Annotated in this window: 57 protein-coding genes (1 of these 57 running past the window's edge); 30 read left to right on the forward strand and 27 right to left on the reverse strand. The window is 74.7% G+C overall.

Annotation, left to right across the window (positions count from 1 at the left end):
• The first annotated feature begins 33 nt into the window (after positions 1-33).
• On the forward strand, positions 34-609 hold the full coding sequence (locus OG900_36005; GenBank protein WUH95030.1) for a helix-turn-helix transcriptional regulator: 576 nt from the start codon (positions 34-36) through the stop codon (positions 607-609).
• 23 nt (positions 610-632) lie between these two features.
• Positions 633-1,667, forward strand: a complete 1,035-nt coding sequence (locus tag OG900_36010; protein ID WUH95031.1) for an NUDIX domain-containing protein — start codon at positions 633-635, stop codon at positions 1,665-1,667.
• Positions 1,668-1,733: 66 nt separating this feature from the next.
• Here OG900_36010 and OG900_36015 read toward each other — a convergent pair whose 3' ends face one another.
• Positions 1,734-3,107 carry a dipeptidase gene (locus OG900_36015; GenBank protein WUH95032.1) on the reverse strand — a complete coding sequence of 458 codons (1,374 nt, stop codon included), beginning with the start codon at positions 3,105-3,107 and terminating at the stop codon, positions 1,734-1,736.
• A gap of 160 nt (positions 3,108-3,267) precedes the next feature.
• On the opposite strand from OG900_36015, the gene OG900_36020 reads away from it, so the two are divergent.
• A complete protein-coding gene (locus tag OG900_36020) occupies positions 3,268-4,521 on the forward strand; it encodes a geranylgeranyl reductase family protein (protein ID WUH95033.1) in 1,254 nt (417 codons plus the stop codon).
• A gap of 58 nt (positions 4,522-4,579) precedes the next feature.
• Here the strand turns inward: OG900_36020 and OG900_36025 are convergent, their stop codons facing one another.
• On the reverse strand, positions 4,580-5,089 hold the full coding sequence (locus OG900_36025; protein ID WUH95034.1) for a nitroreductase family deazaflavin-dependent oxidoreductase: 510 nt from the start codon (positions 5,087-5,089) through the stop codon (positions 4,580-4,582).
• Between the two features lie 145 nt (positions 5,090-5,234).
• Here OG900_36025 and OG900_36030 point away from each other — a divergent pair, with 145 nt between their 5' ends.
• From OG900_36030 to OG900_36040, 3 genes are read left to right on the forward strand one after another with little or no spacing between them, the layout of a single operon-like run.
• Complete coding sequence (locus tag OG900_36030; GenBank protein ID WUH95035.1) at positions 5,235-6,026, forward strand: TetR/AcrR family transcriptional regulator; 792 nt, start codon at positions 5,235-5,237, stop codon at positions 6,024-6,026.
• 58 nt (positions 6,027-6,084) lie between these two features.
• A complete protein-coding gene (locus tag OG900_36035; protein ID WUH95036.1) occupies positions 6,085-7,500 on the forward strand; it encodes a sensor histidine kinase in 1,416 nt (471 codons plus the stop codon).
• Positions 7,497-8,162 carry a response regulator transcription factor gene (locus OG900_36040; protein ID WUH95037.1) on the forward strand — a complete coding sequence of 222 codons (666 nt, stop codon included), beginning with the start codon at positions 7,497-7,499 and terminating at the stop codon, positions 8,160-8,162. The genes OG900_36035 and OG900_36040 overlap by 4 nt, the downstream gene beginning before the upstream one ends.
• 116 nt (positions 8,163-8,278) lie before the next feature.
• Here OG900_36040 and OG900_36045 read toward each other — a convergent pair whose 3' ends face one another.
• Positions 8,279-9,877: an MFS transporter gene (locus OG900_36045; GenBank protein ID WUH95038.1), complete on the reverse strand. Its 1,599-nt coding sequence runs from the start codon at positions 9,875-9,877 to the stop codon at positions 8,279-8,281.
• Positions 9,878-9,962: 85 nt separating this feature from the next.
• On the opposite strand from OG900_36045, the gene OG900_36050 reads away from it, so the two are divergent.
• A complete protein-coding gene (locus OG900_36050) occupies positions 9,963-10,364 on the forward strand; it encodes a MarR family transcriptional regulator (protein WUH95039.1) in 402 nt (133 codons plus the stop codon).
• Between the two features lie 42 nt (positions 10,365-10,406).
• Here the strand turns inward: OG900_36050 and OG900_36055 are convergent, their stop codons facing one another.
• Both OG900_36055 and OG900_36060 read right to left on the reverse strand, forming a co-directional pair.
• Positions 10,407-10,784, reverse strand: coding sequence for a hypothetical protein (locus OG900_36055; protein ID WUH95040.1), 378 nt, complete (start codon positions 10,782-10,784; stop codon positions 10,407-10,409).
• Between the two features lie 178 nt (positions 10,785-10,962).
• Positions 10,963-12,234 carry an MFS transporter gene (locus OG900_36060; protein ID WUH96047.1) on the reverse strand — a complete coding sequence of 424 codons (1,272 nt, stop codon included), beginning with the start codon at positions 12,232-12,234 and terminating at the stop codon, positions 10,963-10,965.
• Positions 12,235-12,269: 35 nt separating this feature from the next.
• On the opposite strand from OG900_36060, the gene OG900_36065 reads away from it, so the two are divergent.
• Together OG900_36065 and OG900_36070 are read left to right on the forward strand one after the other, a co-directional pair.
• Positions 12,270-13,493: an ROK family protein gene (locus tag OG900_36065; protein ID WUH95041.1), complete on the forward strand. Its 1,224-nt coding sequence runs from the start codon at positions 12,270-12,272 to the stop codon at positions 13,491-13,493.
• Between the two features lie 198 nt (positions 13,494-13,691).
• Positions 13,692-14,000 (forward strand): SHOCT domain-containing protein, encoded by a 309-nt coding sequence (locus OG900_36070; GenBank protein ID WUH95042.1) that lies wholly within the window; start codon positions 13,692-13,694, stop codon positions 13,998-14,000.
• A 181-nt stretch (positions 14,001-14,181) separates the two neighbouring features.
• Here OG900_36070 and OG900_36075 read toward each other — a convergent pair whose 3' ends face one another.
• The gene (locus tag OG900_36075; protein ID WUH96048.1) at positions 14,182-14,715 is read right to left on the reverse strand and encodes an ATP-binding protein; all 534 of its coding nucleotides are present in this window, start codon (positions 14,713-14,715) and stop codon (positions 14,182-14,184) included.
• Between the two features lie 262 nt (positions 14,716-14,977).
• Entirely contained in the window at positions 14,978-16,321 is a 1,344-nt protein-coding gene (locus OG900_36080) for a PLP-dependent aminotransferase family protein (protein ID WUH95043.1), read from the reverse strand.
• A gap of 154 nt (positions 16,322-16,475) precedes the next feature.
• On the opposite strand from OG900_36080, the gene OG900_36085 reads away from it, so the two are divergent.
• The 5 genes from OG900_36085 to OG900_36105 all read left to right on the forward strand — a co-directional run bounded on the left by OG900_36085 (position 16,476) and on the right by OG900_36105 (position 20,842).
• Complete coding sequence (locus OG900_36085; protein WUH96049.1) at positions 16,476-17,279, forward strand: alpha/beta hydrolase; 804 nt, start codon at positions 16,476-16,478, stop codon at positions 17,277-17,279.
• A gap of 64 nt (positions 17,280-17,343) precedes the next feature.
• Positions 17,344-18,108, forward strand: a complete 765-nt coding sequence (locus OG900_36090) for a molybdopterin-dependent oxidoreductase (protein ID WUH96050.1) — start codon at positions 17,344-17,346, stop codon at positions 18,106-18,108.
• Positions 18,092-18,742 carry a cytochrome b/b6 domain-containing protein gene (locus tag OG900_36095; protein WUH95044.1) on the forward strand — a complete coding sequence of 217 codons (651 nt, stop codon included), beginning with the start codon at positions 18,092-18,094 and terminating at the stop codon, positions 18,740-18,742. The genes OG900_36090 and OG900_36095 overlap by 17 nt, the downstream gene beginning before the upstream one ends.
• Positions 18,743-18,883: 141 nt before the next feature.
• Entirely contained in the window at positions 18,884-20,293 is a 1,410-nt protein-coding gene (locus OG900_36100; GenBank protein ID WUH95045.1) for a hypothetical protein, read from the forward strand.
• A 162-nt stretch (positions 20,294-20,455) separates the two neighbouring features.
• Positions 20,456-20,842: a hypothetical protein gene (locus OG900_36105; GenBank protein WUH95046.1), complete on the forward strand. Its 387-nt coding sequence runs from the start codon at positions 20,456-20,458 to the stop codon at positions 20,840-20,842.
• A gap of 36 nt (positions 20,843-20,878) precedes the next feature.
• On the opposite strand, the gene OG900_36110 is transcribed toward OG900_36105, so the two are convergent.
• The 5 genes from OG900_36110 to OG900_36130 all read right to left on the reverse strand — a co-directional run bounded on the left by OG900_36110 (position 20,879) and on the right by OG900_36130 (position 26,705).
• On the reverse strand, positions 20,879-21,706 hold the full coding sequence (locus OG900_36110) for a DeoR/GlpR family DNA-binding transcription regulator (protein ID WUH95047.1): 828 nt from the start codon (positions 21,704-21,706) through the stop codon (positions 20,879-20,881).
• Between the two features lie 299 nt (positions 21,707-22,005).
• Positions 22,006-24,417 carry a right-handed parallel beta-helix repeat-containing protein gene (locus OG900_36115; protein ID WUH95048.1) on the reverse strand — a complete coding sequence of 804 codons (2,412 nt, stop codon included), beginning with the start codon at positions 24,415-24,417 and terminating at the stop codon, positions 22,006-22,008.
• A gap of 127 nt (positions 24,418-24,544) precedes the next feature.
• On the reverse strand, positions 24,545-25,186 hold the full coding sequence (locus tag OG900_36120) for a hypothetical protein (protein WUH95049.1): 642 nt from the start codon (positions 25,184-25,186) through the stop codon (positions 24,545-24,547).
• A 103-nt stretch (positions 25,187-25,289) separates the two neighbouring features.
• Positions 25,290-26,117, reverse strand: coding sequence for an MOSC domain-containing protein (locus tag OG900_36125; protein ID WUH95050.1), 828 nt, complete (start codon positions 26,115-26,117; stop codon positions 25,290-25,292).
• 30 nt (positions 26,118-26,147) lie between these two features.
• Positions 26,148-26,705 carry a hypothetical protein gene (locus tag OG900_36130; GenBank protein ID WUH95051.1) on the reverse strand — a complete coding sequence of 186 codons (558 nt, stop codon included), beginning with the start codon at positions 26,703-26,705 and terminating at the stop codon, positions 26,148-26,150.
• A 196-nt stretch (positions 26,706-26,901) separates the two neighbouring features.
• Between OG900_36130 and OG900_36135 the strand changes: the two genes are divergently transcribed.
• Entirely contained in the window at positions 26,902-27,939 is a 1,038-nt protein-coding gene (locus OG900_36135; GenBank protein ID WUH95052.1) for a TerD family protein, read from the forward strand.
• Positions 27,940-28,054: 115 nt separating this feature from the next.
• Here the strand turns inward: OG900_36135 and OG900_36140 are convergent, their stop codons facing one another.
• Positions 28,055-29,215, reverse strand: a complete 1,161-nt coding sequence (locus tag OG900_36140) for a glycosyltransferase (protein WUH95053.1) — start codon at positions 29,213-29,215, stop codon at positions 28,055-28,057.
• 77 nt (positions 29,216-29,292) lie between these two features.
• On the opposite strand from OG900_36140, the gene OG900_36145 reads away from it, so the two are divergent.
• Both OG900_36145 and OG900_36150 read left to right on the forward strand, forming a co-directional pair.
• Positions 29,293-30,066, forward strand: a complete 774-nt coding sequence (locus tag OG900_36145; protein ID WUH95054.1) for an aspartate/glutamate racemase family protein — start codon at positions 29,293-29,295, stop codon at positions 30,064-30,066.
• 45 nt (positions 30,067-30,111) lie between these two features.
• Complete coding sequence (locus OG900_36150) at positions 30,112-30,657, forward strand: hypothetical protein (protein WUH95055.1); 546 nt, start codon at positions 30,112-30,114, stop codon at positions 30,655-30,657.
• 51 nt (positions 30,658-30,708) lie between these two features.
• Here the strand turns inward: OG900_36150 and OG900_36155 are convergent, their stop codons facing one another.
• A complete protein-coding gene (locus OG900_36155) occupies positions 30,709-31,803 on the reverse strand; it encodes an O-antigen ligase family protein (protein ID WUH95056.1) in 1,095 nt (364 codons plus the stop codon).
• A 190-nt stretch (positions 31,804-31,993) separates the two neighbouring features.
• Here OG900_36155 and OG900_36160 point away from each other — a divergent pair, with 190 nt between their 5' ends.
• The 4 genes from OG900_36160 to OG900_36175 all read left to right on the forward strand — a co-directional run bounded on the left by OG900_36160 (position 31,994) and on the right by OG900_36175 (position 35,871).
• Entirely contained in the window at positions 31,994-32,503 is a 510-nt protein-coding gene (locus OG900_36160) for an NUDIX domain-containing protein (protein ID WUH95057.1), read from the forward strand.
• A 153-nt stretch (positions 32,504-32,656) separates the two neighbouring features.
• Positions 32,657-34,282 (forward strand): MFS transporter, encoded by a 1,626-nt coding sequence (locus OG900_36165; protein WUH95058.1) that lies wholly within the window; start codon positions 32,657-32,659, stop codon positions 34,280-34,282.
• Between the two features lie 158 nt (positions 34,283-34,440).
• On the forward strand, positions 34,441-35,487 hold the full coding sequence (locus OG900_36170; protein ID WUH95059.1) for a hypothetical protein: 1,047 nt from the start codon (positions 34,441-34,443) through the stop codon (positions 35,485-35,487).
• Positions 35,488-35,607: 120 nt separating this feature from the next.
• On the forward strand, positions 35,608-35,871 hold the full coding sequence (locus tag OG900_36175) for a hypothetical protein (GenBank protein ID WUH95060.1): 264 nt from the start codon (positions 35,608-35,610) through the stop codon (positions 35,869-35,871).
• A gap of 50 nt (positions 35,872-35,921) precedes the next feature.
• Here the strand turns inward: OG900_36175 and OG900_36180 are convergent, their stop codons facing one another.
• The 3 genes from OG900_36180 to dhaK all read right to left on the reverse strand — a co-directional run bounded on the left by OG900_36180 (position 35,922) and on the right by dhaK (position 38,081).
• Positions 35,922-36,326 (reverse strand): PTS fructose transporter subunit IIA, encoded by a 405-nt coding sequence (locus OG900_36180; GenBank protein WUH95061.1) that lies wholly within the window; start codon positions 36,324-36,326, stop codon positions 35,922-35,924.
• A complete protein-coding gene (gene dhaL, locus OG900_36185; protein ID WUH95062.1) occupies positions 36,323-36,985 on the reverse strand; it encodes a dihydroxyacetone kinase subunit DhaL in 663 nt (220 codons plus the stop codon). Before dhaL ends, OG900_36180 begins: the two co-directional genes overlap by 4 nt.
• Before the next feature lie 103 nt (positions 36,986-37,088).
• Positions 37,089-38,081, reverse strand: a complete 993-nt coding sequence (dhaK, locus tag OG900_36190) for a dihydroxyacetone kinase subunit DhaK (protein WUH95063.1) — start codon at positions 38,079-38,081, stop codon at positions 37,089-37,091.
• A gap of 147 nt (positions 38,082-38,228) precedes the next feature.
• On the opposite strand from dhaK, the gene OG900_36195 reads away from it, so the two are divergent.
• The 3 genes from OG900_36195 to OG900_36205 all read left to right on the forward strand — a co-directional run bounded on the left by OG900_36195 (position 38,229) and on the right by OG900_36205 (position 42,177).
• Positions 38,229-39,095 carry a DUF2236 domain-containing protein gene (locus OG900_36195; protein ID WUH95064.1) on the forward strand — a complete coding sequence of 289 codons (867 nt, stop codon included), beginning with the start codon at positions 38,229-38,231 and terminating at the stop codon, positions 39,093-39,095.
• A gap of 90 nt (positions 39,096-39,185) precedes the next feature.
• The gene (locus OG900_36200; protein WUH95065.1) at positions 39,186-41,411 is read left to right on the forward strand and encodes a serine/threonine-protein kinase; all 2,226 of its coding nucleotides are present in this window, start codon (positions 39,186-39,188) and stop codon (positions 41,409-41,411) included.
• A 70-nt stretch (positions 41,412-41,481) separates the two neighbouring features.
• Entirely contained in the window at positions 41,482-42,177 is a 696-nt protein-coding gene (locus OG900_36205) for an alpha/beta hydrolase (GenBank protein WUH95066.1), read from the forward strand.
• A 340-nt stretch (positions 42,178-42,517) separates the two neighbouring features.
• Here the strand turns inward: OG900_36205 and OG900_36210 are convergent, their stop codons facing one another.
• The 5 genes from OG900_36210 to OG900_36230 form a co-directional block, all read right to left on the reverse strand.
• Positions 42,518-43,444 carry a phosphotriesterase gene (locus OG900_36210; GenBank protein WUH95067.1) on the reverse strand — a complete coding sequence of 309 codons (927 nt, stop codon included), beginning with the start codon at positions 43,442-43,444 and terminating at the stop codon, positions 42,518-42,520.
• Positions 43,441-43,617, reverse strand: coding sequence for a carboxymuconolactone decarboxylase family protein (locus tag OG900_36215; GenBank protein ID WUH95068.1), 177 nt, complete (start codon positions 43,615-43,617; stop codon positions 43,441-43,443). Before OG900_36215 ends, OG900_36210 begins: the two co-directional genes overlap by 4 nt.
• Entirely contained in the window at positions 43,611-44,198 is a 588-nt protein-coding gene (locus tag OG900_36220; protein WUH95069.1) for a DUF4865 family protein, read from the reverse strand. The genes OG900_36215 and OG900_36220 overlap by 7 nt, the downstream gene beginning before the upstream one ends.
• Before the next feature lie 55 nt (positions 44,199-44,253).
• On the reverse strand, positions 44,254-44,817 hold the full coding sequence (locus OG900_36225) for a TetR/AcrR family transcriptional regulator (GenBank protein WUH95070.1): 564 nt from the start codon (positions 44,815-44,817) through the stop codon (positions 44,254-44,256).
• Between the two features lie 99 nt (positions 44,818-44,916).
• Positions 44,917-45,465: a hypothetical protein gene (locus OG900_36230; GenBank protein WUH95071.1), complete on the reverse strand. Its 549-nt coding sequence runs from the start codon at positions 45,463-45,465 to the stop codon at positions 44,917-44,919.
• A 143-nt stretch (positions 45,466-45,608) separates the two neighbouring features.
• On the opposite strand from OG900_36230, the gene OG900_36235 reads away from it, so the two are divergent.
• Together OG900_36235 and OG900_36240 are read left to right on the forward strand one after the other, a co-directional pair.
• Positions 45,609-46,277 carry a response regulator transcription factor gene (locus OG900_36235; protein WUH96051.1) on the forward strand — a complete coding sequence of 223 codons (669 nt, stop codon included), beginning with the start codon at positions 45,609-45,611 and terminating at the stop codon, positions 46,275-46,277.
• Between the two features lies 1 nt (position 46,278).
• Positions 46,279-47,544 (forward strand): HAMP domain-containing histidine kinase, encoded by a 1,266-nt coding sequence (locus OG900_36240; GenBank protein WUH95072.1) that lies wholly within the window; start codon positions 46,279-46,281, stop codon positions 47,542-47,544.
• 46 nt (positions 47,545-47,590) lie between these two features.
• Here the strand turns inward: OG900_36240 and OG900_36245 are convergent, their stop codons facing one another.
• Entirely contained in the window at positions 47,591-48,061 is a 471-nt protein-coding gene (locus tag OG900_36245) for an isochorismatase family protein (GenBank protein ID WUH95073.1), read from the reverse strand.
• 11 nt (positions 48,062-48,072) lie between these two features.
• A complete protein-coding gene (locus OG900_36250; protein WUH95074.1) occupies positions 48,073-48,210 on the reverse strand; it encodes a hypothetical protein in 138 nt (45 codons plus the stop codon).
• Positions 48,211-48,404: 194 nt separating this feature from the next.
• Between OG900_36250 and OG900_36255 the strand changes: the two genes are divergently transcribed.
• A complete protein-coding gene (locus tag OG900_36255) occupies positions 48,405-48,644 on the forward strand; it encodes a DUF397 domain-containing protein (GenBank protein ID WUH95075.1) in 240 nt (79 codons plus the stop codon).
• Positions 48,645-48,760: 116 nt separating this feature from the next.
• On the opposite strand, the gene OG900_36260 is transcribed toward OG900_36255, so the two are convergent.
• Both OG900_36260 and OG900_36265 read right to left on the reverse strand, forming a co-directional pair.
• The gene (locus OG900_36260) at positions 48,761-49,465 is read right to left on the reverse strand and encodes a maleylpyruvate isomerase family mycothiol-dependent enzyme (protein ID WUH95076.1); all 705 of its coding nucleotides are present in this window, start codon (positions 49,463-49,465) and stop codon (positions 48,761-48,763) included.
• Positions 49,462-50,115 carry a pyridoxal 5'-phosphate synthase gene (locus OG900_36265; GenBank protein ID WUH95077.1) on the reverse strand — a complete coding sequence of 218 codons (654 nt, stop codon included), beginning with the start codon at positions 50,113-50,115 and terminating at the stop codon, positions 49,462-49,464. The genes OG900_36260 and OG900_36265 overlap by 4 nt, the downstream gene beginning before the upstream one ends.
• Positions 50,116-50,163: 48 nt before the next feature.
• Here OG900_36265 and OG900_36270 point away from each other — a divergent pair, with 48 nt between their 5' ends.
• From OG900_36270 to OG900_36280, 3 genes are all read left to right on the forward strand, one after another.
• A complete protein-coding gene (locus OG900_36270) occupies positions 50,164-50,799 on the forward strand; it encodes an ABATE domain-containing protein (GenBank protein ID WUH95078.1) in 636 nt (211 codons plus the stop codon).
• Positions 50,800-51,149: 350 nt separating this feature from the next.
• Complete coding sequence (locus OG900_36275) at positions 51,150-53,843, forward strand: AAA family ATPase (protein ID WUH95079.1); 2,694 nt, start codon at positions 51,150-51,152, stop codon at positions 53,841-53,843.
• 61 nt (positions 53,844-53,904) lie between these two features.
• A complete protein-coding gene (locus tag OG900_36280; protein WUH95080.1) occupies positions 53,905-54,405 on the forward strand; it encodes a hypothetical protein in 501 nt (166 codons plus the stop codon).
• Between the two features lie 87 nt (positions 54,406-54,492).
• Here the strand turns inward: OG900_36280 and OG900_36285 are convergent, their stop codons facing one another.
• Positions 54,493-55,441 carry the 3' portion of an aminoglycoside phosphotransferase family protein gene (locus tag OG900_36285; protein WUH95081.1) on the reverse strand. It continues 134 nt past the right edge of the window, so the window shows 949 of its 1,083 coding nt (coding positions 135-1,083); its start codon lies off the right edge, out of view; its stop codon occupies positions 54,493-54,495.

The following is a 55,441-nucleotide window of genomic DNA, read 5'->3' on the forward strand; positions in this document are numbered from 1 at the left end:
CTGTTCAATGAACTCGCCGGTAGGGTGGGCTCCATGGCACTCGGCACCGATTACGCGCAGCAGGACTGCACCCTCGCCCGCGCCCTGGAGGTGGTCGGCGAGCGCTGGAGCCTGTTGATCGTGCGGGACGCCTTCTACGGTGTGCGCAGGTTCAACGACTTCCTGGTCCACCTGGACATCCCGCGGGCCGTGCTGACCGCGCGACTGGCCGCCCTCACCGCGGCGGGGGTGCTGCGCAAGGAGGCCTACCAGCAGTCGCCGCCGCGCTACGACTACGTCCTCACCGAGGCCGGGCTCGACCTGTGGCCGCCGGTGCACGCGCTGATGCGCTGGGGCGGCCGTCACGCCTCGGAGGGCGAGCCGACCAGGACCTTCCACCACGCCGGCTGCGGGACCCGGCTCGACATGACCGGCGGCTGCCCGGCCTGCGGGGTGCCGCAGGTGGCCCCCGCCGACGTCGAGTCGCGCTCGCCGGCCGACCCGGACCGCGCGCACCGCGCCGACCCGGTCGCCGCCGCGCTCGCCCCCCCGTTCCGCCTGCTGCGCCCGGTGCGCGGCGCTGCCGGGGCCGACGCGTTTGCCGGGGGCGAGGATCCGGGCAATTCGTAGGGGTCTACGGAGAAGGGGGCACCGTGATCATCTGGGTGAACGGGGCGTTCGGCGCGGGCAAGAGCACTGCCGCACGGGAGCTGCTCGACCTCGTACCGGAAAGCACCCTGTACGACCCCGAAGCGCTCGGGAGCTGTCTGCGGCAACTGCTGCCGGAGAAACGGCTCCAGGAGGTCACCGACTACCAGGAACTCCCCATCTGGCGGCGGCTGGTCGTCGAGACCGGCGCCGCACTGCTGGCCGAGGTCGGAGGGGTCCTCGTGATCCCGATGACGCTGCTGCGACAGGAACACCGCGACGAGATATTCGGCGGTCTCGCCTCCCGCGGGATCGAGGTCCGGCATCTGCTGCTCGACCCGGGAGAAACGATCCTGCGAGCCCGCATCGCCGACTGGACAGAACACCCCGACCACTCCCCGGTCGGCGACGCCGCCCGGCACTGGGCGCTGGAGCGCATCCCCGACTACCTCGACGCGCTGCCCTGGCTGGCGCTCGACGCCCATGTGATCCGCACGGCCGGGCTGACACCCCGGGAGACGGCGCTGCGGCTCACCGAGGCCGTCAGCCAGGGCGCCGGGGCCTGCGGCATCGTACAGACCCCGGAACCGCGCGCCGAGACGGTGGCCGCCGGGGTGCTGCTCTTCGACGACGCCGACCGCGTCCTGCTCGTCGACCCCACCTACAAACCCGGCTGGGAATTCCCCGGCGGCGTCGTCGAGCGCGGCGAGTCACCGGCACGGGCCGGATACCGCGAGGTCGCCGAGGAGCTGGGCATCGAACTGACCGGCGGCCTCGAACTCCTGGTGGTCGACTGGGAACCGCCGCACCCGCCGGGCCACGGCGGACTGCGGCTGCTCTTCGACGGCGGCCGGGTGGCCACCGCCGACATCGACCGGCTGCTGCTGCCGCCCGCCGAACTGCGCGACTGGCGCTTCGTCACCGAGGACGAGGCCGCCGACCTGCTGCCGCCGGTCCGGCTCGACCGGCTGCGCTGGGCCCTGCGCGCCCGCGAACAGGGCCGACCCCTCAACCTCGAAGCAGGCCACCCCGCCGAATGACCCACCGCCGATCCCGCCCCGCCGACCGCGGGGCGGGACCGCCGCACCCGCGGTCCGGGTGCCGGCTCAGCCCGCGGACGCGGGCGCCTTCGACGCCGCATAACGCTGCAGGAAGACCGCCTCCGCCAGCGACAGCCGCTCCAACTCCTCCGGCGACACGCTCTCGTTGACCGCGTGGATCTGCGCCTCCGGCTCGCTCAGCCCGATCAGCAGGATCTCCGCCCGCGGATACAGCGTCGCCAGCGTGTTGCACAGCGGGATCGAACCGCCCTGGCCGGCGACCGCCAACTCCTGCCCGTACGCCTCCCGCATCGCCTCGGCCATCGCGGAATAGGCCGGGCTCGACGTGTCGGCCTGGAAGGGCTGGCCGCTGCCGCGCTGGGTCACCTCGACCCGGGCGCCCCACGGCGCCGCCGACCGCAGATGGGCCGTCAGGGCCTCCGAGGCCTGCTCCGCCGTCACACCGGGCGGCACCCTGACGCTCACCAGCGCGCCCGCCGAGGCGTGCACCGACGGCGTGGCACCGATGACCGGCGGGGCGTCGATGCCCAGCACCGTCACCGAAGGGCGGGCCCAGATACGGTCGGCGACGGTGCCGGTGCCGATCAGCTCCACCCCGTCGAGCACCTTGGCATCCCGGCGGAAGTCCTCCTCCGGGTAGTCGAGCCCCGTCCACGTGCCCGAACCGTCCAGGCCGTCGACGACGGTCGCCCCCGAGTCGTCCCGCAGCGAGTCCAGCATCCTGATCAGCGCCGCCAGCGCGTCGGGCGCGGCCCCGCCGAACTGGCCCGAGTGCAGATTGCCCTCCAGGGTGGCGACCCGCACCACCAGTTGCACCATGCCGCGCAGCGTCGACGTCACGGTCGGCAGGCCCACCCGGAAATTACCCGCGTCGCCGATCACGATCGCGTCGGCGGTGAGCAGATCCGGGTGCGCCTCCGCATAGCGCTCGAGCCCGCCGGTGCCCTGCTCCTCGGAACCCTCCACGATCACCTTGACGTTCACCGGCACACCGCCCTGCTCCCGCAGGGCCCGCAGCGCCGTCAGGTGCATCAGCACCCCGCCCTTGCAGTCCGCGGCGCCCCGGCCGTACCACCGCCCGTCGCGCTCGGTCAGCTCGAACGGCGGCGACAGCCACGCCGACTCGTCCAGCGGCGGCTGCACGTCGTAGTGTGCGTACAGCAGCACCGTCGGCGCGCCCACCGGGCCGGGCAGCAGACCGTAGACCGATTGGGTGCCGTCCGGCGTGTCGAGCAGGGCCACATCCTGGAAGCCCTCGGCGCGCAGCGCGTCCGCCACCCAGCCCGCCGCCTTCTCGCTCTCGCTGCGCGGGAACTGCCGCTCGTCGGCGACCGACGCGTACGACACCAGCTCTGCCAGCTCGGTACGTGCACGGGGCATCAGTGAGGCGACGGTCTCGGACAGCGGAACGGACGGCATGGGCTGCTCCTCGCAGGAATCGGGGGACTGCTGTGGTCGTTGGTGCGCACAAAGGCTCGCTGCCGATGGTGCCACAGCGAGCCGACCCCGACGGGCGCAATAGGATGCCCTGAGCAGGGGCGACGACAGTCGGACGGGCAGAGCGGGAGCGGAAGCAGACGTGAGCGGTGAGCAGGCGGCGCAGGACAGCGGTGCGGGTGACGGCGAGACGTCCACGGTCTGGGACGTCGTGGTGATCGGCGCGGGCCCCGCGGGAGCGTCGGCGGCCCATGCGGCAGCTGTCACCGGCCGCCGGGTCCTGCTGCTGGAGAAAGCCGAACTCCCCAGGTACAAGACCTGCGGCGGCGGCATCATCGGGCCCTCGCGGGACGCGCTGCCGCCCGGTTTCGAACTGCCGCTGCGCGACCGGGTGCACGCGGTCACCTTCAGCCTCAACGGCCGGCTGTCCAGGACCAAGCGCTCCCGGCAGATGCTCTTCGGGCTGATCAACCGCCCCGAATTCGACGCTGCCCTGGTCGACGCGGCCCGCGAGGCCGGCGCCGAGGTGCGCACGGGTGTGACCGTCTCCCGGGTGGAGCAGCACGGCCCCGGCGTGCCCGACCGGCGCACGGTCGCGGTGATAGTGAACGCCAGCGGTGCGGCGGCCGGGAAGCGCGACGAGGAGATCGTCTACGCCCGCTCCGTGGTCGGCGCCGACGGCAGCGCCAGCCGGATAGGAGCCCATGTCGGGGTCAAGCTCGACCAGGTCGACCTCGGCCTGGAGGCGGAGATCCCCGTGCCGACCTCGGTGGCCGAGGACTGGAGCGGCCGCGTGCTCATCGACTGGGGTCCGCTGCCCGGCAGTTACGGCTGGGTCTTCCCCAAGGGCGACTCCCTCACCGTGGGCGTCATCTCCGCCCGCGGCGACGGCGGCGCCACCAAGCGCTACCTGGACGACTTCATCGCCCGGCTCGGTCTGGCCGGCTTCGAGCCCAGCGTGTCCAGCGGGCACCTCACCCGCTGCCGCGCCGACGACTCGCCACTGTCCCGCGGCCGGGTGCTGGTCTGCGGCGACGCGGCGGGCCTGCTCGAACCCTGGACCCGGGAGGGCATCTCCTACGCGCTGCGCTCCGGCCGGCTCGCGGGGGAGTGGGCGGTGCGCATCGCCGAGTCGCACGACGCCGTGGACGCCCGCCGCCAAGCGCTCAACTACGCCTTCGCCGTCAAGGCAGGCCTCGGCGTCGAGATGGGCGTCGGCCGCCGGATGCTCACCCTCTTCGAGCGGCGCCCGGGACTGCTGCACGCGGCGCTCACCACCTTCCCGCCGGCCTGGCGGGCCTTCGCCGGCATCACCCGCGGCAACCGCTCGCTGGCCGAACTCGTCCGCACCCACCCGATGGCCCGCCGGGCGCTGGACAGCGTGAGCCGGGCCTGACGGCCGGACCGCGGCAGCAGCCGGGGGCCGCGCGCACGGTCCGGTGCCCCCGGTGCCGTCACCTGCGCGCGCCTTCGGTCGCGACCTCCGCTTCGTCGGCCCGCCGTATCCGGAAGACCGGGTGCCTGGGCGCTATCGCGCGCAGCTCCTCGGCGGTGGAATCCGGGCCGACGCCATCGAAGAAGACGCCCACCTCGGCCTTCCAGCGCTTGAGATACCCGCGCAATATCGGGGTCTTGTCGTCGTCCGCGATCTCGACCGCGGTGAACTCCTCGACCTTCCTGCCCAGGTGCAGCTCACCGCCGCCGGCCGCCCGCATGTTGTGCGTCCACTGGACGTGGCCGCGCGGGGCCACCAGATAGCGCTCGCCGTCCAGGGTGAGCAGATTGACCGGAGTGGTCCGCCACTCCCCGCTCTTGCGGCCGCGGACGGCGAGCACCCGCGAGCCCCAGACGCTGAAGCCGCGCCGGGTCAGGAAGGCGACGGCCCGATTCATCACATTGACGGTGAACCAGCCGGGCTTCCGGACGTGCTGGGCCTGCTGAACGCTCTCGACCTGCTCGGACATGATGGTGTCTCCCGATTCTGTGAGCGGTGCTCTCGCTTGAGAACAGTGTGACCGACTCGGCCGCCCAAATGCAAGAGCACCGCTCTGCAATTTTTTCGGGGCTCTTGTTCTTGGTCATCGCTCTTGGAGATGGCACACTGGTTCCATGAGTGCGATCAGAGGAGCAAGAGAAAGGGCCAGGGCGGAGATCACCGCGGCCATCAAGGAGGAGGCGGCGCGGCAGCTGGCCGAGCAGGGCTCCGCCGGCCTGTCGCTGCGCGCGGTCGCCCGCGAGCTGGGCATGGCGTCCTCCGCTCTCTACCGCTACTACCCCAGTCGCGACGACCTGCTCACCGCCCTCATCATCGACGCCTACGACGCGGTCGGCGCGGCGGTCGAGGAGGCGCTGGCCGTGATCGACGGCGGTCGGCCGGCCCCGGAGCCGGTCGACCGCTGGGTCGCCGTGTGCCGTGCGGTCCGCGACTGGGCGGTCGCCCACCCTTACGAATACGCCCTGATCTACGGCTCGCCCGTGCCCGGCTACGCGGCGCCGCAGGACACTGTCGTGCCCGCCTCCCGGGTCCCCCTCGCGCTGGTGTCGGTGGTCCGCGACGCCCACGCGGCCGGGCTGCTCGGCGAACCCCCCGGGCGCCCGCTGGCCGGTCCGGTGCGCGCGGACGCCGGGCGGCTGGCCGCCGAGCTGGCGCCCGAGCTTCCGGTCCGGGTGATCGCCGCGCTCGTCGCCGCCTGGGCCCAGGTCTTCGGGATTGTCAGCTTCGAGCTCTTCGGCCAGTTCAACCAGGTCGTGGAGGCCCGCGGCGAGTTCTTCGAGCAGGCCGCGGTCGCGCTGGCCGCGCAGGTGGGGCTGCGGACGGAAGGCGCCGCCCAGGACGGCGCGATACCCGCGGGCACCGCGGCGGGCGCATCCGGCGCCGGCGGCATACTCCCGGGGAAGTAGCTGCGGTGCCCCCGAGCAGCGGACGCCGGGGCCGCGGAGCGCGGTCTAGCGTGGACGCATGACGTACGAGGTGCAGCCGGGGCCGCCCTGGCGCGGGCGCTTTCCCGCAGGCCGCGGCCATGGCGGCGGGTTCCCGCTGTGGGCGCCCGCGCTGGTGCTGGCCTTCGTCCAGGTGGTCGGCTCCAGCGTGGCCGGGCGGCACCAGACCGTACGCGTCGACCTGGACCGGCTCGGCTATCTGCTGCTGCTCGCGGGCCCCGCGTTGCTGCTGCTGCGCCGACGCAGGCCGGTCGAGGTGGCCGCGGGCACCGCCGTGGTGACGCTGCTCTACACCGTCCTCGGATATCCCTACGGGCCGGTCTTCGCCAGCCTGGTGGTGGCCTTCTTCAGCGCGGTCGCCGCCGGACACCGCAGAGCCGTGCTCATCGTGGCCGGCGCCGGCTTCGCCGGCCACGCACTTGTCGGCGAATGGCTCTATCGCCGGCTGCCGCCGTCCGGCGACAGTCGCACGTCGTGGCAGGAGTTGTCCGGGGCCGCGGCCTGGCTGCTGGCGGTGCTGGCCGCGGCGGAGCTCTTCCGGGTGCGGCGCGAGCAGATCGGCAGGGAGCGGCGGGAGCGGGCCGAGGCGGAGCGGCGCCAGGGCGACGAGGAGCGGATGCGGATCGCCCGGGAGCTGCACGATGTGCTGGCGCACAGCATCTCGTTGATCAACGTGCAGGCCGGCGTGGCCCTCGCGCTGATGGACGAGCGGCCCGAGCAGGCCCGTACCGCGCTCACCACGATCAAGGCGGCGAGCAAGGAGGCACTGGGAGAGGTGCGGCAGGTGCTCAGTACGCTGCGGGCGCCCGGCGAGGCGCCGCGCGCCCCCGCCCCCGGCCTCGACCGGCTCCCCGAACTGCTGGAGCAGGCCAGGGCCGCGGGCCTGCGGGCCGAGGTGACCGTCGAGGGCGACGCGACGCCGCTGCCCGCGGGCGCCGACCTGGCAGCCTTCCGCATCGTCCAGGAGGCGCTGACCAACATCGTGCGGCACTCCGGATCACGCACCGCACGGGTCCGCCTCGGCTACCAGCCCGGCTGCGTGCGGGTGCGGGTCGACGACGACGGGCCGGCGGTGGCCGGCGGCGAGAGCGGCGGCGGCAACGGCCTGGTGGGCATGCGCGAACGCGCGGCCGCGCTGGGCGGCACGATCGAGACCGGGCTCCGCTCCGACGGTGGCTTCCGCGTCCTGGCCTGCCTGCCCCTCACCGCCCCCGAGCCCCCGACGGCGGCAGGCCCGCCGGGCGCCGCCGACCCGGTGCGACCTGCCGACCCGGCCGGACCTGCCGACCCGGCCGGACCTGCCGCCCCGGCCGGACCTGCCGACCCGGGCCGGGCCCCCGACGCCGCGCATCCCGGGCGGGCCCCCGGGAGCCGCCGGGGGCGGGGCACCACCGGCCGTGCGGTCGGCAGCACCGTCGCTGAGGAGCGTCGATGATCCGAGTGGTCCTGGCCGACGACCAGGCGCTGGTGCGGGCCGGTTTCCGGGCGCTGCTCGACGCGCAGCGCGACATCGAGGTCGTCGGTGAGGCGGCCGACGGGCAGCAGGCGCTGCGGACGGTGCGGGAAGTGCGGCCGGACGCGGTGCTGATGGACATCCGCATGCCGGTGATGGACGGGCTCGCCGCCACCCGGCACATCACCGGGGACGCCGCGCTCGAAGGGGTGAAGGTGGTCGTGCTGACCACTTTCGAGCTGGACGAATACGTCTTCGAGGCGATCCGCGCCGGCGCCTCCGGCTTCCTGGTCAAGGACACGGAGCCGGCCGAGCTGCTGCGGGCGGTCCGTGCGGTGGTGGCCGGCGACGCGCTGCTCTCGCCCGGCGTCACCCGCCGGCTGATCGCCGAATTCGCCGCCCGCTCCAAGGAGCCGGCGGCGGTGACGGCCCTCGACCAGCTCACCGACCGCGAACGCGAGGTGATGGCGCTGGTCGGCATCGGCCTGTCCAACGAGGAGATCGCCCGCCGCCTGGTGGTCAGCCCGCTCACCGCGAAGACGCACGTCAGCCGGGCCATGGTCAAGCTCGGCGCCCGCGACCGGGCCCAACTGGTCGTCATGGCCTACGAGTCCGGTCTCGTACGCCCCGGCTGGCTCGGCTGACCCCGAAGCCGGTCCGGCACCCGCACATGCCGCGGGCCCGGCCCCGCAGCAGGAACGCGCGGGGCCGGGCCAGGGGGGAGGCGTAACCGCGCGGGACCCGCGGGCACGCCGGTCGCTCAGTCGAGCCCCGCGCCCGTACCGCCGGACGCGGAGGCGGACCCGGACCCGGACCCGGGGACAGCAGTCGCGGCGGAGGCGGAAGCAGCGGCGGAGACCGACGCCGAAGCGGGCGCAGCCGCAGCGCCGGCCCGCCGTGCCTCGTCCTCGGCCGAGGACGCGACGAGGATGCCGTACGAGGGCCGCCGCCTGCGCAGCCCCGACAGGGTGAGCAGCAGGCCCACCACACCGATGCCGGTGACCGCCCACAGCGCGGGCCGGTAGCTGTCGAGCACCGCCTGCTTGCCGACGCCGTGGCCGCCGGTGTTGGCGGTGACGACCGCGGTGACGACCGCGAGGAAGATCGCACCGCCGACCTGGAAGGAGGTGTTGAGCAGGCCGGAGACCATGCCCTGCTCCTCGTTCTTGACGCCGTTGGTGGCCTGGATGTTGAGCGAGGGGAAGGCCAGCGCGAAAGCCGCGCCGAGCAGCAGCATCGACGGCAGGATGACGGCGGCGTAGCTCGGGTGCAGGTCGATGCGCAGGAAGAGCGCGTAGCCGGTGACCAGCGAGGCGAAGCCGGCGGCGATCACCCGCGGGGTGCCGAACCGGTCGACGATCGGCCCCATCCGGGTGGACAGGATGGCGACCAGCGATCCCGCGGGCAGGAAGGCGAGCGCGGTCTGCATGGCGCTGTAGCCGAGCACGTTCTGCAGATACTGCGTGACCAGGAACTGGAAGCCGATGTACGAGCCGAAGAAGGTGGCGCCGCCGAGGTTGGCGCGGACCTGGCTGGAGGAGCGGAGTACGGCCAGCCGGATCAGCGGGTGGGACGAGCGGTGCTCGATGGCGACGAAGGCCGCGAGCAGCGCCGCGACCCCGGCGAAGGAGCCGAGCGTGCGGGCCGAGCCCCAGCCGGCGCTGGAGGCCGAGACGACCGTGAAGACCAGCAGCAGCATGGACGCGGTGCCGGTGACGGCGCCCGGCAGGTCGTAGCCTCTGCCCTCGGTGCTCTCGCGCGGGGTCCTGGGGATCAGTTTCAGGCCGGCGATCAGCGCGATCAGCGCGACGGGCGCGGGCAGCAGCATCGTCCAGCGCCAGCCTGCCTCGGTGAGGAAGCCGGAGAGCACCAGGCCCATCGAGAAGCCGGTGGCGCCGCAGCTGGAGTAGATGGTCAGGGCGCGGTTGCGGACCGGGCCCTCGGCGAAGGTGGTGGTGATGATCGACAGGCCGGCCGGCGCGGTGAAGGCGGCGCTCAGGCCCTTGATGAAGCGGGTGGCGATCAGCAGCGAGCCGGAGTCGACCAGGCCGCCGAGCAGCGAGGCGACGGCGAAGACGCCGAGTGCGATGAGGAAGACGCGGCGCCTTCCGAGCAGGTCGGCCGCTCGGCCGCCGAGCAGCAGCAGGCCGCCGTAGCCGAGGATGTAGCCGCTGACGACCCACTGCAGGGACTGGGTGGACAGGTGGAGGTCGCCACCGATCGAGGGGAGCGCCACGCCGACCATCGAGACGTCGAGTGCGTCGAGGAAGAGCGCGCCGCAGAGGACGAAGAGTGTGCCCCACTGCAGGGCACTCCAACGCTCTTCGGACCGGGGGACGGTGGTTGACGGAGAGGTCATGGTCGGTAGATTACATGCACGCGCATCAGATGCAAATGCATTTAATGTCCGTGCATCGGGGTCCGTTTTCTGCTACCCTGCGAACATGACCGTGGACAAGGGTGAGCGGGCGCTGGAGCGCGAGTGGCGGGAGATCCTCGCCATCCACGCGCGGACCGCGTGCGAACTCGACCGTGAGCTGCATCAGTACGGGCTCGGCGCGAGCGACTTCGAGGTGCTCGACGTCCTCGCGGGCGACCCCGCGGACGGCGGCTGCACCTTCCGCGTGCAGGAACTGGCCGACCGGGTGCACCTGAGCCAGAGCGCGCTGTCCCGGCTGGTCGCCAGGCTGGAGAAGGACGGCCTCGTCGACCGCGGCATCTGCAGCGAGGACCGCCGCGGCGTCTACGTGGCCATCACCGACGACGGCCGGCAGCGCTACGAGCAGGCCCGCCCCGGCCACCGTGCCGTCCTGGAGCGGATGCTCGCCAAGCCCGCCCAGGTGTGACCCCCTCCCTCACGAACCGCCCATAGCCGTGGCGTGTACGCCTCAGGTGTGCCGCGTCGTGCTGCCCGACGCGGCGGCACGGCGCCGGGCGAACCCGGCCGCGTAACCGAGCAGTACGGCGTTGACGGCGGCGGCGACCAGCGCGGCGACGACCGCGAGCGCCCAGCCGGACCAGCCGAAGGACGTCGTCGCGACGTCGAGCCCGCCGGCCGACGCGGCGAGCGACCACAGCAGCGGCGTCCAGGGCAGGGTCACCGCCAGCAGCAGGAAACCGGTGGGCGAGGCGTGCCGGTGCGAGACCAGCGCGGTGTCCAGGAGCAGCAGCACCAGGGCGACGCCGACCACGACCAGGTAGATCCGGGACGCCCGCTCCCTGTGTGCCGGGCGGGTGGCCTTGATCAGCCGGGTCGGTACGCGCATCGCTCCTCCTCGGGCCGGAAGCGGGGGCGGTCCTCCGCGGCCGTCCCCCAGCATCCCGCCGTCCGGCGACTCCGGCGCCTGTGATGTGCGTCAAGTCCCGCGGCGGGTGTCCCGCCCTGGGGCCGGGGCCGCGCCGCGCGTGACGCCTGAGGTCCCGCGGCGGATGCGCCGCCCTGCGTCAAACCCTGCGCCCGGTGTTGCGCACCGAGTACGCGATGGCGGCCGCGGCGGCGCCCAGCGCCGACACCGTGATCAGCGCGGTCGGCAGGCCCACCGCGTCGGTCAGGAAGCCGATCGAGGGCGGTCCGAGCAGCATCCCGCCGTAGCCGAAGGTGGACGCGGCGGCCACGCCGCTGGGGCCGGTCAGGGCCCCGGCCCTGGCGATCGCGGTCGGGAAGAGGTTGGCCAGGCCGAGGCCGGTGAGCGCGAAGCCCAGGATCACCAGCGGGACCGCCGGGGCCAGGGCGCCGAGCAGCATGCCGCAGGCCGCGGTGAGCCCGCCGAGCACCAGCACCCGGGTCTGGCCGAGCCGTTCGAGCAGCGCGGTGCCGGACAGCCGGCCCAGTGTCATGGCCGCCGCCACCGCCGCGTACCCGGCCGCCGCGATCCCCGGGCCGCCGTGCAGGTCCTGCTCGATGTGCAGCGGCCCCCACTCGGCGAGCGCGCCCTCGCCGTACGCCGAGCAGCCGGCGATCAGCCCGAACAGCAGGACCGGCACGCCGGTGCGCCGCACCCCGCCCGCGGCGGAGGACCCCGCGGAGGACGTACCGGGGGACCCCCCAAGAGAGGGACCCCGAAGAGGAGCCCCTCCGGGAGCGGGCTTCGCCCGCACCACGTCCTCGCGCGGTAGCTCGATCGGGTGGGCCATCAGCACGCGCCCCGCGAACGCGACGGTGAGCAGGCCGACCGGGGTGAGCAGCAGCAGATGGGTGGCGGGCGAGAGGTGGGGCGCGAGGAGTCCGCCCAGGCCCGCGCCGATCAGGGCGCCGAGGCTGTACGCGGCGTGGAAGCCGGACATGACCGGGCGGCGCAGTGCCGCGACCAGTTCGACGGCGACGCTGTTCATGGCGACGTTCAGACCGCCGTACGATACGCCGAACACCAGCAGGACCAGGCCGAGCGCGAGTGCCGAGTGCGTTCGGGGGGGCAGGGCGATGCTCAGCGACAGCACGATGCCGGTGACGAGGGTGACCCGGTCGCTGCCGAAGCGGCGGCAGAGCCGCCCGGTGAGCACCATCGTCGCCACCGCGCCCGCGGACACGCCGAGCAGTGCCAGGCCCAGCTGGCCCGCGGAGGCGCCGACTTGGGCCTTGATGGCGGGGATGCGCACCACCCAGCCGGCGAAGAGGAAGCCGTCGACGGCGAAGAAGACGGTCAGGGCGATGCGCAGGCGGCGCAGGACGGGGTCGGTGGCGGGAGTGTGGTGGGATCGGCTCAGGGCCGTACCTATTTTGTTTAGCGTCGGCACAAAGTCAGAATAGGGGGGTGACACAGATTCGGACAAGGCTTGAGCGGGGCCGCGGTGCACTCGGTCCCGCGCTCTCCCTGGTGCACACCGGCCGCGCGGCGACCCGCGCACTTCTCACCGCTGAACTGGGCGTGACCCGCGCGACCGCGGGCGCGGTCGCCGCTGAGCTGGAGGCGCTGGGGCTGATCCGGGTGGACACCCGGCCGAGCGGCCCCTCCGGCGCGCAGGGCCGGCCCTCGCACCGGCTGGACGTCGCGCCCGAGGGGCCGGTCGTGCTGGCCGCGCAGGTGCACGCGGACGGCTTCCGTGCCGCGCTCGTCGGGCTCGGCGGGGAGATCGTGGCCACCGCGCCCGGCAGTATGACCGTGCCCGCCGACCCCGCGCACGTGCTGGCCGCGGTCGTCGAGGCCGGCGCGGGGCTGCTGCGCGGGTCGGGGCGGGTGTGCGTCGGGGCCGGCCTCGCGGTGCCGTCCGCGGTCGCCGAGCCCGAGGGCACCGCGCTGAACCCGCTGCACCTGGCCTGGCCCGCGGGCGCCCCGGTGCGCGAGGTCTTCACCGGCCAGATCGCCCGGGTGGGCATCCTCGGCCCCGACGGCGAGCCCGTCGCGTCCTTCGTCGGCAACGACGTCAACGTGGCCGCGCTCGCCGAGCACCGTCACGGCGCGGGGCGGGGCGCGCAGCACCTGCTGGTCGTCGCCTCGGGCCACCGCGGCGTCGGCGGCGCGCTGGTGCTCGACGGCCGCCTGCACACCGGCAGTTCGGGGCTCGCCCTGGAGGTCGGCCACCTCACCGTGCAGCCCGACGGGCGCCCCTGCCACTGCGGCAGCCGCGGCTGCCTCGACGTCGAGGCGGACCCGCTGGCCTTCCTCGAAGCGGCGGGCCGCGTCCCCGGCCCGGAGGTGTCGCTGCTCGAACAGAGCCGCGACCTGCTCCGTACGGAGTACGCCGACCCGGCCGTCAGGGCCGCGGCGCACATCCTGATCGACCGGCTCGGCCGCGGCCTGGCCGGGATGGTCAACGTGCTCAACCCGGACCGCATCCTGCTCGGCGGCCTGCACCGCCACCTGCTGGACGCCGACCCCGAGGCGCTGCGCGCGGTGGTGGCCGACCACAGCCTGTGGGGGCGCAGCGGCGGCGTGCCGGTGCTGGCCTGCGCGCTCGACCACAACAGCCTGGTCGGCGCGGCCGAGTTGGCGTGGCAGCCGGTGCTCGACGACCCGCTGGCGGCGCTGGGCGGCTGACGTCGCGACCCCGGGGGGCGCCTTCCGCGGCGGGCCCGCGCCCTGCGCCGGCCCGCCTCTCCGGGGGCCCGCCGGAGCGGCCGCGTACTCCCCGGGGAGCAGCCGCGCTGCCGCTGGCCGTACGACGATTTCGGCGGCGGCGGGAGCCAGGCTCGGTGGTGTCGGGAGAACCCGGCGCGATCGAGGAGATGACGGACGATGAACACCCTGGCTTGGCATGGCGGCGGGCCCGGCCCGTGGATCCTTTTCCTCCCGCTGGTCTGGGTCTTCGCGGTGGCCGCCGTGGTCACCGTGCTGCGCCGCACGGTGTGGCGCGGCCGCGGCGGACCGTGGCAGCAGAGCAGGCCGGCGGCAACCGGCGAGCACAGCCCGATGGCGGTGCTCGGACGGCGGTTCGCCGCGGGCGAGATCGACGAGGAGGAATACTGGCGGCGCATGTCGGTGCTGGAAGAGCACTTCGCCCGTGACCTGCGCGGCCCCCGCGGCGGCAAGGGCGGCGCGCTGTGAGCGGGCTGACGGCACCTCGGGCCGAGGTCTACGGCACCGGTGACGCAGTCGTACGGGCGGCACCGGCTGGGCCCGTCCGGCGGACCGGCGGCTGACGAGCCGCCGCCGGTCCGTACGGCCGGGTGCCGCCTCCCGCTGGGGAGGCGGCACCCGGCCTGCGTGCTGTCGCCGGGTGCGGCGGTCAGGCCGCGGCGGCCACGGAGACCGGCTCGGGCAGCGGCTCGGGCTCGGGCAGCGCGCGTTCGAACGGCACCGTGGTCCGCACCGGCACGAGCGTCGGCACCGAGAGCGGGGTGCGCAGGACGAACCACACGACCTTGCCCGTGTCCTCCGGCAGCAGGTCGGTGCCCCAGCTGTCGCTCATCGCCTCGACCATCGTCAGACCGCGCCCGGTGGTGGCCATCGGCTCCACCGGCCGCAGCTGGGGCAGCCGCGGGTCGTGGTCGGTGACGGCCACGGTGAGACGGTCGTCGGCGAGGGTCAGCCGTACACCGCACTTCTTGTCGGGCTTGGCATGTCGGTGCACGTTCGCCAGCAGCTCGCTGGTGGCACTCGCCGCGGGTTCGACCAGCGGATCGAGTCGCCAGTAGCGCAGCTGCGCGGACACGATGCGGCGGATCTGCTGGATCCGGTACGGGTGCGCCTCGAGTTCGAGCGTGCACTCGCGTTCGGTTCGGTGGGTCGGGTCGGTCCTGTCGGTCTGGTCGGCTTGCATGATCACGGCTGCGACTCCCTCCGCGGCTGGGCCGAGCCCCGCACATGCGGGGAACCGGCCTTTCGCCGCTCCGATGGGAACACCTGAGCGAAAATGCGTAGAGTGACTGCTGCAGCACTCCGTGATGCGATATCAGCGTCACCCGATGTGGGGAATCCCGCAACTCGTCGTGCACGGCGGCTCCGACCAGCTGTTTCCGTGTGCGGGACGGGCGGAACCGGAATCGGCGTACGCCCGGTCGCACCGCCGACCGGCGGGGTCCTTACCCCGGCGCGACATCGTCGGGGCCGGTCCGCGCCAGCTCCGCCAGCCTCGTCAGCGCCCGGCCCAGCACCGCGGGCGGGGGAGAGGCGAGGCCCAGCCGCACGGCGGCCGGGGTGCGGTGCGGCCCCACCGCGAAGGACGCGGCCGGGGTGACCGCGATGCCGTGCCGGGCGGCGGCGGCCACGAAGGTGTCGGCACGCCACGGGGCAGGCAGCTCCCACCAGCAGAAGTACGATCCCGGTCCGGACGCCGTCGCCAGGCCGGCCAGGGCTTCCACCGCGATCTGCCGCCGGTGGCGCGCGTCGGCCCGCTTGGCCGCGGCGATCGTCGTGGCGGTGCCGTCGGTCAGCCAACCGGTCACCGCCGCAAGGGCGTAGCCGGTGCCCGCCCAGCCGCCGGAGCGCAGCGCGGCCGCCACCGCGGCGGTCAGCCGCGGCGGGGTGACGGCGAAGCCCACCGTCAGGCCCGGGGCGAGCCGCTTGGAGGTGCTGTCCACCAGGATCACCCGCTCCGGGGCGTGAGCGGCGAGCGGCGGCGGGGCGTCCTCGCGCAGGAAGGACCAGATCGCGTCCTCCACCGCCGTCAGCCCCGTCTCCCGCAGGGCCGCGGCCAGTTCGGCCCGGCGCGGGCCGGGCATGGTGACGCCCAGCGGATTGTGCAGCGTCGGCTGGACGTAGACCCCGGCCAGCGGCGACGCCTTGTGCGCGGCGAGAAGCGCGCCGGGCAGCAGGCCCTCCCCGTCGCATTCCAGCGGCACCAGCGTGATGCCGAGCCGGGCCGCGACCGCCTTGACCACCGGATAGGTCAGCGCCTCCACGCCGAACCGCCCACCGGGCCCGGCAAGCGCCGCCAGGGCGGCCGCGACGGCCTGCCTGCCGTTGCCCGCGAAGAGCACGCTGTCCGGGTCCGGCGCCCACCCGGCGGAGGTGAGCAGCCCGGCGACCGCCTCCCGCGCGGCCGCGGTGCCCGCGGCGCCGCACGGGCGCAGCGCGGCGGCCAGCACGTCCGGCCTTGCCAGCCGCGCCAGTCCGGCGCCCAGCAGCTCCGACTGCCCCGCGGCGACCGGGTAGTTCAGCTCCAGGTCCACCCGCGCCGCCGCCGGCTCCGCGAGCGCCGGGTCCGCCGCGGGCGCGGCCGCCCGCACGAAGGTGCCGCGGCCCACCTCGCCGGTGACCAGGCCGCGGCGGGCCAGTTCGGCATAGACCCGGCCCGCCGTCGAGTCGGCGATCCCGTGCCGCCGCGCGAACGCCCGCTGCGTCGGCAGCCGGTCGCCGGGCCGCAGCCGCCCCGCCGCGATCTGCGCCGCCACCGCGTCGGCCGCCCGCCGGAAGTCCCGCGCCATCTCCGCCCCCCGTCGCCAGGTCCCGCGGACCACCATATTGCACCGAGATCAAATGGCGGCATTGCCCTCCCGAATGCCCCGCGCCTAGCATCGGGACAACGGGCCGACGAGGGGAAATACGCAGGTGGACAGCGTTCTGATCAACGGCGTCACCATGGCCTACGACGACACCGGAAGCAGCTCCGACAGCGTTCTGCTGCTCGTGCACGGGCACCCCTTCGACCGCACCATGTGGCGCCCGCAGCAGGACGCGGCACCCGGCCACCGGGTGGTCACGCCCGACCTGCGCGGCTACGGCGGCACCCAGGTCGTCCCCGGAACGACCCCGCTGAGCACCTTCGCCGGCGACCTGGCGGCACTCCTCGACCACCTCGGAGTGCGGCGGGCCGTGCTGTGCGGCCTGTCGATGGGCGGTCAGATCGTGCTGGAATTCCACCGGCTCTTCCCCGACCGGGTCGCCGGGCTCGTCCTCGCCGACACCTTCGCGCAGGGGGAGACCGACCAGGGCAGGAAGGAACGCAACGAGCGCGCCGACCGGTTGCTGCGCGACGGCATGTCCGGCTACGCCCACGAGGTGCTCGACTCGATGGTGTCGCCCGCGACCGTCGCGGACCAGCCGGAGGTCGCCGCGCACGTGCTCGGCATGATGCTCGCCGCACCGCCCGAGGGCGCCGCCGCCGCACTGCGCGGCCGGGCGGAACGCCCCGACTACACCGCCATGCTGCCGTCCGTCGCGGTCCCCACCCTGGTCATCGTGGGCAGGGACGACGTCTTCACCCCCGTCGCGGACGCCGCCTTCATCCACGACCGCATCCCCGGCGCGCGGCTGGCCGTCATCGAGGGCGCCGGGCACCTGCCCAACCTGGAGCGCCCCGCAGCCTTCAACGACGCGCTCGCCGGCCTGCTCGCGACCGTACGGCAGGGCGCGCGGGACAGCGCGGATATGACGGAATCCTGACGTCATCGGACCGCCCCTGGTCAGATGGCCGCCAGCGTGCTCGAATCGAACCATGGAAGACCGCATGCCGCCGGTGAGGGCACCGGAAGAAGTCCCGATCGCAGAACAGGGACCCTCGGAAGAGGGCCGCGGCACACCGGTCGGGCGGCGGGTCGTGCTGGGCATGCTCGGGCTCGGCGCGGTCGGCGTGGGAGTGGGCGGCGCCGTCCAGGGCAAGCTCGACTCCGTCCTGGCCTCGGTCAGCGCCAAGGACCCCACCGGGGTGGTGGGACTGCTGCCGGGCGGCGGCGGATTCCGCTTCTACTCGGTGTCCAACTCCATCCCGCACCGCGGCGAGAGCGACTACCGGCTCACCGTCGGCGGCCTGGTCGACAAGCCGGCCGGCTACCGGCTCGCCGACCTGCGCGCCCTGCCGCAGACCCGGCTCGTGCGCGACGTGCAGTGCGTCACCGGCTGGCGGGTGCCCAAGACCGCCTTCTCCGGGGTGCTGCTGTCCACGCTGCTGGACGCGGCCGGGGTGCGCTCCGGCGGCACCGCGATCCGCTTCAACTGCTTCGACGGCGTCTACACCGAGAGCCTGACCCTCGAACAGGCCCGCCGCGCCGACATCCTGGTCGCGCTCACCATGAACGACAAGCCGGTCACCGCCGCCCACGGCGGCCCCGTCCGGCTCTACGCGGCGCCCATGTACTTCTACAAGTCCGCGAAATGGCTGTCGGGCATCACCGTCACCAAGGACGTGCAGCCCGGCTACTGGGAGCACTACGGATACGACGTCGACGGCTGGGTCGGCAAGTCGAACGGCCGGAGCGATGACCCCACCTCCTGACTCCCGGCCGCGCACCGGACTGCGCCGCTTCACCCGTGCCGAGACCTGGGTGCACCGCTCGGTGAACTGGCTGATGGGCATCTGCGTCCTCACCGGCGCCTGCCTCTACTTCCCGCCGCTCGCCGAGATCGTCGGCCGCCGCAGGACGCTGGTCACCCTGCACGAATACTCCGGCATCGCCGTCCCCGTGCCGGTGCTGCTCGGCCTGGTCTCCCGCGCCTTCCGCCGCGACCTCGGGCGGCTCGGCCGCTTCTTCCCGCACGACTGGCGCTGGCTGCGGGTCGCCCTGCGCAGCCGCCGGCGGGAGCCGAGCCTGGCGGGGAAGTTCAACGCGGGCCAGAAGCTCTACGCCGCCTTCGCCGCCGGCGCGCTGCTGATCATGGCGGGCACCGGCATCCTGATGTGGTTCCCGCGCCTGTCGCCGCTGGTGTGGCGCACCGGGTCGACCTTCGTGCACGACTGGCTGGCGCTCGGCTTCGCGGCGGTGATCGCCGGACACGTGTGGTTCGCCACCCAGGACCCCGAGGCGCGGCGCGGGCTGCGCACCGGATACGTACCGCGCTGGTGGGCGCGCGAGGAGCACCCCCTGTGGCGGACCGAGCCCCCGCCCGACCCGCCCGCGGAAGGACCCTGACCCGGCGTCGGCCCGCGTCCGGCCGAACGCCCCGCCGGGCGACCGGCCTTCGCGGATCCGCGGCAGTTCTGTTACGGCCAGGACACCCGGCGGCCGCCCGGGGGACACCGGGGTTTCGCGGCCCGCGCCTAGCTTCGCAGCATGACGACGTCTCAGACGGCCCCGCCGAAGCAGGAGGCCACGGCAGCGGTAGCGGCGGCGCCCGCCGGCGCCCCGGTGCCCGAGTCGTACCGGCCGCGCCGACCCCGGCCCCGGCTGCTGAGCGGCGGCCCGCACCGGCTCGGCCTGCGTACCGTCGCCGCCCTGGTGGTGCTCGGCGCGCTGTGCGCGGTCGCGGTGATCGGCGCGGTCGCCGTGCGCCACGACACCGAGCGGCTACGCACCACCGTCACCGACCGCGCCGCCGTGGCCGCCCAGCTGCGCTTCGCACTCGCCGACCTCGACGCGGAGCGCGCCGACACCCTCGCGCCCGGCCACGCGGCCGCCGACCCCGACACCGTCGTCGGCAACCAGCTCAACGCCCTGCTCACCGCCCGGCAGCGCCGCGCCGAGGTCAGCGCGCTGCTCCAGCAGCTCGGCGCGGACCGGGACCAGCAGGGGGCGGTCACCGAGCTGCTCGACGGCCTCGGCCGCTACGACGACCTCAGCGGACGCGCGGCCTACGTCGCCGAGCAGGACCCCGACCCGGTCGCGGGGCGACCGCCGACCCGTGCGGTGTCCATGAACGTGCAGGCCGGCAATGTCATGCACGACCGGCTGCTGCCCGCGGCGAACGGCCTGTCCGCCGCCTACCAGAAGCAGGCCGACGAGCAGCGGGCCGCCGCCCACGACACGGCCGTCCGCTGGAGCCTGGTGATCGGCGCCCTGGGCCTGGCCGCGGTCGCGGTGCTGCTGTGGTGGCAGTGGGAGATGGCGCGCGACTACCGCAGGCGGTTCAACCCGGCGATGGCGGCCGCGACCGCCGCCGCCCTGGTCGTCGCCTTCGCCGGCGGCCTCGCGCTGACCGCCACCGCGGACGCCGTGGCCGCCTCGGGCGAGCAGGGGCTCAGGCCCTGGACCAGGCTCGCGGAGGCCCACGCGGTCGCCGCCCAGGCCGCCGCGAGCGAGAGCCGCTGGTTCGTCCACGAGTCGGCCTTCGGCGCCGCCGACCAGAAGCAGTTCGACGACCTCACCGAGGCGCTCGACGGCCTGCTGTCGCCCGACGGCTACGCCACCGCCGCCGAGCGCCCCGCCTACCGGGATGTGCTGACCCGCTACGGCCACTTCCGCGCCGACGACGTCAAGCTGCGGGCCCTGAAGAGGTCGGGCGACATCGAGGGGGGTGCGGCGGTGCTCACCGAGGTCGGCCGCGGCGACGTGGCCTTCGACTTCTGGGACTTCTCCACCACCCTGGACCGCCTGGCGGGGCAGCAGCTGGCGGACTTCTCCGCGCACGCCGACGACGCGGAGGATTCGCTCGGCGGCTGGCCCGCGGTGCCCGCCGGGGCGCTCGGCCTGGCGGCGGTGCTGGTACTGCTCGGGGTGCGGCCGCGCTTCGCGGAATACCGTTGAAGTCGGCCACGCAAGGTCGCCGCCCGGCCACCCGGCCGGGACCGTACTTGTCACTTCCGGTGCCGTGCCGGTAAAAGTGGCGGAAGTATCGATTCGCCGGTTGGGGGACCGCGTGCAGCTCGCCCGCCCCGGCCATGCCTGGACGAGACGAGAGCGCAGACAGTGACAACCGAGCAATCACCCGCGGCCGAGGAGCCGTCGCTGCCCGACGACGTTTGGGAGCGGTTCGCCAACGACTCGGAGCGCGCGATACGGTCCAGCGCCCCCAAGGAGCCGTCGGCTCGGGCCAGGATCGTCGCCCGCCGGCTGCGCGAGGAGGACGAGCGGGCCGCCGAGGCGGAACCGCGCCGCTGGGCACGCCGCCGCCCGCAGCCGCCGCACACCCCCTCACAGGCCGCCGCCGCCTGGCGGCCGGACAACCGGCCGACGAAGCCGCCGCCGTCCCCCTCGGTCCGCAGGCTGCGCGCGCTGGCCGGCATCGTCCTGGTCGTCGCGGTGGTGCTGCTCGTCCTGGCGCCGGGCCGCGCCTGGTCCTGGATCGGCGGCTGACCCGGCTTCCTTCCCGGCCCCTCGCGGGGGGCCTCGTCAGGCCTCCGCCGGCTCGCCCGCCACGATGAGATCCGACAGGTGCTCCGAAATCTCCGCGCGGAGCACCTCGGGAATGCCCGCGTCCGTCACCAGGGTGTCCACGTCCTCCAGGGCGGCGAAGGAACTCAGGCCCACCGTGCCCCACTTGGTGTGGTCGGCGATCACGACCACCCGGCGCGCGGAGCGCACGAAGTGCCGGTTGGTCTCCGCCTCCGCCAGGTTCGGCGTGGACAGGCCGGCCTCCACCGAGATGCCGTGCACGCCGAGGAAGAGCAGGTCGAAGTGCAGTGACTGGATGGCCCGGTCGGCCACCGGGCCGACCAGCGTCTCCGAGGGCGTACGCACCCCGCCGGTGATCACCACGGTGGCCGTCGCCTCCGCGTGGTTCGCGCCGGGCCGCCGCTGGCCGGACTGGAAGACGTCCGCGACGCGCACCGAGTTGGTGACCACCGTCAGGTCGGGTACGTCCAGCAGGTGGTGCGCCAGCGCGTAGGCGGTCGTGCCGCCGGCCAGGGCGATCGCGCTGCCCGGCGGGACCAGCGCGGCCGCCGCCGTCGCGATGGCCTCCTTCGCGCCCAGTTCGAGCCCCGACTTCGCCTCGAAGCCCGGCTCGTGGCTGCTCGCCTCGACCACCGGCACGGCGCCGCCGTGCACCTTCTCGACCACGCCCTGCCGCGCCAGTGCGTCGAGGTCGCGGCGCACCGTCATGTCGGACACGTTGAGCCTGCGGGTCAGTTCGTTGACGCGGACTCCGCCGCGTCGGCGTACCTCGTCCAGGATCAGTGCACGGCGCTGTTCCGCGAGGAGGTTCTGGTTGTCGCTCACCCGTGACCTCGTATCGTCCGTCTCGTTGTGTGCGATGCCGTCTGCCGGCGCGCTGCGGTCATCCTTCCACGCACCGCGCCGTCCGGTGTATGCCGGGCCACAGGTCGGAGCGCCTTCGCGGCCGCGCGCCGCCGCCCGCGCACCGCGACCCGCGGCGCGTACGGCGGCGCCGGCACCCGGTGCGGGCACACCGTGGGAAGGGCGGGACGCGGGAGGCAGTCGGGACGGTCGGGACGGACGCGGGAACGGGCCGCCCTGCTCGCCCTGCTGGCGGGCGAGGGCGGCGAGGCGCTGCCCGCTCAGGGCAGTTCCGGCAGGTCCTCCGGGTAGAGCAGTTGCAGCTCGTCATGCGTCGGCTCCGCGACATGGGCCAGCCGCATCGCGTGCCGCTCCACCATCGCCTCGAAGGTCTGCCGCGCCGCCCTGCCGTTGCCGAAGGCCGGGCCCCTGGGAATCGCCTCGAAATACTTCAGCAGCGCGTCCCCGGCATCGTCGCCGAGGCGGTATTCGTGCTCGGTGGCCTGCGACTCCACGATGCTCAGCAGCTCCCCGGCGGAGTAGTCGCCGAAGGTGATCGTCCGCGAGAAGCGGGACGCCACTCCGGGGTTGGAGGCCAGGAAGCGCTCCATCTCCGCCGTGTAGCCGGCCACGATCACCACGACCGCGTCCCGGTGGTCCTCCATCAGCTTGACCAGGGTGTCGATGGCCTCCCTGCCGAAGTCCCGCCCGGCGTCCTCCGGCGCAAGCGCGTAGGCCTCGTCGATGAACAGCACCCCGCCGCGCGCCCGTTCGAAGGCCTCCTGGGTGCGGATCGCCGTGGAGCCGATGTGCTCGCCGACCAGGTCGACCCTGGCCACCTCCACCAGGTGGCCGCGCTCCAGCACGTCGAGCGAGGCCAGGATCTCGCCGTAGAGGCGTGCCACGGTCGTCTTGCCGGTGCCGGGGGAGCCGGTGAAGACCAGGTGGCGGCGCGGGGAGGGCGCCTTGAGCCCGGCCTGCTGGCGGCGGCGGCCCACCGCGATCATGTCTATCAGGGTGCGCACCTCGCGCTTGACGCTGTCCAGGCCGACCAGCGCGTCCAGCTCGCCCAGCAGTTCGTCGCTCTCCCGCGCCGCCGGCACGGGCGCCGCCTCCGCGGCCTGCGCGGGCCGCTGCTGCGGCACCCCGCCGAGCAGGCCGTACGACTGGGCCGCGGGCTGCCGGTCGGGCGCCACGGGCGGCACGGCGACCGGCACCGGCTCGGGAGCGGCGCTGCGGTCGCTGGTGCAGTCCTCGGTGATCGGGCCGGGCTCGGCGAATTCGTAACCGCCGCGCGCGCAGCGCTCGGTGCGGCACTTGGTCAGCGTGGACCGGCAGCCGTCGATGATGTGGAAGCCGTAGCCCTTGCTGCCGGTCACCCGGCACCCGGTGAAGGTGCCGCGGCCCTCGGCCGACACGTAGATGCCGGACTCGGTCGCGTTGGTGACCGTGCAGCGGTCGAGGGCGGGGTCGGCGCCCTTGGTGACGATCACACCGGTCGCGGTGTCGTCGATGGTGACCTGCGCGAAGGTGCCACCGCTGCCGTGGTCGCGGAACCAGGCGCCGGTCGCGGCCTCCTTGATCCGGCAGTCGTCCAGCTGGACGTTGGCGCCGTCGCTCACCGACACCGCCGTGTTGCGGATCTGCGTGAAGTCGCTGTCCACCACGTCCGCGCGGGAGCCGCGGTCCAGCACGAACAGCGCGTCCGGCACGTCGTGCACCCGGCAGGCGTCCAGTATGGCCACCGCACCGTCGCTGACCCACACGGCCGGGTAGTCGCCGGTGCTGTCGTGGACCTCGCACTGGTTGGCGTCCGCCCTGGTCCCCGGGTCCCACACCGACAGGCCGTTGCGGCCGAAGCGGCGGACCGTGCAGCGGGTCAGCGTCAGCACCGAGCGGGCCCGCAGATCGACCGCGTTCTCCGGGATGTCATGGATGTCGCAGTCGGACATCGACAGCACCGCGTCGGTGTCCAGCGAGACGCCGTCGCCGGTGGTGCGGTGCAGCTGGCAGTCGGTCAGATGCCCCGACGCCCGCTGCGACAGGTGCAGCCCGGTGCCGTGGATCTCGTAGACCTCGCAGCCGAGTGCCTCGATCGAGCTGTGCTCTCCGGTGACCGACAGGCCCGAGCCCGTGGCGTGGTGGATACGGCAGCGCTCCAGGCGGGGGCTGCCGCCGCCGCGCACCGAGACACCGCTCTGGCCCGCCGAGACCACCTCGCAGTCCTCGAACAGGCCGCCCGCCTCGTCCAGCACGCTGATGCCGTGCCCCGCCGGGTTGTCGACCGTGCAGCGCCGCACCGTGGGGCGGGCTCCGTCGCGCACCTCCAGGCCGACCGCCGAGCGGGTGCTGATCCGCAGCCCGGTCAGTTCGGGGGCGCAGGCCTCCACCAGCAGCGCGGCGGCCGTGCTGTCCTGGCCCTCGACCAGCAGGTCGTGCACGCCGGCCGCCGCCCGTACGGTCACCGCCACCCCCGACGCCGGGGCGATGCGGACCGTGCCGGGGCCGTCCACGCAGCGCAGGGTGACCGCGTGGTCGATCACCAGGTTCTCCCGGTAGGTGCCCGGGGACACCGACAGCACGTCGCCGTCGGCGGACGCCTCCAAGGCGGCCGCCAAGGTGTCGTACTCACCTGTGCGGCGGCGCCACCGCGAACTGCTCGGGTTGGTGACCTGCACCACGCCATGTGCCATCGGGCTGTCTGCCCCCACCTCTTGCCTCGGCCGACCGGGGATCAACCGTAGCGCGCGCGGAGACCCGCCGTTGACGACAACCCGTCAGGTGGACACCGCCACCTGCCCCGGAACCCCGCGCCGCGGCTCAGCCGCCCGCCCCGGCCCGGCCCCAGTCCTGCCCCACCCTGGCCCAGTCGCGCTCCCAGGAGTCCATTCTGCGCCGCATCAGCCGCCACACCAGGAGCTGCCTGACCATCACCAGGGTCCCGGCGGCCGCCGAGCCGGTGGCCAGACCCGCGAGCACCGCGTGCGTGGAGGCGGTCGCGTCGTCCAGCGGCGGCGGTACGAGCACGCCCGTCCTGTCGGTCCACAGCAGCAGTTGGTCGTCGCGCCAGACTTCGAGGCCCACCGGCACCTTCGCCGTCCGCACCGACCGGTCGGGGGCGACCCAGCGCAGCATGTCCCCATGCCGCGGGTCGTTGTCGGTGCCCGCCGCGGCCACGGCGGCGGCCGCCTTCTCCGCACCCGGCGCGGCGGTGGCGCCGGGGGCCGCGGGGGACTCGACCACCATGGCGGGCACCAGGGTCCGCTCCGCCCGCTGCGTGCGAGCCACCCGCTGCAGAGTGCGGTCGACGGACTGCCCCGCCCACCAGCCCAGCAGCGGCACGGCGCAGAGCAGCAGCACGGTGACCACGCCCAGCCACGCCTCGACGACATCGGAACGCCGGCGCAGCGGATTGCGTCGCCACCGCCACCCGCGCTTGGTGAGCCTCTTGCGACGAGCCATGGGCCGACCACCCCCTTCACCCGTTCAACTACCGCAAACGGCGCGACTCATGCGTGTGAACCCGCATCCCGCCGGGGCAACGGGCAGAAACGCATGTGACGCTTTACTCCAGTGTGGTCAACGGATCGCCGACACGCAGGGTTCCGGATTGCTCGGGTATCAGATTCTGGCCGAAGACCAGCGAGGAGCCGATCCTGCGGTGCCGGGCCAGGCTGCGCAGCGGCTCCTTGCCGCGGGCGCCGCTGTCCTGGTCGGTGGTGGTGACCACGCAGCGCCCGCACGGCTTGGGCACCCGGAAGGTCACCTCGCCGATCCGCACCCGCCGCCAGCCGTCCTCGGCCCAGGGCCCGGTGCCGTCGATCACCGCGTTGGGCCGGAAGCGGTTCATCGGCAGCGGGCCCTCCTCCGCCCGGTCGCCCGCGGCGATCAGCGTGTTCAGCGCGTCGAGGGAGGCTGTCGTGGTGACCAGCAGCGGATAGCCGTCGGCGAGGCTGACCGTCTCGCCGGGCCGCGCGTACTCCGGCTCGATCGGCCGCCGTACCGCCGGGTCGTCCAGATGTACCAGCCGTACCGGCGTGCCGAGGAAGCCGGAGAACCACGCGTCGGCCTCGTCGCCCGCCGCGAGCACGTCCAACGTCCCGGCGAAGAGCCGCACTGTGCGCAGCGGCCCGCCGGCGGGCCGCACGACGGTGAGCGGCGGCTGCCCTGGCGCGGTCAGCCGCAGGCCGCCACCCCCCACGGGCAGTGCGGCGAGCAGCGTCAGACGCGGTTGCTCCCGTTGCGTCACAGCGGAGTCGGTGCCGGCCCCGACCAGCATCCAGCGGCGGTCCCCCGCGAGCCCCCACGGCTCCACGACCGCCTCCTGCGCGCCGACAGCGCGCAGCGACTTCACCGGATAGATGTTCAGCGCGCTCAGGCGCGGCGTGGTCACCACACCATCCTGCCAGCCGCCGTGAAGGAATCAGCCCTGGTAGTAGCCCCCGCCGCCCTGGCCGAGGTTGCGCCGCTGGTACTGCTCCTCGGGGTGCCCGCCGGGCACCTGCCGCGGCGGTACCGGACGCGGCGGCACCGGCCGGGCCGCCTCGTAACCGCTGGGCGAGGGCTGCGGCGGCATCGCCGGGTAGCCGTTCCCGTTGGTGTTCGGGTAGCCGCCGCCGTTGCCGTAGCCGCCGCGCGGCGGGGCCTGCTGCGGGATGTACGGAGCGGGCGGCTGCTGGTAGCCGCCGCCCGGGTAGCCGCCGGGCGCCGCGGACTGCGGCTGCTGGTACGACGGCGAGGAGGGTCCCGACGGCAGTGCGGGAAGCGCGGGCAGGGCCGGCAGGTTGCTGCCGCCGCCGTAGCCGTTGGCCAGGCCCGTGTCATAGCCGGAGTACGGCGAGGGCACACGGATCGGTGCGATCTGAGGGGTGCCGCGCTCCGCCACGAGGCTGTCGTAGATCGGGGTGTCCGGGAAGGACGACGATGACGAGGGGTAGTGGCCGCCGTAGCCGCCACCGTACGAACCGCGGGGGGTGGTCATGAGCCATAAGTTAAGCCCACGATGTGGTCGTTGGGGAGACCGATTAGAGGGTTGTTTGACGGGCGACGAGCCACGCCAAGCCCCCAATATGAGCGAATCCCCGGAAATCGGTCAGTGGGACATGGTGTGATCAGGTAAAAGGCGTGCGTCTGAGGGGTTACCGGGGAGCCGTGACGCACCGGCGGAGGGGGGCGTCATGCTGCTGCGCAAGGGGGAAAGTGTCCGGTTGCCGACCGCCGAAGTCCGGCTGGAGTTCGGACGGGGGACCGGACCGGGCATACCGAGGGCCGATCTGTGTGCGCTTCTGCTCGTCGACGGCGCACCGCGCGGCGCCGGCGATCTTGTCGACGCGGAGGTGCCCGGACACGAGTCGGGTGCGGTCACCCACACCCGCACCACCGCGGACGACGGCGACGTCCTCGACACCCTCGTCATCGACCTGGCGTCACTCGAAAGAGCCGTCAGCACCGTGCTGGTGGTGATACGCGCCGAGGGCGGACCGCTCGGCCGCATCCCCGGGCTGCGGCTGCGCGCGATGGCCGAGGGCGGGCAGCAGCCGGTGCGGCTCGACTGCGGCGGTGTCACCGGCGGGCGGATGCTGGTCGTCGGCGAGTGCTACCGCGACGCCGCCGGTGAGAGGTGGCGGCTGCGCGCCGCCGCCCTCGCCGCGCCCCTCATGCCGCCCGGCCCGCGCCCGGCCCGGCCCGCGCCCGTGGTGCTGCCGCCCGCCGGTACGTGCGTCGGCCCGGGACTGCTGCGGATCGCCTTCGGCGCGGAGGGGGAAGGCGGGGCAGGCGTCGACCTGTGCGCGCTCTTCGAACTGGCCGACGGGCGCAAGGGCGTCGTCCAGCCGCTCGGCGGCGCCGCCGGTGCGCTGCGGCTGCCGCCGTACGTGCGGCTCGACAGCGACCGGCTCACCGTCAACCTCGACCACGCCATGCGCTTCCGGCGCGTCCTGGTCTTCCTCGCCCTGCGCGGCGCCGGGCGCAGCTTCGCCGACGTCCGCGGCACGGTCACGGTGCGGCCCGACCACGGGCCCCCGCAGGACTTCACCCTCAACCCGGGCAGCCCGGCCTCCACCGTCTGTGCCCTGCTCCTGCTCACCCCGGAGGGGGACGCCCTGCGCGTCCGCCGCGAGGCCCGCCACCTTGCCGTCCGGCACGGTGTCAGTCCCCAGCGGACCGTCGACTACGCGTATGGCTGGGGTCTGGTTTGGACCCCAGCCGCGATCTGACCCTCGCGCATCCGCTTGCCGCGGGGTGTGGGGGGGCCGTGGGGGGCCCGCGGTGGGTGGTCGTCCTCCCGCCGTCGTGGTGGGGCGCTCCGCTTTTCCCAGAGCTTCGCTTGGGTCAGGTGGGGTCCGGGCGGGAGTAGGTGCGGCCCTTCCAGGATGCGCCGTGGCCGCGGTAGTGCTGGATGGCGGAGTCGACGGTCATGAGGAGGTACAGCGCTGCGGTGCAGGGGAGGGTGGGGGCGAGCCACCGGCGTTGGCCGTAGTAGCGCAGCATCGGGAGATACGTCGCCGTCATGACGGCCCACGCGGTGGCGCCGAGGGCGCACACGGACCACGCCCCGGTGGCGGCGCCGCCGATGGCGGCGAGCGGGGGGACGAGGTAGATCAGGGTGAGGCCGACCACCGTGCCGGCCAGCAGCGCCGGGCTGTGGCGGAGTTGGGCGTAGGCGCTGCGCGAGACCATGCGCCACAGTTCGCCGAGGTGCGGGTAGGGGCGAACGCTGTCGACGCGGTCGGCGAGCCCGAGCCAGATCCGGCCGCCCGAGCGCCGTACCGCCCCCGCGAGGGCGACGTCGTCGATGACGGACTGCCGGATGCTGTCCGGCACCCCGGCCGCGTCGACGGCGCCGGCGCGGATCAGGACGCAGCCGCCGGCCGCCGCCGCGGTGCGGGACCGCGGGCGGTTGATCCGGCGGAAGGGGTAGAGCTGCGCGAAGAAGTAGACGAACGCCGGGACGATCAGCCGCTCCCACCCGGTCTCGACCCGCAGCCTGGCCATCTGCGACACCATGTCGAGGTCCGCGCCGACCGCCGCGGTGACCAGGGCGCGCAGGCTGTCCGGCCGGTGCGCGATGTCGGCGTCGGTGAGCAGCAGATACTCCGCCCCGGTGCGCTCGCGCGCGAGCGCGACCCCGTGGCGTACGGCCCACAGCTTGCCGGTCCAGCCGGCCGGCGGCTCGCCGGGGGAGGAGACGGTCAGCGGCAGCCCGCCGTGCGATCGGGCCAGTTCGCGGGCGGTCTCCCCGGTGCCGTCGGTGCTGCCGTCGTCGACCAGGAAGACCTCGGCCCGGCCGGGGTACTGCTGCGCCAGCAGCGACGGCAGGCTCAGGCCGAGCACCGCGGCCTCGTCCCGCGCGGGCACCACGACGGCGACCGCCGGCCATGCGGAGGGCTCGGCAATATGCCGCGGCAGCCGGACGTCCGTACGCCAGAAGAAGCCCTGTCCCAGCAGCAGCCACACCCACACCAGCAGGGACAGCCCTGCGATCACTGTCATCACCGTCACCCGCGGCAGTCTGCCGCACGCCGGGTGCCGGTCGGCGGCGCGGTCGGCGTGCCGCATAGGGTGAGGGGGTGAAGATCGCACTCGTGGACTCCGGTATCGGACTGCTGGCCGCCGCCGCGGCCGTACGGCGGATGCGCCCGGACGCCGATCTCGTGCTGTCGTGCGACCCGGAGGGCATGCCCTGGGGTCCGCGGACCGCGCAGGATGTCAGCGACCGCGCGCTGCGGTGCGCGCTGGCCGCGGCCGAACGCGGCCCGGACGCGCTGATCGTCGCCTGCAACACCGCTTCCGTGCACGCGCTGACCGCGGTGCGGGCCGCGCTGGAGCCGGCCCTGCCGGTGGTCGGCACGGTGCCCGCGATCAAGCCCGCCGCGGCGGGCGGCGGCGCCGTCGCCATCTGGGCGACGCCCGCCACCACGGGCAGCGCGTACCAGCGCGCCCTGATCGCCGAGTTCGGCAACGGCGCCGAGGTCACCGAGGTGCCGTGCCCCGGGCTCGCCGACGCCGTGCAGGCCGCGGACACCGCCGCGGTCGCCGCCGCGATCGCCGCGGCGGCCGCACTGACCCCGGTGGGCGTACGCGCGGTCGTGCTCGGCTGCACGCACTACGAACTGGTCACCGACCGCATCGCGGCGGCCGTGCCCGGCGCGGAGATGCTCGGTTCCGCCGACGCCGTCGCCGCGCAGGCGCTGCGCAGGATCGGCCAGGCGGTGCGGCCGGCGGCCGCCGGCGTCCTCGGCGGTCTTGAGGTGCTGCTCAACGGGCGCGGTGCCGCGCTGCCGGACGTCGCGGCGGCGTACGCCGAAGGTGCGGCGCTGGCCGTGACACCCGCCACGGCGTGACGTCGCAGGGCTGCCCATTGCGTGCCGTATGAGTACGCTTCGAGCATGACGCACGCTCCCCGACCGGAGTCCGTCGCGCCCCAGGTGTGGACGGGCCGTGCCAGCAACCGCATGCAGTGGGTTCTCGCCGCTGCCGGCGCCGCCTGCCTCGCGCTGGGCGTCGAGCTGGCGGTCGACCAGCCCGCGACCACCGACCTCGCGCCGCTGGTCATGTCAGTGGTGGGCTGCCTCGCGGTCGGGCTGCTGATCATCTTCGGCACGGTCGCCTTCACCCATGTCAAGGTCCAGATCGACCGGGACTGCGTCGAGGTGCGCTGCGGCCACATTGGGCTGCCGCGCCGGCGGATCTCGCTCGCGGACGTCAGCGGCGCCAGCCTGGTGCCGCTGATCAGCCCGCGCAGCTGGGGCGGCTGGGGCTACCGCTGGCGCCCGGAGAAGGGCACGGCCGTCGTCGTCAGGCGCGGCCCCGGCATCATCATCGAACTCGGCGCCGGGCACCGCTTCACCGTGACGGTGGACGATCCCGAGGGAGCCGTGCTCGCCATCCGCGCCTGGCTGCGACTGCGGGCCGTGACGCTGGCCGGCTCCTGACGGGCCTGCACCCCTCGCGGCGGGCGGTCGCCGGCTTCGGTTCCGCCTGGCTCAGTCGGCGGGGGGGAAGGGGTCGGGCGGGAAAGGGCGGGCCGTCGCCACACCGGAGAGGAAGCCGGCGCCCGCTGTGACGACGGCGTAGCTCAGGACGTGGTCGACGGTGGCGAGCATCGCCAGGCCCGTGAGGGCGGCGGCGGCCGTGAGCACCACCGGCGTGGGGCGGGGGGAGCGCCACAGGGCGGTGAGGAGCCAGCCGAAGGCGAGGGCCAGCAGGGCGACGCCGGGGATGCCCTGCTCGGCGGCGAGCTGGAGGGGCGCGGACTGCGGGGACTCGGCTGCCGGGGCGAGGTCGGTCCCGGTCGCGGGCGGGGCCTCGTCGGCGAAGCGCTCCGGGCCGACACCGCGCAGCGGGTGCTTCTCCGCCAAGTCGACCGCCTTGTGCCACAGCTCGACGCGGGGCTGGGTGAGCTGGCCGGTGAGGGACTGCGACAGGCCCTGCGGCAGCGTGTCCGTCGCCACCGCGGCGCTGCCGCCGACCGCGAGCGCCGCGGCCAGGGCGAGGCCGGCCAGGCCCAGCATGCGGCGCCGCATCCGGGCCGCGGCCAGGGAGCACAGGACGATCGCGACGCCCGCCGCGAAGCCGGCCGCGGAACCCAGCGCCAGGGCGGCCGCGGCGGCGCCCGCGCCCACGCAGCGCAGGGCGACCCGCCGGGCCGCGCCCCGGGCGGCCCAGGCGGCGCAGCAGGCGGCGCCGACGGCCAGCACGAGCAGGGCGGCGTCGGCGTTCGGGTAGCCCAGCGGCGGCGCGTCCGGGTGCGCGGACAGCCGGGTCGGCGGTATGAGCACCAGGGCCAGTACGGCGCCCGCGGCGGCGGCCGGCGCCAGGACCGGCAGCAGTGCGCCCAGGATGCGGCCGAGCGCGTAACCCGCGGTGACGGCGAGCAGTGCCAGCAGGGTGCCCTCGGGGCGGGCCGGCCGCCCGGCGGCCGCGATCAGCGTCCAGACGGCGCAGCAGACGAGCACCACGATGCCGGCCGCGTCGACGAAGCCGCCGCTGCCCCGCCCCTGGGCGTCCCGGCCCTGCGGCGGGCGGTCGCCGCGGTCCGCCCGAGTGGCGCCCGGCGTGCCGCCGGCCGTCGTGTCCATGCCCCCGTACCCCCTGACGCCACACGGACGCGACGGGTGCCGTCACACCCGCGTTCCCCGCGTGGGCGCTACCTGTCGGGCCACCGTAACGGCTGATGGAGCCGCTGTGGACACTTGTGCGGCAATGAGGTATTCGTTGGGAAACCTGGTGCAGATGTGGCGTTCACCGGGCGTCTCGTAGGCTCGGGCCATGGCGACTCCGCAATTCATCCTGGACATCCGCGCCAAGGCGGGCGACACGCTGCTGTTCCTCCCGGGCGTGGTGATGGTCGTGTTCGACGAGCGCGGCCGGGTATTGCTCAACCGCCGGGCCGACACCGGCAAGTGGGCACTGATCAGCGGTATCCCCGACCCCGGCGAGCAGCCCGCGGAAGCGGCCGTGCGGGAGATCGAGGAGGAGACCGGCGTCGCGGCGATCGTGGAGCGGGTGCTGAGCGTCTTCACCAACGAGCCCGTGGTCTACGGCAACGGCGATCGGGCGCAGTACGTGGACATCGTGCTGCGCTGCCGCGCGGTCGGCGGCGAGGCCCGGGTCAACGACGACGAGTCGCTCGATGTGCGCTGGTTCGCGCTGGACGAGTTGCCGCCGCTCGGCCCGATCGCCCGCGGCCGGATCGAGCTGGCGCTGCGCGGCGACCCCACCTGGTTCGCCCCCGCCCCTGTCCCCGGGATCGCCGACCGCGGCTACCGGGCGCCCTGAGCCGCCGCGGGGCCGGTCCGCCGGCCCCGCCTTCCCGTGTGATCCACGCCTCACCGCACCGGCGCGATGTCACATCGCGCCGCGCCGCACACCTCTGCCTCGTACGACCACGAGGCCGTGAGCGACTGTGCCGCGCGCGGCGAGGAGGAGACTGTGAACAAGTTGCGGGGCAACCCGTGGGCGATCCTGACGGTGCTGTCCATCGGGTTCTTCATGACACTGCTCGACCTGACCATCGTCAACATCGCCATCCCCGACATGGTCGACCGCCTGGACGCCTCACTCGACCAGATCCTGTGGATCACCAACGCCTACACCCTGGCGCTCGCCGTCCTGCTGATCACCTCGGGGCGGCTCGGCGACCTCAACGGCAAGAAGAACCTCTTCCTCTACGGCGTCGGGCTCTTCACCCTGGCCAGCCTGGCGTGCGGCCTCTCGCAGAACCCGAGCGAGCTGATCACCTTCAGGGCGGTCCAGGGCGTGGGCGCGGCGATGCTGCTGCCGCAGACCCTGTCGCTCGTGGTGGACGTCTTCCCGACCGAGAAGCGCGGGGTCGCGCTCGGCGTGTGGGGCATCGTCGCCGGCGTGTCGGGCGCCGCCGGGCCCACGGTGGGCGGGCTGCTGGTCACCAAGCTGGACTGGCGGTGGATCTTCTTCGTCAACATCCCGCTCGGCGTGATCTGCGTCATCGGCGCGATCGTCCTCTTCCCGGCGCCGGCGAAGACCGTCAGGCACCGCTTCGACGTGCCGGGGGTGGTCCTGTCCTCGGTCGCGCTGTTCCTGCTGTCGTTCGGCCTGATCGAGGGTGAGAAATACGACTGGAACGGCTGGATCTGGGCCACCGTCGCGGCCTCCGCCGTGGTGGGCGGGATCTTCCTGGCCTACCAGCGCGGCCGGCAGGACAACGAGCCGCTCGTGCCGTTCTCGCTCTTCCGGGACCGCAACTTCACCCTCATGAACTTCGTCGGCGTCGCCGTCTCGTTCGGCATCGTCGGGCTCTTCCTGCCGATGACGGTCTACCTCCAGTCGGTGCTGGGCTACAGCGCACTCAAGGCCGGCCTGGTGCTGCTCCCGCTGTCGGTCGGCACGTTCGTGACGGCGGGTCCTGCGGCGGTGCTCGCCGACAAGGTGGGCGCCAAGTACATCCTGATGACCGGCCTGACGCTCTTCGGCGGCGGCCTGGCCTGGATCATGGCGGTCGCTGACGTGGGCAGGAGCTGGACGGGTGTCGTCGCCCCGCTGTTCGTCATGGGCCTCGGCGCGGGCTGCACCTTCTCGCCGATGGCCACCGAGGTCATGCGCAATGTGCCGCCCAAGCTCACCGGCGCCGCGTCCGGCGTCAACAACGCGCTGCGGCAGGTCGGTTCGGTCCTGGCCGGCGCCGTGGTGGGCGCGGTGCTCCAGGGGCGTTTCGCCTCCGCGCTGAAGGAGCAGGCGGCGCAGCGGGCCGGCGACGTGCCGGCCGCCTACCGCCAGTCGTTCGTGCGGAATTTCGACGCGGCGGGCAGGCACCTCGACGTGGCGGCGCAGGACGCGGGGCCGCGGGTGCCGAAGGACGTGCCGGCCGATGTCGCACACCGCGTCCAGGACGCGGCGGGCGCGGTCTTCGGGCACGGCTTCATCGACGCCATGGGGCCGACGCTGCTGGTCTCCGTGGGAGTGCTCGCGCTGGGCGTGGTGAGCTGCCTCTTCGTCGTGAGGTTCGAGGGTACGGCGGCGAATCCGCACGGACTGCCGCTGAGCGACGAGGAGATCGCGGCCGCCGAGACCGCGGCGTAAGGCGGCAGCGGCGGACCGGGCGCGCGGGACTGCGGCCGTACGGCTGTACGCCACAACCGCGGTGGCACACTGGGAGGGACCGCGCCCTGCGTCGAGGCAGGGGGCGGACCCGCTCAGCCGCGCGTGCCCGCACCCCGACGCAAGGGGAAACGCCTGCCATGCCCGACGTGCCGTACGAGGCCGCGATCAACGAGGCACTGGAAAGACTCGAACACGCCGGCTTCTTCTTCGGCTCCGGCGGCCCCGGCAACCAGCTCCGCGGCTTCGCCATCCACGCCCCCATGGGCGCCGAGGCGCTCGCCGTGCTCGGCCACGGCGAGCTGGTGCCCGGCTGGGTCGACGGTTACGCGGCCCGCCGCGGCTTCGGCACGCCGCCCGACCCGTTCGCCCCGATCGACCCCGCCGACCCGGCGTCCTGGCGTGCCGCGCTCGGCGAGACCCGGCGGCTCGCCGACTGGGCGACGCTCTTCCGGCGCGGCATCGACGACGCCGGCTGGCACGCGACGCTGGTGGCCTGGTGGCCCCGGCTCACGCCCGGCGTCATGGCCGGCCTGACGCACGGTCTGATCCGCACCGCGCACGCGGTACGCAGCGCGGCGGCGGTGCCGGAGCCCAGCCCGCTGCAACTGCACGAGATAGCCAACGGGCTGGCCTTCTGGGCGGCGATGTACCAGCCGCCCAGCAGCGCCATGGTCCGCGGGGCGCGCGCCATCGGCACCGTGCGCACCCTGGGCAGGCGGCCCGCCGGCCGGCTCTTCGCCGCCGCGGACGCGCGGCTCGGCGAGTCGGTGGACGCGGCGGTCGCCGAACTCGCGGCGACCAGCGCAGGCCGCTATCTGACGGTGTCGGGCCGGGTGCCGGTGCCGGCCGTCCACACCGTGACCGCGCCCGCCGCGCTGCGCATGGTGCTGCCGCACCTGCCGGCCGAGCTGGCGGCGCCCTCCTACGAAGCGGTCCGGGAGGTGTGCGGGACCCTGCTGAACCTGTTCGCTCCCGGCGGCCCCGACCACCGGCCGGAGCCCGCGGTGGACGGCGACGACCCCGGCGTCCAGCGGCGGGTGCTGGCGGCCGCCGTCGAGCTGGGCGACGAGCACGCGATCAAGATGGCGGAGGCGGCCGCGCGCGAATACGCCGACCACCCCGACCCGCGGTATTTCGCCGCCGCCCACCACGCGGTGCTGCTGCTCGGCGGGTCGCCGGGCTGACCGCGGGCCGGCTCGCACACATATTCGCCAAATGCCGTCTGGCCAGCGGACTTTGTCAGTGCCCGGCGGTAAAATGGACAGTGTTCGTCAGGGTCGGCCCGACGTCGCAGGAGGATGCCGATGGCTGTTGCCGTACTGTCCGCGCCGAAGTCCCCACTCCCCAGGAAGCCACTGCCCGCCGGCCGTCCGCGCGGCTGGTATGTCGCGCACAACCGGCGCCTGAAGACCATGCGCCTGGTGATAGCCCTGCTCGACGCCGGGATCTACGAGCCGGCCCAGGCCGGCAACCGGCGGATCCGCGACACCGCGGAGCGGATCGGCGTCCACGAGCCGTCCGACACCACCTGCCGCATGGTCCGCACCCTGCTGGTCTACGGGCGCTGACCGGCCAGGTCGGTCCCCTCCGCGCGACCCCGCGCGGAGGGGACCGGCGGTCAGGTCTTGCGGTAGGTGTACGCCTCCGCCGCCGCCGCGGCGACCGCGTCCAGGTCGGCGCCGGTCGAGGCGGTGACCACCGCGGCGACCGCGCCCTCCAGGAAGGGCGCGTCCACCAGCCGTGCCCCCGAGGGCAGTTCGTCGTCGGCGATCAGCGCCTTGACGGTCAGGACGGCGCTGCCCAGATCGGCGAGCACCGCCACACCGGCGCCGCGGTCCACCGACCGGGCCGCAGCCGCGATCAGGTCGGAGCTGGTGCCGAGCCCGCCGTCCGGCCCACCGCCCGCCGGGGCGACCGGCACGTCGCCGCCGCCCCCGGTCAGGCCCGCGGCGAGGTCCGCGACGGCACTGGCCACCTGGGCGCTGTGCGAGACCAGCACCACACCCACCAGCGGGGCGCTCACGCGTCACCCCGGGCGGTGTCGGCCAGCGCCTCGATCAGCAGCGCCGACGAGGTCGCGCCGGGGTCCTGGTGGCCGACGCTGCGCTCACCCAGGTAGCTGGCCCGGCCCTTGCGGGCCCGCAGCGGAGTGGTCGCCTTCGCGCCCTCGTCGGCCGCGGCCGACGCCGCGGTGAAGGCGTCCACCGCCCCGCCGCCCGCGTCCAGGGCGCCGGTCAGCGCGTCCAGGGCCGGCAGCAGCGCGTCCAGCATCGTCTTGTCGTCCGGCACGGCGCCGCCCAGCGCCGCCACGCCGTCGACGCCGGCGCGCAGCGCGTCCCGCAGCCGGGCCGCGGACACCGCCCGCTCCTCGCCCAGCTCCTTGCCGGCCCGCCGCAGCAGCGTGCCGTACAGCGGCCCCGACGCGCCGCCGACCGTGCTGATCAGCGTGCGTCCGACCAGCACCAGCACGCCGCCGGGGGTCTGTGGCGGCTCCTGCTCGACCGCCGTGCGCGCGGCCAGGAAGCCGCGCCGCATGTTCGTGCCGTGGTCGGCGTCGCCGATGGGGGAGTCCAGTTCGGTCAGCCGGGCCGCCTCGCGGTCCATGGCGCCGGTGGCCGCGTCGAGCCAGCGGCGCACAAAGGCCGCGTCGACCGGGGCCTCGGGATCGGGGGTTGCGTTCATCGCGGTCGCGCGGTCCTTTCGCCGGTGATAAGGGAAACGCCGGTGGTACGGATGACGTGCCGGTGGGCCGCCGGCCCGGTGGGCGGCCGGCGGCGGGCCGGGATCAGCAGCCCCAGCGCAGGCCGGGGGTCGAGACCGGTGCGTCCCACAGCCGCAGCAATTCCTCGTCGACCTGGCAGATCGTCACCGACGCTCCCGCCATGTCCAGCGAGGTCACGTAGTTGCCGACCAGGGTGCGGGCCACCGGGACGCGCCGCTCGGCGAGCGCGCGCTGCACCTCGGCGTTGAAACCGTACAGCTCCAGCAGCGGGGTCGCGCCCATCCCGTTGACCAGCACCAGCACCGGGCCGTCCGGGGTGAGGTCGGAGACCACCGCCTCGACGGTGACGTCGGCTATCTCGCCCGAGGTCATCATGGCCCGCCGCTCCCGGCCGGGCTCGCCGTGGATGCCGACGCCCAACTCCAGCTCGCCGTCCGGCAGGTCGAATGTCGGACCGCCCTTGGCCGGGGTGCTGCACGCGCTGAGCGCCACCCCGAAGGTGCGGGACGCCGCGTTGACCTGCCGGGCCACCGCCGCCACCCGGTCCAGCGGGGCACCCTCCTCGGCCGCGGCGCCGGCGATCTTCTCGATGAAGAGCGTCGCGCCCGTGCCGCGCCGGCCCGCCGTGTAGAGGCTGTCCGTGACGGCCACGTCGTCGTCCACCAGGACGCTGACGACCTGCACACCCTCGTCCTCGGCCAGCTCGGCGGCCATCTGGAAGTTCAGCACGTCACCGGTGTAGTTCTTCACGATGAAGAGCACCCCGGCGCCGCTGTCGACCGCGGCCGCCGCCCGGACCATCTGGTCAGGCACCGGCGAGGTGAAGACCTCACCGGGACAGGCCGCGTCCAGCATGCCTCTGCCGACGAATCCGCCGTGCAGCGGCTCGTGCCCCGAGCCGCCGCCGGAGACCAGCCCGACCTTGCCCTCGTAGGGGGCGCCGCGCCGCACGATGACCCGGCGCTCGACGTCGACGGTCAGCTCGGGATGTGCGGCGGCGAATCCGCGCAGCGCATCGGCGACCACGTTCTCGGCGACGTTGATCAGCATCTTCATCGGCTACTCCGTCCGCACGACGATGGAGGTCTCCAGCCTACGTTTCCGGCGCCGAGCAGGCACCACGTGGCGGCCGGGCGCGGTAGCGCGGGCCCCTGCCGCGGCGTGCGCCGGCGCCGATACCGTGGGCCGGGGAAGGAGGCCGCGATGGGCGAAGCGGACCCGGGGCTGTTCGGGCCCGACTCGGTGACCTGGCAGCTGCACGCGGACCCGGTCATGTGGGTGGCGGGCATCAGGGCGCTGTACCTCCAGGCGCTGCACCCGCGCGCGGTCCGCGGAGTCGCACAGAATTCCGATTTCCGCCAGGACGCCTGGGGACGGCTGCTGCGGACCGCCTCGTTCGTCGGCGGGATCACCTACGGCACCACCCCCGCCGCCGAGAAGGCCGGTGCCCGCATCCGGGGCATCCACCGCAGGCTCGGCGCCACCGACCCGGACACCGGGGAGCGCTACGGCGTGGACGAACCCGGCCTGCTGCTGTGGGTGCACTGCGCCGAGATCGACTCCTACCTCCAGGTCGCCCGCAGGTCGGGCTACCCGCTGACCGACGCGCAGGCCGACGCCTACGTGGACGAGCAGCGCGAGGCGGCCCGGCTGGTCGGCCTCGACCCCGCCGCCGTCCCCGCCGACACCGGGGCGCTGGCCCGCTACTTCGCCGCCGTCCGGCCGCAGCTGGCGGCCACCCCGGAATCCGCCGAGGTCGCGACCTTCCTCAAGGCGCCCCCGGTGCCCTGGCCGCTGCTGCCTGCCCGCCTCGCGGTGTGGCCCGCGGTGGCAGGCACCGCCAGGGCCGCGCTGGCGCCCTGGGCGCACGAACTCTACGGGTGGCCCGCGCCCTCCCAGGCCGCCGCCGACCGGCGGCTGCGGGCCGCGGGGCGGCTGCTGCGCGCCGTGCCCGCCCGGCTGCGCTGGCAGCTGCCGCCGGGGCACATCCTGGGCGCCGTCGACCGGCTCGGCCCCGGCAGCCGCCCCTCGGCCCGGCGGCTGCGCGGGGCGGCCGCCGGTACGCCCTGAGGTGTTATGCCCTGATGCGAGGTGCCCGCGCCGCCTCGCGCGGCCATACTGGGGGCGGGGAAGCACAAATGACCACGGGGGCGGCACGCGATGGCGGCGGGACATCACGGGAACCACCACGGACAGGGCGGCGCGGAGGCGCACAGCACCCTCATCCAGGGACGCTACCGGCTGCACGAGCTGATCGGCCGCGGCGGCATGGGCGAGGTGTGGCGGGCCCTCGACGAGTCGCTGGGCCGCAGGGTCGCGGTGAAGTGCCTCAAGCCCGCGGGCCAGGCCAGGGACGCCGGATTCACCCGCATCCTGCAGGAGCGCTTCCGGCGCGAGGCCAGGGTCGCCGCCGCGCTCCAGCACCGCGGCATCACCGTCGTCCACGACTTCGGCGAGCACGACGGCGTGCTCTACCTGGTGATGGAACTGCTCGACGGCCGCAATCTGCTCCAGGTCCTCGACGACGCCCGCAGGCACCCGCTGCCCGTGCCCGACATCATCGACATCGCCGAGCAGGTCGCCTCCGCCCTCGCCTACACCCACACGCAGGGCGTCGTGCACCGGGACCTGAAACCGGCCAACATCATCAGGCTCAGCGACGGCGCGGTGAAGATCTGCGACTTCGGCATCGCCAGGCTCGGCCACGACATCGGCTTCACCTCCCGGCTGACCGGCACCGGCGTGGCCATGGGCACCCCGCACTACATGTCGCCCGAGCAGATCGGCGCCTCCGGCGAGGTCGACCAGCGCAGCGACCTGTACTCGCTGGGCTGCGTGCTCTACGAACTGGCCACCGGAGCACCGCCGTTCGACCTCGGCGACACCTGGGCCATCCTGGTCGGCCACCGCGACAACGTGCCGGAGCCGCCGCGCGCCCGCCGCCCCGAACTGCCGGTCGACCTGGAGTGCCTCATCCTCGACCTGCTCGCCAAGTCCCCCGACGACCGCCCGCAGGACGCCGCCGACGTCGGCGGCCGGCTCAAGGCGCTGCGGGCCGGCGCGAGCAGCGGCGCCGGCGAGCCGCACCCCCGTACGACCGCGCCGACCGCCGAACTGCCCGGCTGGGCACGGCAGCTGACCACCGGCACCGCCGCGGTCTCCACCCGCCCCCGGCACACCGCGAACGCGCCCCGCCACGAGCTGACCGGCGCCTGGTCCACCCGCGGCCTGCCGGCCAGGCCGCGACCCGGCATGCTCACCGAACTGGCCGACCGGCACGCGGAAGGCATCGACCTCGCCCGGGTCGGCAACTGGCGCCAGGCCTACGACCTGCACACCGCCGTCGCCGCCGCCCGCGACCAGGCCCAGGGCGCCGAGCACCCCGACACCCTCGCCAGCCGCTACGAGGCCGCGTACTGCCTCACCGGACTCGGCCGCACCGAGGAAGCGCTCCAGCTGTACGCCTACGTCGGCGAGACCCGCGCCCGGGTCCTCGGCCCCGACCACCCCGACACGCTGGCCGCGCGGCACGAGGCCGCCTACGCGCTCAGCCTGCTCGGCCGTTTCCTCGAAGCGCACCAGGAATACGCCGAAGTGCTCGCCGCCCGGGCCCGCACCACGGGCCCCGACCACCCCGACACCCTCCAGTGCAAGCACAACCTGGCCTTCAACCTCGGCCGCCTCGGCCGCACACCGGAAGCGCACGCCATGGCCGTGGAGGTCGCCGGCGCGCGCACCCGCGTCCTGGGCGCCGACCACCCGCAGACCCTCGTCACCCGCTTCGAGGTCGGCCACCTGCTCGGCACGTCCCGCCGCTGGGCGGAAGCGCTCGACGTCTACCGCGACGTGGCCGAGGTCAGGACCCGCGTCCTGGGCGCCGACCACTCCGACACGCTCGCCGTCGACTACGAGATCGGCATCTGCCTGGGCCGCCTCGGCCGCAGCGCGGAGGCGCTGACGCTCTACGAGACCCTGGTCGAGGCCAGGACCAGGACCGCGGGCTCCGCCGACGCCGAGACGCTGCGCGCCAGGCACGCGCTCGGCGTCAACCTCGGCCGGCTCGGCCACTGGGAGCGGGCACTCGCAGAAGCCCGCGACGTGGCCGCCGTACGCGAACGCGTCCTCGGCCCCGTCCACCCCGACACGCTGGTCAGCAAGCGCGAGATCGCCGTCGGCCTCGGCTGGCTCGGCCGCTGGGCCGGGGCGCTCACCGTCTACCACGAGGTCGCCGACGCCCGCGAACAGGTCCTGGGCCCCGCCCACCCCGACACCCTCACCAGCCGCAACGACGAGGCCCAGTGCCTGGAGCAGCTGGGCCGCACCGCGGAGGCGCAGATCCTCTACGACCGGGTGGCGGCGCAGCGGAACGGTCCGCAGCGCCTGTGAAGGCGCCGCCGGTTGGGCCCACCGCGAACAGCCGGACCCGCGGCACCAGGTGCGTACTACTGTCGCCGGCATGAGCGACGTGCGGGAATACCAGGTCAACGGGATACGGCTGGTCTGCGAGCTGGCAGGGCCGGCCGACGGGGCGCCGGTGCTCCTCCTGCACGCCCTCGGCGAGGACCGCGGCTCCTGGTCGGCGGTCGCCGCCGCCCTCGCCGCGGACGGCCGCCGCACCATCGCGCCCGACCTGCGCGGCCACGGCGACAGCGACCACCCGGGCGACTACGCCTTCGAGGCGATGCGGGACGACGTCTTCGCGCTGCTCGACGCGATGGCGCTCGACCGGGTCACGGTCGTCGCCCACTCGCTCGGCACCGTCGTCGCCTCGCTGGTCGCGATGGACCGGCCCTCCGCCGTCGACCGGCTCGTCCTGGAAGAGGGCCCGCTGCCCTTCCCCGCGGACCCGCCGCGCCCCGTCGTCACCGGGCCGGGACCCGACCCCGTCCGCTACGACTGGCGGGTCGTCGCCGAGGTGGCACGCCAGCGCAATGCGCCTGCCGCGCGGCACTGGGAAGGGCTCGCGGAGATCACCGCGCCGACCCTGATCATCGCCGGCGGCCCCACGAGCCACCTCCGGCAGTCCGACCTCGCCCGGGTCGCCGCCCGCATCCCGGACGCGCGCCTCGTCACGATCGAGGCGGGCCACATGATCCACGACACGCGCCCATCGGACTACCTGTCCGATGTCCGCGCCTTCCTCCACCTCTAGCCGCCGCCCGGGGGCGCGACTCCCGTGCCGGTGCGTCGTGGCCGGTCGCGCAGTTCCCCGCGCCCCTGGGGTGGTGGCGGCCCGTCCCCACACGACGGTGCGTTGTGGTTGCGCGCGCAGTTCCCCGTGCCTCTCAAAAACGCGTGCCCTCCGCGGCAGGGGCCAACGCCTGGCGGAGGAGGACGCGAGCCCAGAGGGGCGCGGGGAACTGCGCGCCCCATCACGATGCACGCGCAGGCAAGCAACGCACCGCAAGGGGCAATCACCCCAGGGGCGCGGGGAACTGCGCGACCGGCCACGGCGGTGGTGCAGCCGTGGAGAAGGGGGAAGGGGCACCCCCTCAGGCGGGCCAGGGGGACGCGAGCGCGGCGGACGGGTTCGTGCGGAAAATGGCGTCAGCCACCTCCGCGCCGAGCTCGCGGACGACGCGGGGCCGCAAAGTGTGGAGGAGGTAGGGGGCGCCCGGGCCGGCGCCCGGGGCGGTGGTGTCGGCGCCGAGGAGGAGCTGGGAGGCGTGGCCCGCGGCCGCGAGGGCGACGAGGCTGTCGACCAGCCACGGATCCGTGGCGTGGTGCGCCCGGCTCGGGCCGTCGAAGGCGAGGTAGGCCCCGGCGGCGGCCAGTTCCCGGTGCACCCCGGGATCGGGGAAGCGGTTGAGGTGGCCGAGGAGCAGGCTGCGCGCGGGCACCCCCAGCTCACCGTGGAGCAGGGCGAGCACGTCGGCCGCCGCCGTACCCATCTCGTGGTGGACACCGATCGGCGCCCCGGTGGCGTGATGCGCGTGCGCCGCCGCGTCCATCACCCACCGCGTGTGGTCGTCCAGGGCGTGGAACATCCCGGCGACCTTGATCATCCCCGCCCGCACCGCTCCCGGCGCACCGCCCGGATCGGCGCCGGCGACCGTCCCCTCGGTCAGTTCCCTGACGAAGAGGGCCGCCAGAGCGTCGCCCCGGCGCAGCCGCCGCAGGACGCCGGGGTCGTAGTGCACCTCCTGGTGGAGCCCCGTCGCGGCGATCACGTGCACCCCCGTGGCACGTGACGCCGCGACGAGGTCCGCCACCCCCCGCCCCATCCCGAACGGAGTCCACTGCGCCAGCGCCCGGCCGCCGAGCCCGCGGAAGGCGGTGAGCCGGGCCAGCGCCTCCGCCGGGTCGTCCAGTTGCGGCTCGGGCAGCGCGGGGCTGCGCAGGAAGAGGTGGTCGTGGGCGTCGCACACCCCGAGCGCGGCGGGCTCGATGTCGCCGAGGACCGTACGGATCGCGCTCACGCCGGCCCCTCCTGTTCGCGGAGGACCGCGGCCGCGACCCGCAGCGCGGCGAGCGCCTCGGGCACCCCGACGTACGGGGCGGGATGCACCGTCACCTCGATGATCTCCTTGGCCTCGACGCCGATGCGCGGGCTGTTCGCCTCGCGGTCGATCGCGGCCCTGCGCATCACCACTGCCGTCCCGTCCTGATGTCGTCGATTCCGGGGCGGGACAGGTGCAGCACCTCGTGCCGGTCCTCGCCCGGCTCCTCGGGCGCGGTGTCCTGCCACAGGGTGAGGCGCAGCAGCTCCCAGTGCCGCGGGTCGACCATCAGCGCGGAGGAGTGCAGCCCCGGCCGGGTGGCGGTCAGCGCCAGGTCCTCCAGGGAGCGGGCGATCACCGCGGACGGGTCCTCGCCGGGGGCGATCTGCTGGGAGCGGCGGGCCGCCGCCCGCGGCGCGGCCGTGAAGGACGGGCCGCGGACGAAGCCGAGGCCTGTCCAGTGCTCCACGACCGGGCGCCCGAAGTCGCCGGCCAGAGCCTGGAACCCGGGTCCCCACAGGAAGCTGTTCATGCCTTCCGCGGTGTTCCACAGGTAGAAGGGCGCGTATTGGTTGACGGGGGAGCCGTCGACGCCCCGCTCCCTTGTCAGGTAGGCCTTCAGGCCGAGCCCGCGGAAGTCGTCGAGCAGGTGGCCCTTGGCGGCCACCCGGCGGCGGATGATGTTCATGTCGTAGTCGGCCGGCAGGGTGATCCGGTAGTTCATCGCGTGCACAGGTGCTTGCTCCTGCGGTGAGGTGGCGGGCGCGGGCCCGGGACGCCGGGGACGGTCAGGCGGCCTGGGCCGCGAGCAGCGCGACGGCCCCGCGCACGGCGCTGTCGAACGGCTCCTGCGAGCCGGCGGCGCGGGCGAGGACGTAGCCGCCCTGGACGACGGCGACGATCATCGCGGCGGTGTCGTCCGGGTCGAGGCCGGGGCGCAGCTCACCGCTCGCCACACCGTCGGCGAGGACCGCCGCGAGGTGGCCGGTCAGCCAGTCGAAGGTCTCCCGCACCGGTTCGCGCAGCTGCGCGCTGGCGATGACGTCGGGGTCCATCGCCATCCGGCCGACCCGGCAGCCGCGCAGCGCGTCGCGTTCGCGCACCAGGTAGGCGGTGGCCTTCTCCAGCGCCGTGCCGCCGCCGGCCATCTGCTCCTCGGCCTGCGCCCGCAGTTGCCCGGCGCTGCGGCGCATCGCCGCGACCGCGAGGTCCGGCTTGCCGCGGAAGTGGTGGTACATGCTGCCCTGGCCCGCGCCCGCCCGCTCCTGGATGGCCTTGGGGCTGGTGCCGACGTAGCCGCGCTCCCAGAGCAGCGCCTGGGCGCTCTCGATCAACCGTTCCGACGTCTCCATGCGAGCACTGTACATACTAGTAAGTACAAAAATCGACCCCGAAGCGGCCCGCGCCCCCGTGCCGTATGCGCGCGGGCCGCTCTCGGAGGCAGCGTCAGGTCAGCCCAGCACGGCGGACGTCGAGGCGCCCGACGTCGTCAGGCCCGCCTCGCCCGCGCCCGGGGCGCCCTTGGCGACGGTGCCGCCGCCGTCACGCTCGACGATGACGACGCCCTTGCCGCCCTTGCCGCCCTTGCCGCCCTTGGGGGGCAGCGGGGGCGGCGGCGGGCACTTGCCGCCCTTGGGCGAGGTGTCCACCGTGCCCTTGGGGACGAGCTTGCCGTTGACGTAGACCTTGCCGTTCACGATCTTCACGGTGGTCTTCCCGGGCGCGCCAGGACCGGCCTTCCCCGGCTTCCCCGGCTTCCCGGGCAGCGGCGGCAGCTTCGGCAGGCCGCCCGTCGGGCCGCCCTTCCCCTCGATCCGCACGACGCAGACGATCCGCTTCCCCGTCTTGTGGCCGGGCGCCGCCTTGGCGGGCTGCGTCTGGAACGTACTGCCGGACGCCGACGGCGTGGTCGCGGCGCCGCTGACCGGCGCGGTCGCCACACCGGTCAGGCCGAGCCCGGCGGTGAGCGCGATCCCCGCGAGGATCCTCTTGTTGTTCATGGTCTGGCCACTCCTGTGGGAGGTTTCGCCGCGATCGGTCGATCCGGCTCCTGGCAGCCTCGCCGCGGGCGGCTGAAGCGGACCTGAGGAGCCGACAGATGATCTTCATGTTCGCCTTAGGTTCGGCCCTGCACGCTGACCGCGTGCGCATACTGGTGGTGGAAGACGAACGCAGGCTCGCGGAACTGCTCAGCGACGGCCTGACCAGCGAGGGCTTCGCGGTCGACCTCGCCCACGACGGGCGCGAGGGGCTGTGGATGGCCACCGAGCAGCCGTACGACGTGGTGGTGCTCGACGTGATGCTGCCGCGGCTGAACGGCTACCAGGTCTGCGCCCGGCTGCGCGAGGCCGGGGTCTGGACGCCGATCCTGATGCTCACCGCCATGGACGGCGAATACGACGAGGCCGAGGCGCTGGACACCGGCGCCGACGACTACCTGACCAAGCCGTTCTCCTACGTCGTGCTGCTCGCCCGGCTGCGCGCCCTGGTCAGGCGCGGGCTGCGGGAGCGGCCCGCGGTGCTGTCGGTGGGCGACCTGCGGGTCGACCCGGCGGGGCTGCGGTGCAGCAGGGGCGATGTGCTGATCGCGCTGACGCCCAAGGAGTTCGCGATCCTGCACTGCCTGGCCCGGCGCGCGGGCGAGGTGGTGCCCAAGTCCGAGCTGCTCGCCAGGGCCTGGGACTTCGCCTACGACGGCGACTCCAACGTGGTCGAGGTCTACATCAGCGCCCTGCGCCGCAAGATCGACAAGCCCTTCGGACGTACGACACTGAGCACCGTGCGCGGCGCCGGATACCGGCTGGAGGCCTGAGATGGGCGTACGCCTGCGGACGACGCTCGCCGCGACCGCCGTCGTGGCCGCCGCCCTCGCGCTGGCCGCCGTCGCGCTCTTCACCGCGCTGCACGCGAGCCTGACACACTCGGCCAACGCGCTGGCAGCGCAGGACGCCGAGCACAAGGCCGCGGTGATCCGGACGGTCGGCTCGGGGCCCGGCACCAAGGACTCCGGCGCGGCGGCGGGCCTCCCGCCGGGGCAGGGCTCGGGCGGGCCGCCCCCGCCGCCGGGGGTCCCGGCCAAGGAGGCCGGCGGCATGGTCGTCATCAGCCGGAGCGTCGACACGGGGTCGGGCACCGTCACCGTCATGGGCACGGCCTCCCTCGCCCCGGTCCGCGCCGCCATGCGCACCCTGACCGCCGTGCTGGTGCCGGGCATCCCCGCGCTGCTCGCGCTGGTCGCCTGGCTCACCTGGCTCGCCGTCGGCCGGGCGCTGCGGCCGGTCTCCGCGATCCGTGCGAAGGTCGCCGACATCACCGCCCGCGACCTGCACGAACGGGTGCCCGTACCGGCGTCGAGGGACGAGGTCGGCGCCCTGGCGCGTACCGTCAACGCCACCCTCGACCGGTTGCAGACCGCGGTCGGCGCGCACCGGCAGTTCGTCGCCGACGCCGCGCACGAGCTGCGCAGCCCGATGGCGGTGCTGCGGACCCGGCTCGAACTCGCCCGCCCCGCCGAGCGCCGGCTCGCGGCGGCCGCGCTGGACGATGTGCAGCGGCTGCAGACCCTCACCGCCGACCTGCTGCTGCTCGCCAGGCTCGACGCCCGCGAGCCGATCCGCACCCGGGAGACCGACCTGGCGCAGATCGTCGCCGAGGAGGCGGCCCGCGCCCGCCCGCGCACCGACGTCCGGGTCGCCCTGCGGCTCACCCCCGACCTGCTGGTCGACGGCTCGCCCGACCACCTGCGCCGGCTCGTGGCGAACCTGGTCGACAACGCCGTGCGCCACGCGGCGGGCTCGGTGACCGTGGCGCTCACTCGCGAGGCCGGCTCCGGGCAGGCCCGGCTGGACGTCACCGACGACGGGCCTGGCATACCGTACGAGCACCAGGCCACCGTCTTCGACCGCTTCACCCGGCTCGACCACGCCCGCACCCGCGACACCGGCGGCTCGGGCCTCGGCCTGTCCATCGCCCGCGACATCGCGCTCGCGCACCGGGCGACCCTCCAGGTCGTCCCCGGTCCGCCGCCGGGCGCCAGGCTGCGCGCGGTCTTCCCGCTGCGGACCCCGGCCCGCCGCTGACCGGCCGGAGCGCACGGCCGGCAGCGGCCCGGCGTCGCAAAAGGCCTCAGGCGGCGGCGAATTCCACCTCCGCCGCCGTCACCACCGTGCCGAAGCGCGGGAAGTCCAGGGAGACCGCGGCCCGGTGCTCGGCCGCCGTCAGACCCGACATGGCGTCCTCGGCGAAGACCAGCCGGTAGCCGAGGTCGGCGGCGGCCCGTGCGGTGGACTCCACGCCCAGGTTGGTGGCGACACCGGCCATCACGAGGGTGTCCACGCCGCGCGCCCGAAGCCGTTCGTCCAGGTCGGTGCCCTGGAAGGCGCCGACGGAGTGCTTGACGACGACGATGTCGCCGTCCTGCGCGACCCCCTCCGCCAGTCCGCTGCCGGCCGGCTGCTCCGCCGCTCCGGGGCGCTGCGCCCTGACGGCCACCACCGGGGCGCCCGCCTCGCGGAAGGCTGCCGCCAGGCCCAGCGCGGCGGCGAGCACGTCGGGGCCGGGCAGGGGCGCGAGCGGTAAGGCCACGATGCGGTCCATGAGGTCGATCATCACCAGTGCGGTGCGGTGCGGGCCGGGTCGAGGCCGGGGGCGAGCGGGGACTCGCGGGCCGGTCCCGCGCCCGCGGCTCGCCCGGCCCTCGGACCCGCGACAGGCCCGGCTCCCTGTTCGTGATCATGTGCGGTCATGAGCGGACCCTACCCGCAGGGTCCGGCCGTCCGCCGGGTGTTCACAAGGGTGCAGGTCCGCTCGCAAGCGGTCGCGGAGCGGACCGCCGGGCGATCATGTCCCGGCCCGCGGCGGGCGGCTTCCGCCATCTTGTGTCGGCGTGCGCCCCGGCCGATAGGCTGGACGGGAAGGACGATGCGGGAGGAGAGCGGACGTGGCGGAAAGCACCACAGGACAGCCGTTGGCCAACGGGAAGAAGCCGCAACTGGATCTGACGGATGCGGAGTGGCTGTCCAGCAGCCAGGGCAGCGGGGACGTGCAGATCGCCTTCGTCGAGGGCTATATCGCGATGCGGGACGGGCGGCACCCCGACGGCCCCGCGCTGATCTTCACCCCGGCCGAATGGCGTGCCTTCGTTCTCGGCGCGCGTGACGGCGAGTTCGACCTCACCTGACGGGCGTCCACCTGACGGGCTTCACCCCGAGGCCCGTCATCTGACGGCCCGTCCGCCGGGCGTACGACACGGCACGGTCGTACGCCCGACGGTTCGCGGTGGCCCGAGCCTCGGTCTTACGGCCAGTTGCCCAGCTCCGGCAGCGGACCGCCGGTCAACTGCCCCTGCGGAGCCCGCCCCGCCATCCATGCCGCCAGGTCGGTGAGCCTGCCGCCGACCGCGACGGGCTCGCCCTCGCCGAACGTCCGGTGAAGGTCCGCGTCCACCGCGGTCAGCCGCAGCTCGGTCCCGGCCGGCACCCGCACGGCCAGGAAGTCGACCAGGTGGACGCACAGCTGCGGCGGCCATCCGTCGGGGCCCGTGCCCAGCAGCGCGTCCGCGGTGTGGATCTCCAGCTCCCGCCACCAGGCCAGCCCCGCGGTCCGCACGGTGCCGTCGCGATAGGCCACCGGCCGCCGCCAGTCGTCGGGTCCCACGCCGGCCCAGGACGCCTCGGCCTCGTCCAGCGCGTCCCCGACCGCCGCGGCCAACTGCGCCGCGCCGCGGCCGTGTCCGGCCTCGATCGCCGCGTCGCGGGCCGCCCTGCCGCCGTCGTAGACCTCCACCGTCCGGCCGCGCAGCGCGTAGCGCGCCTGCCGGGCGAGGGCTCGCGCGACCCCTTCGACGTGGCTGAGCAGATGGCCGCGGGTCCAGCCCGGCAGCGCGCTCGGCGCGCGGACCGCGTCGTCGGTGAGCCCGGCGAGCAGCTCGCGCAGCCGTGTCTGGCCCCCCGCCAGCGCCGAGTTCAGGTCGAGGTCCTCCGACGGTGCCTTCTCCGTCACGGCCACAGCAGTCCCCGCTTCCATCCGTCGTCGGTGCGCGCGTATTCGACCCGGGTGTGCCGGCGGTCGCGGTCGCCCTGCCAGAATTCCACGCTGTCCGGTTGCAGCGCGTAGAGCGTCCAGCCCGGTGCGACCAGGCCGCCTTCGCGGCCGATACGGGCGGCGGCCTCGCGTACGGCCGCGTCCCTGGTGGCCAGGTCCGGCAGCGGGGCGCTCTGCAGGCCGAGCAGCGCCTCGGCGCGGGCGCCGGGGGAGCGGGCCAGGAAGTCGGCCGCGCTCGCGTCGCCGCCGCCCGCGGTGACGCGGCCCCGCACCCGCACCTGGCGGGCCAGCGGCGACCAGTAGAAGGTGAGCGCCGCCGCCGGGCGGCCGGCCAGTTCGCGCCCCTTGCGGCTGGCGGCGTCGGCGGCGAAGTGCCAGCCGTCGGGCGAGACGTCCTTCAGGATCAGCACCCGGGCCGACGGGTCGCCGTCGGTGCCGATCGTGGACAGGGTCATGGCGTGCGGCTCGCGCACCCCGGCCTCCACGGCGGCGAGCAGCCAGTCGGTGAACAGCTCCCGCGGGTCGGCCGGCAGCGTGTCGGTGTCGAAGTCCGGCAGATCGCCCGAGAAAACGTCGAGTCCGCGCAGCAGTTCGCGGAGATCGGACACAGGCACCCCCTCCCTCTTAATGGTTTGAGGTGAGCGTAGCATTAGCCCATGCACGCTGATCATCTCGCGCTGGATCTCGCCGTGACGGTCCGGCACGACGGCCACGGCGGGGTCGCCGACGACCTCGCCGACCCGGCGGGGCTGACCGGCTGGGTGCGCGCGCACGCCGACGACCTGCGCGCCGACCTGGCCGCGGGGCCGTATACGGCCGCGACCTTCACCGCGGACGCCGCCGCGCTCGCCGCGGCCGTCGAGGTGCGCACCGCGGTCCGCTCCCTCTTCGCCCGCGCGGTGCTGCCGGGCCCGCCCAGTTCCGCCGACGCCGACCGGCTGCCGCCCGCCCGCCAGGCCCTGGACCGGCTCAACGCCGCCGCGGCCCTGGTCCCCGTCACCCCGCGCCTGGACTGGCCGCAGGACGGCCCCGCCACCGCGAGCCGTACCGTCCCCGGCACACCCTCGGCCGCCGACCTGCTCGCCGCCGCGCTCGCCCGGCACGCCATCGGCTTTCTCGCCGGCCCCGACCTGGACCTGCTGCGGGCCTGCCCCGCGCCGCGCTGCGTGCGCTACTTCGTCAAGGAGCACGCCCGCCAGGAGTGGTGCAAGCCCTCCTGCGGCAACCGCGCCCGGGTCGCCCGCCACCACGCCAGGCGTCGCGGCAATTCCGGCGGCGCCGTGACGGACTGACACCGGCAGGGGTCCTGACGGCCTGGCCACGGCTCCGCCGACAGGTGCTACGGACGGTAACGGGGGCGCATCCGGGGCGCACGGGAGAACAGGCATGGCGCGTGACGCATGGGCCCTGGCCGGTCGGGCGACAGGCGTGGCAGGCTCCCCGGAGGCCGGCCGCGAGGACACCTCCGCGGGCCGCCACCCACAGCGCCGTGCCGGCCGAGTCCCCTGCCAGTGGCCGACCGGCACGGCCGTTCATGCTTACACACCGCAGCCGACGGCGTACGCTGTGGGGCCATCGGGCGGATGTTCGCCCGGCGCGGTGTGCGCCGGGTGTGCGCCGCCCGGCCGTCAGGGGGTGAACCATGCCGCAGCGCCAGACCCGCAGCCGGCGCGCGCTGCTCGAACGCGAGGCCGAACTCGTCGCCGTCGACGAGGCGCTGAGCGAGCTGAGCGGCCTGTTCCCGGACGGCACCGGGCACCCCGGCGCGCGCCGCCGGGGCGGCCTGCTCGCCTTCGCCGGGTCCGCGGGGCTCGGCAAGACCACCCTGCTCGCCGAGGTGCGCAGGCGTGCCGCCGCCCACGGCTGCACCGTGCTGTCCGCCCGCGGCGGCGACCAGGAGCAGCAGGTCGCCTTCCACGTGGCGCGGCAGCTGCTGCAACCGCAGCTCGCCGGCGCCGCGGAGGCCGAGATCAAGGCCACGCTGGGCAGTTGGTACGGCATCGTCGGCCCGGCGATCGGCCTGTGCGCCGCCGAGGGCGCCTCCCCCGACCCGCAGGGCATCCGCGACGGGCTCGACTGGGTCCTCACCCACCTCGCGGTGCAGCGCGCACCGGCCGTCCTGGTCCTGGACGACGCCCACTGGGCCGACCCGCAGTCGCTCAGCTGGCTGGCCGCCTTCGCCCCGCGCGCCGAGGACCTGGCCCTGCTCATCGTCGTCGCCTACCGGCCCGACGAACTCCCCGCGGGCGCCGAGTCCTTCCGCGGCCTGCCCGGCAGGGCGGGCCACCGCCCGATCGGCCTGGAACCGCTCACCCCGGCCGCCGTCGGCCGCCTGGTGCGCGACGCGGTCGGCGAGCACGCCGACGACGCCTTCTGCCGCGAATGCTGGGCGGTCACCGCGGGCAACCCCTTCGAGGCCGTCGAGCTGGCCGCGAAACTGCGCGACCGCGGAGTCACCCCCGACGGCACGAGCACCCACCTGCTGCGCGACCTCGCCGCCGCCGCCAAGGGCAGCGGCCTGGTCAGCCGCCTTGAGCGGCTCGGCCCCTCCACCGTCAGGCTCGCCTGGGCCGCCGCGGTCCTGGGCACCGAGGTCCCGCCGGAACTGGCCGCCGCCGTCGCCGGTCTCGGCAGCGAGGAGGCCGCCGACTGCGCCGACCGGCTCCGCGAGGCCCGCATCCTCACCCGCAGCCGCACCCTGGAATTCGCCCACCCGCTGATCGCCACCGCCGTCTACCACGCGATACCCGGCACCGTGCGGGTCGCCCTGCACGGCCAGGCCGCCTGGGCCGTCGTGGACGCCGGGCTCGGCCCGTCCGCCGCCGCCCGGCACCTGCTGGAGACCCGCCCCGAGGGCGACCCGTGGGTCGTCCACCAGCTGCGCGCCGCCGCCCGCGAGACACTGCGGGCCGGCGCCCCCGAAGCGGCCCGCAGCTACCTCGGCCGGGCACTGAGCGAACCCCCGCCGTACGAGGACCGCGCCGAGGTGCTGTACGAACTGGGCTGCGCCTCCCAGCTCCTCGAACCCTCCGTCACCGTCGACCTCCTGCGGGCCGCGCTGGAGGAGCCGATCGGCGACCCCGCGCTGCGCGACGGCATCGTCTTCCGGCTGTCGCAGTCCCTGGCGCACAGCGACCGGCTCAGCGAGGCCGCCGAGGTCGTCTCGGAGGCCGCCCGCACCGCCACCAGCGCCCGCACCCGGCTGCGGATGCAGGCCGAGCAGTTCATGTGGGACGCCTTCCGTGCCGACGAACCCGACTCGCCGGGCCGCTCCCGGCGGCTGACCCGGCTCGCCGACCGGCTCACCGGCCGCGACCGCACCGAGCGGTACATCATCGGGCTGCGCACCTGGGACGCCACCCTGCGCGGCGAGCACATCTCCACCGTGCTGCGGCACGCCGGCCGCGCCCTGGACGGCGGGCTGCCGTGGGCCGACGAGGCCTGGGGCTTCGAGGTGCCGGCGCTCGTCGCCATGACGTACATCTACGCCGACCGGCCCGCTCGGGCCGAGGAGCTGTTCGCCACCGGGATCGCCGACTTCGAGAGGCAGGGGTGGCGCGGCGCCCACCTGTCCTTCGGGCTGCTGCTGCTCGGCTACGTCCGCTACCGGCAGGGCCGGCTCGCGGAAGCCGAGGACCTGGCCCGCGACGGGCTGCGGCTCGCCGAGCGGGTCGGGCGCGGCACCCCCGTGCAGTGGTATTCCGTCGCCGTCCTCATCGCGGTGCTGCTGGCCCGCGGCCGTACCGCGGAAGCCACCGAGCTGGCCGCCGAGTACGCCTTCCGCGAGCCTTTCCCGGCCGCCGTCACCTTCCCCGACGCCCAGGCCGTGCACGGCGAGCTGCTGCTGGCCCGCGGACTGCACCGGGAGGCCGCGGCCGAACTGTCCGCGGTCGGCCGCCGGCTCGACGCCCGCGGCATGCGCAACCCCGCCTGGTGCCCCTGGCAGCTTCACCTCGCCCTCGCCGAGTCCCACGACAACCCGCGCAGCGCCACGTACACCGCGCTCGACGCCGTCACCCGGGCGCGGCAGTACGGCGCCAGGTCCACGATCGGCCACGCGCTGCTCGTCGCGGCCGAGGTCAGCGGGGGACCCGAACGGCTGAAGCTGCTCGACGAAGCCGTCGGCCACCTCGACGCCTCCCCGCCGGCGCACCTGCTCGCCCGGGCGCTGGTCGCCCACGGCGTCTCCCTGCGCGAGGCCGGCCGGCCCGCGGAGGCCGCGAGCCGACTCCGCCGCGGCCTGGACACCGCCCTGCGGTGCGCCGCCGACGGCACCGCGGCACAGGCCTGCGCCGAACTGGCGCGGACCGCGGCCCCGGACACCGCCGCCCCCTGATCCGCGTCCACCCGCCGGTCAGCGGGTCCCCGTCACGCAGGCCAGCCCTTACCATGGCCGCATGTCCTTCCTCCGCCGCCGCAGCGCAGCCACGCCCACCGGGCCGGACTTCGACGTACTCGCGATGGACCCGGGGGACTGGCCCGGGGACCTGGGGGCCGGTCTGCTGCCGGGGCCCGACGGGCGGTGCGAGGGAATCTACCTGCGCTACGACCTCTTCGGCGGCCGCGGCCCCGCGATGCTCATCGGCAACCTGCCGGAGGGCTCGCCCGCCCGCGAGCTGAACGAGGGGCAGGTGCCCTTCGAGGTGGCGCAACTCCTCGCCGCGCTCGGCAATGACGAGCCCGCCGAGGTCACCGACATCGAGGACACCCCGGTCTGGCAGGGCGACGGCCTGCTGATCGTCCGGCGGATCAAGATCTCGGAGTCGCGGGTCGCCTGCGCGCAGTTCGACCGCAGCGACGGTGTGCAGGTGACCATCGCCACCTGGGACCGGCCGATCACCGACGACCTCTACCAGCTGCTCAAGCCGCTGCCCGCGGAGATGTTCCAGGCCGGCTGAGGCCGGCGGCGGGGCACGGCACGCGGGTCGTGGACACCGCGGCGGTGGTCCTGGCCGGCTGAGCCCCCGCGCTCAGCCCGCCGCCCCTCAGCGGGTGCCGACCGCGGCGCGTACGGCCCTGCGGGCCAGACCGCAGTCGTCGTGCAGCCTGCGCAGCAGCAGCCGCTGCTCCTCGCCGGTCTCCGCGGCACCCGGCGGCACCGGCGTGGTGGACCGCATGGTGCGCTGCACGGCCGTCTCGTACGTGCGGATCTCCCGGGTCAGCACCAGCATCAGGTTGACCAGGAAGGCGTCCCGCGCCGCCGGACCCGGTGCCTGCGCCTGCTGGCTGATCTGGCGGCGCGCCGCCTCGTCGTCGCCGAGCACCGACCACAGCACCGCCAGGTCGTAGCCGGGCAGATACCAGCCCGAGTGCTCCCAGTCGACCAGCGAGGGGCCGGCCGGCGAGAGCAGCACATTGGACAGCAGGGCGTCGCCGTGGCAGAACTGCCCCTGCGCGTGGGCCAGTCCGTGCAGCAGCTTCTGCAGGTCGCCCATGTCCCGGTCGGTGAGCAGGCCCAGCTCGTGGTAACGGCTGATCCTGGCCGGGTAGTCGATCGGAGCGTCGAAGGAACCGGGCGGCGGACGCCACATGTTGATCCGCGCGTATGCCGACAGGGCGGCGCGCACGTCGCCCCGGCTCGGCGGGTGCGAGGGGTGGCGCTGCGGCGAGACGACCCGTCCCGGCATCCGCTCCATCACCAGGACGCAGCTGTCCGGGTCGGCGGCGATCAGCCGCGGCACCCGCACCGGCGGCCTGTGCCGGACGAAGGTCCGGTAGGCCGCTATCTCGTGGCGGAAACGATCCGCCCAGGCGGGCGAGTGGTCGAGCAGGCACTTCGCCACCGCCGGCGAGCGACCCGAGGTGCCGATCAGCAGGGCCGTGCGGCCACCGCGGCGCAGCAGCTGCACAGGAGTGAACTCGGGGCAGATCCGCTGTACCGCCGCGACCGCGGTGCGGAGCTGGGCCCCCTGCGGGCCGGTCAAGTCGATTCTC

It is taken from the genome of Streptomyces sp. NBC_00433, from assembly GCA_036015235.1.
In the GTDB taxonomy this organism is placed as follows: domain Bacteria; phylum Actinomycetota; class Actinomycetes; order Streptomycetales; family Streptomycetaceae; genus Actinacidiphila.

Excerpts from the sequence above, each read along its gene's own strand:
- OG900_36005 (WUH95030.1), top strand. The coding sequence starts at position 34 with ATGGCACTCGGCACCGATTACGCGCAGCAGGACTGCACCCTCGCCCGC.
- OG900_36015 (WUH95032.1), bottom strand. The coding sequence starts at position 3,107 with ATGCCGTCCGTTCCGCTGTCCGAGACCGTCGCCTCACTGATGCCCCGT.
- OG900_36025 (WUH95034.1), bottom strand. The coding sequence starts at position 5,089 with ATGTCCGAGCAGGTCGAGAGCGTTCAGCAGGCCCAGCACGTCCGGAAG.
- OG900_36030 (WUH95035.1), top strand. The coding sequence starts at position 5,235 with ATGAGTGCGATCAGAGGAGCAAGAGAAAGGGCCAGGGCGGAGATCACC.
- OG900_36035 (WUH95036.1), top strand. The coding sequence starts at position 6,085 with ATGACGTACGAGGTGCAGCCGGGGCCGCCCTGGCGCGGGCGCTTTCCC.
- OG900_36040 (WUH95037.1), top strand. The coding sequence starts at position 7,497 with ATGATCCGAGTGGTCCTGGCCGACGACCAGGCGCTGGTGCGGGCCGGT.
- OG900_36045 (WUH95038.1), bottom strand. The coding sequence starts at position 9,877 with ATGACCTCTCCGTCAACCACCGTCCCCCGGTCCGAAGAGCGTTGGAGT.
- OG900_36050 (WUH95039.1), top strand. The coding sequence starts at position 9,963 with ATGACCGTGGACAAGGGTGAGCGGGCGCTGGAGCGCGAGTGGCGGGAG.
- OG900_36055 (WUH95040.1), bottom strand. The coding sequence starts at position 10,784 with ATGCGCGTACCGACCCGGCTGATCAAGGCCACCCGCCCGGCACACAGG.
- OG900_36070 (WUH95042.1), top strand. The coding sequence starts at position 13,692 with ATGAACACCCTGGCTTGGCATGGCGGCGGGCCCGGCCCGTGGATCCTT.
- OG900_36075 (WUH96048.1), bottom strand. The coding sequence starts at position 14,715 with ATGCAAGCCGACCAGACCGACAGGACCGACCCGACCCACCGAACCGAA.
- OG900_36080 (WUH95043.1), bottom strand. The coding sequence starts at position 16,321 with ATGGCGCGGGACTTCCGGCGGGCGGCCGACGCGGTGGCGGCGCAGATC.
- OG900_36085 (WUH96049.1), top strand. The coding sequence starts at position 16,476 with ATGGCCTACGACGACACCGGAAGCAGCTCCGACAGCGTTCTGCTGCTC.
- OG900_36090 (WUH96050.1), top strand. The coding sequence starts at position 17,344 with ATGCCGCCGGTGAGGGCACCGGAAGAAGTCCCGATCGCAGAACAGGGA.
- OG900_36095 (WUH95044.1), top strand. The coding sequence starts at position 18,092 with ATGACCCCACCTCCTGACTCCCGGCCGCGCACCGGACTGCGCCGCTTC.
- OG900_36100 (WUH95045.1), top strand. The coding sequence starts at position 18,884 with ATGACGACGTCTCAGACGGCCCCGCCGAAGCAGGAGGCCACGGCAGCG.
- OG900_36115 (WUH95048.1), bottom strand. The coding sequence starts at position 24,417 with ATGGCACATGGCGTGGTGCAGGTCACCAACCCGAGCAGTTCGCGGTGG.
- OG900_36120 (WUH95049.1), bottom strand. The coding sequence starts at position 25,186 with ATGGCTCGTCGCAAGAGGCTCACCAAGCGCGGGTGGCGGTGGCGACGC.
- OG900_36130 (WUH95051.1), bottom strand. The coding sequence starts at position 26,705 with ATGACCACCCCCCGCGGTTCGTACGGTGGCGGCTACGGCGGCCACTAC.
- OG900_36135 (WUH95052.1), top strand. The coding sequence starts at position 26,902 with ATGCTGCTGCGCAAGGGGGAAAGTGTCCGGTTGCCGACCGCCGAAGTC.
- OG900_36140 (WUH95053.1), bottom strand. The coding sequence starts at position 29,215 with ATGACAGTGATCGCAGGGCTGTCCCTGCTGGTGTGGGTGTGGCTGCTG.
- OG900_36150 (WUH95055.1), top strand. The coding sequence starts at position 30,112 with ATGACGCACGCTCCCCGACCGGAGTCCGTCGCGCCCCAGGTGTGGACG.
- OG900_36155 (WUH95056.1), bottom strand. The coding sequence starts at position 31,803 with ATGGACACGACGGCCGGCGGCACGCCGGGCGCCACTCGGGCGGACCGC.
- OG900_36160 (WUH95057.1), top strand. The coding sequence starts at position 31,994 with ATGGCGACTCCGCAATTCATCCTGGACATCCGCGCCAAGGCGGGCGAC.
- OG900_36170 (WUH95059.1), top strand. The coding sequence starts at position 34,441 with ATGCCCGACGTGCCGTACGAGGCCGCGATCAACGAGGCACTGGAAAGA.
- OG900_36175 (WUH95060.1), top strand. The coding sequence starts at position 35,608 with ATGGCTGTTGCCGTACTGTCCGCGCCGAAGTCCCCACTCCCCAGGAAG.
- dhaL (WUH95062.1), bottom strand. The coding sequence starts at position 36,985 with ATGAACGCAACCCCCGATCCCGAGGCCCCGGTCGACGCGGCCTTTGTG.
- dhaK (WUH95063.1), bottom strand. The coding sequence starts at position 38,081 with ATGAAGATGCTGATCAACGTCGCCGAGAACGTGGTCGCCGATGCGCTG.
- OG900_36195 (WUH95064.1), top strand. The coding sequence starts at position 38,229 with ATGGGCGAAGCGGACCCGGGGCTGTTCGGGCCCGACTCGGTGACCTGG.
- OG900_36200 (WUH95065.1), top strand. The coding sequence starts at position 39,186 with ATGGCGGCGGGACATCACGGGAACCACCACGGACAGGGCGGCGCGGAG.
- OG900_36205 (WUH95066.1), top strand. The coding sequence starts at position 41,482 with ATGAGCGACGTGCGGGAATACCAGGTCAACGGGATACGGCTGGTCTGC.
- OG900_36225 (WUH95070.1), bottom strand. The coding sequence starts at position 44,817 with ATGGAGACGTCGGAACGGTTGATCGAGAGCGCCCAGGCGCTGCTCTGG.
- OG900_36230 (WUH95071.1), bottom strand. The coding sequence starts at position 45,465 with ATGAACAACAAGAGGATCCTCGCGGGGATCGCGCTCACCGCCGGGCTC.
- OG900_36240 (WUH95072.1), top strand. The coding sequence starts at position 46,279 with ATGGGCGTACGCCTGCGGACGACGCTCGCCGCGACCGCCGTCGTGGCC.
- OG900_36245 (WUH95073.1), bottom strand. The coding sequence starts at position 48,061 with ATGGACCGCATCGTGGCCTTACCGCTCGCGCCCCTGCCCGGCCCCGAC.
- OG900_36250 (WUH95074.1), bottom strand. The coding sequence starts at position 48,210 with ATGACCGCACATGATCACGAACAGGGAGCCGGGCCTGTCGCGGGTCCG.
- OG900_36270 (WUH95078.1), top strand. The coding sequence starts at position 50,164 with ATGCACGCTGATCATCTCGCGCTGGATCTCGCCGTGACGGTCCGGCAC.
- OG900_36275 (WUH95079.1), top strand. The coding sequence starts at position 51,150 with ATGCCGCAGCGCCAGACCCGCAGCCGGCGCGCGCTGCTCGAACGCGAG.
- OG900_36280 (WUH95080.1), top strand. The coding sequence starts at position 53,905 with ATGTCCTTCCTCCGCCGCCGCAGCGCAGCCACGCCCACCGGGCCGGAC.